The 57,671-nt window shown below is 69.0% G+C and carries 42 protein-coding genes, 1 tRNA gene and 1 pseudogene (1 of these 44 running past the window's edge); 19 read left to right on the top strand and 25 right to left on the bottom strand.

The window, feature by feature from the left end:
* Positions 1-318: the 3' portion of a hypothetical protein gene (locus tag HD841_RS15485; protein ID WP_179509800.1), read on the top strand. The gene continues 117 nt to the left of window position 1, outside the view; 318 of the gene's 435 nt are visible here — the last part of the coding sequence; its start codon lies off the left edge, out of view; its stop codon occupies positions 316-318.
* Between the two features lie 488 nt (positions 319-806).
* On the opposite strand, the gene rpoD is transcribed toward HD841_RS15485, so the two are convergent.
* The 3 genes from rpoD to HD841_RS15470 all read right to left on the bottom strand — a co-directional run bounded on the left by rpoD (position 807) and on the right by HD841_RS15470 (position 5,675).
* Positions 807-2,843 carry an RNA polymerase sigma factor RpoD gene (gene rpoD, locus HD841_RS15480; protein ID WP_179509799.1) on the bottom strand — a complete coding sequence of 679 codons (2,037 nt, stop codon included), beginning with the start codon at positions 2,841-2,843 and terminating at the stop codon, positions 807-809.
* Positions 2,843-4,735 carry a DNA primase gene (gene dnaG, locus HD841_RS15475; RefSeq protein WP_179509798.1) on the bottom strand — a complete coding sequence of 631 codons (1,893 nt, stop codon included), beginning with the start codon at positions 4,733-4,735 and terminating at the stop codon, positions 2,843-2,845. The genes rpoD and dnaG overlap by 1 nt, the downstream gene beginning before the upstream one ends.
* Positions 4,736-5,222: 487 nt before the next feature.
* Positions 5,223-5,675, bottom strand: coding sequence for a GatB/YqeY domain-containing protein (locus HD841_RS15470; protein ID WP_179509797.1), 453 nt, complete (start codon positions 5,673-5,675; stop codon positions 5,223-5,225).
* A 147-nt stretch (positions 5,676-5,822) separates the two neighbouring features.
* On the opposite strand from HD841_RS15470, the gene carA reads away from it, so the two are divergent.
* From carA to greA, 4 genes are all read left to right on the top strand, one after another.
* A complete protein-coding gene (gene carA, locus HD841_RS15465; RefSeq protein WP_179509796.1) occupies positions 5,823-7,022 on the top strand; it encodes a glutamine-hydrolyzing carbamoyl-phosphate synthase small subunit in 1,200 nt (399 codons plus the stop codon).
* Positions 7,019-7,285 carry a hypothetical protein gene (locus HD841_RS15460; RefSeq protein WP_179509795.1) on the top strand — a complete coding sequence of 89 codons (267 nt, stop codon included), beginning with the start codon at positions 7,019-7,021 and terminating at the stop codon, positions 7,283-7,285. Before carA ends, HD841_RS15460 begins: the two co-directional genes overlap by 4 nt.
* Positions 7,285-10,608: a carbamoyl-phosphate synthase large subunit gene (gene carB, locus HD841_RS15455; protein ID WP_179509794.1), complete on the top strand. Its 3,324-nt coding sequence runs from the start codon at positions 7,285-7,287 to the stop codon at positions 10,606-10,608. Before HD841_RS15460 ends, carB begins: the two co-directional genes overlap by 1 nt.
* A 77-nt stretch (positions 10,609-10,685) precedes the next feature.
* A complete protein-coding gene (greA, locus tag HD841_RS15450; RefSeq protein ID WP_037530161.1) occupies positions 10,686-11,162 on the top strand; it encodes a transcription elongation factor GreA in 477 nt (158 codons plus the stop codon).
* A gap of 495 nt (positions 11,163-11,657) precedes the next feature.
* Here the strand turns inward: greA and HD841_RS15445 are convergent, their stop codons facing one another.
* From HD841_RS15445 to HD841_RS15425, 5 genes are all read right to left on the bottom strand, one after another.
* Positions 11,658-11,888 (bottom strand): DUF4170 domain-containing protein, encoded by a 231-nt coding sequence (locus HD841_RS15445; protein WP_179509793.1) that lies wholly within the window; start codon positions 11,886-11,888, stop codon positions 11,658-11,660.
* Positions 11,889-12,004: 116 nt separating this feature from the next.
* Complete coding sequence (locus tag HD841_RS15440; protein WP_179509792.1) at positions 12,005-12,388, bottom strand: hypothetical protein; 384 nt, start codon at positions 12,386-12,388, stop codon at positions 12,005-12,007.
* Positions 12,389-12,432: 44 nt separating this feature from the next.
* A complete protein-coding gene (locus tag HD841_RS15435; protein WP_179509791.1) occupies positions 12,433-12,768 on the bottom strand; it encodes a DUF3618 domain-containing protein in 336 nt (111 codons plus the stop codon).
* A complete protein-coding gene (locus tag HD841_RS15430) occupies positions 12,765-13,106 on the bottom strand; it encodes a phage holin family protein (RefSeq protein WP_179509790.1) in 342 nt (113 codons plus the stop codon). The genes HD841_RS15435 and HD841_RS15430 overlap by 4 nt, the downstream gene beginning before the upstream one ends.
* An 8-nt stretch (positions 13,107-13,114) precedes the next feature.
* On the bottom strand, positions 13,115-13,570 hold the full coding sequence (locus HD841_RS15425) for a hypothetical protein (protein WP_179509789.1): 456 nt from the start codon (positions 13,568-13,570) through the stop codon (positions 13,115-13,117).
* A 137-nt stretch (positions 13,571-13,707) separates the two neighbouring features.
* Here HD841_RS15425 and eno point away from each other — a divergent pair, with 137 nt between their 5' ends.
* Both eno and HD841_RS15415 read left to right on the top strand, forming a co-directional pair.
* Positions 13,708-14,985 (top strand): phosphopyruvate hydratase, encoded by a 1,278-nt coding sequence (eno, locus tag HD841_RS15420; RefSeq protein ID WP_179509788.1) that lies wholly within the window; start codon positions 13,708-13,710, stop codon positions 14,983-14,985.
* A 74-nt stretch (positions 14,986-15,059) separates the two neighbouring features.
* Entirely contained in the window at positions 15,060-15,341 is a 282-nt protein-coding gene (locus HD841_RS15415) for an FtsB family cell division protein (RefSeq protein ID WP_257015642.1), read from the top strand.
* A gap of 141 nt (positions 15,342-15,482) precedes the next feature.
* On the opposite strand, the gene HD841_RS15410 is transcribed toward HD841_RS15415, so the two are convergent.
* Positions 15,483-15,887, bottom strand: coding sequence for a hypothetical protein (locus HD841_RS15410; RefSeq protein WP_179509787.1), 405 nt, complete (start codon positions 15,885-15,887; stop codon positions 15,483-15,485).
* Between the two features lie 284 nt (positions 15,888-16,171).
* Between HD841_RS15410 and HD841_RS15405 the strand changes: the two genes are divergently transcribed.
* Positions 16,172-16,609 (top strand): hypothetical protein, encoded by a 438-nt coding sequence (locus tag HD841_RS15405; protein ID WP_179509786.1) that lies wholly within the window; start codon positions 16,172-16,174, stop codon positions 16,607-16,609.
* 113 nt (positions 16,610-16,722) lie between these two features.
* On the opposite strand, the gene HD841_RS15400 is transcribed toward HD841_RS15405, so the two are convergent.
* Positions 16,723-17,079 (bottom strand): response regulator, encoded by a 357-nt coding sequence (locus HD841_RS15400; RefSeq protein WP_179509785.1) that lies wholly within the window; start codon positions 17,077-17,079, stop codon positions 16,723-16,725.
* A 236-nt stretch (positions 17,080-17,315) separates the two neighbouring features.
* Here HD841_RS15400 and HD841_RS15395 point away from each other — a divergent pair, with 236 nt between their 5' ends.
* On the top strand, positions 17,316-18,890 hold the full coding sequence (locus HD841_RS15395; RefSeq protein WP_179509784.1) for an alpha-N-arabinofuranosidase: 1,575 nt from the start codon (positions 17,316-17,318) through the stop codon (positions 18,888-18,890).
* 486 nt (positions 18,891-19,376) lie between these two features.
* On the opposite strand, the gene HD841_RS15390 is transcribed toward HD841_RS15395, so the two are convergent.
* The 4 genes from HD841_RS15390 to map all read right to left on the bottom strand — a co-directional run bounded on the left by HD841_RS15390 (position 19,377) and on the right by map (position 23,348).
* Positions 19,377-20,696: an ABC1 kinase family protein gene (locus tag HD841_RS15390; RefSeq protein ID WP_179509783.1), complete on the bottom strand. Its 1,320-nt coding sequence runs from the start codon at positions 20,694-20,696 to the stop codon at positions 19,377-19,379.
* Between the two features lie 16 nt (positions 20,697-20,712).
* Complete coding sequence (locus HD841_RS15385) at positions 20,713-21,777, bottom strand: SDR family oxidoreductase (protein ID WP_179509782.1); 1,065 nt, start codon at positions 21,775-21,777, stop codon at positions 20,713-20,715.
* Between the two features lie 66 nt (positions 21,778-21,843).
* Entirely contained in the window at positions 21,844-22,524 is a 681-nt protein-coding gene (locus tag HD841_RS15380) for a GNAT family N-acetyltransferase (RefSeq protein ID WP_179509781.1), read from the bottom strand.
* Positions 22,521-23,348: a type I methionyl aminopeptidase gene (map, locus tag HD841_RS15375; RefSeq protein WP_179509780.1), complete on the bottom strand. Its 828-nt coding sequence runs from the start codon at positions 23,346-23,348 to the stop codon at positions 22,521-22,523. Before map ends, HD841_RS15380 begins: the two co-directional genes overlap by 4 nt.
* A gap of 50 nt (positions 23,349-23,398) precedes the next feature.
* Here map and HD841_RS15370 point away from each other — a divergent pair, with 50 nt between their 5' ends.
* The gene (locus HD841_RS15370; RefSeq protein ID WP_179509779.1) at positions 23,399-24,157 is read left to right on the top strand and encodes a competence/damage-inducible protein A; all 759 of its coding nucleotides are present in this window, start codon (positions 23,399-23,401) and stop codon (positions 24,155-24,157) included.
* Positions 24,158-24,407: 250 nt separating this feature from the next.
* Here the strand turns inward: HD841_RS15370 and HD841_RS15365 are convergent, their stop codons facing one another.
* From HD841_RS15365 to HD841_RS15335, 7 genes are all read right to left on the bottom strand, one after another.
* A complete protein-coding gene (locus HD841_RS15365; RefSeq protein ID WP_179509778.1) occupies positions 24,408-26,327 on the bottom strand; it encodes an alpha-L-fucosidase in 1,920 nt (639 codons plus the stop codon).
* A gap of 175 nt (positions 26,328-26,502) precedes the next feature.
* Complete coding sequence (locus tag HD841_RS15360) at positions 26,503-28,812, bottom strand: GH92 family glycosyl hydrolase (protein ID WP_179509777.1); 2,310 nt, start codon at positions 28,810-28,812, stop codon at positions 26,503-26,505.
* Positions 28,809-30,242, bottom strand: coding sequence for a glycoside hydrolase family 125 protein (locus tag HD841_RS15355; protein ID WP_179509776.1), 1,434 nt, complete (start codon positions 30,240-30,242; stop codon positions 28,809-28,811). The genes HD841_RS15360 and HD841_RS15355 overlap by 4 nt, the downstream gene beginning before the upstream one ends.
* Before the next feature lie 140 nt (positions 30,243-30,382).
* A complete protein-coding gene (locus HD841_RS15350) occupies positions 30,383-32,929 on the bottom strand; it encodes a glycoside hydrolase family 3 C-terminal domain-containing protein (RefSeq protein ID WP_179509775.1) in 2,547 nt (848 codons plus the stop codon).
* A gap of 370 nt (positions 32,930-33,299) precedes the next feature.
* Positions 33,300-35,873 (bottom strand): beta-mannosidase, encoded by a 2,574-nt coding sequence (locus tag HD841_RS15345; protein WP_179509774.1) that lies wholly within the window; start codon positions 35,871-35,873, stop codon positions 33,300-33,302.
* Positions 35,870-38,209 (bottom strand): beta-N-acetylhexosaminidase, encoded by a 2,340-nt coding sequence (locus tag HD841_RS15340; protein WP_179509773.1) that lies wholly within the window; start codon positions 38,207-38,209, stop codon positions 35,870-35,872. Before HD841_RS15340 ends, HD841_RS15345 begins: the two co-directional genes overlap by 4 nt.
* A 208-nt stretch (positions 38,210-38,417) precedes the next feature.
* Positions 38,418-41,222, bottom strand: a complete 2,805-nt coding sequence (locus HD841_RS15335; protein ID WP_179509772.1) for a TonB-dependent receptor — start codon at positions 41,220-41,222, stop codon at positions 38,418-38,420.
* 429 nt (positions 41,223-41,651) lie between these two features.
* Between HD841_RS15335 and HD841_RS15330 the strand changes: the two genes are divergently transcribed.
* The 7 genes from HD841_RS15330 to nagE all read left to right on the top strand — a co-directional run bounded on the left by HD841_RS15330 (position 41,652) and on the right by nagE (position 52,643).
* Positions 41,652-42,428: a copper homeostasis protein CutC gene (locus HD841_RS15330; protein ID WP_179509771.1), complete on the top strand. Its 777-nt coding sequence runs from the start codon at positions 41,652-41,654 to the stop codon at positions 42,426-42,428.
* A gap of 76 nt (positions 42,429-42,504) precedes the next feature.
* Positions 42,505-43,242, top strand: coding sequence for a GntR family transcriptional regulator (locus HD841_RS15325; RefSeq protein ID WP_179509770.1), 738 nt, complete (start codon positions 42,505-42,507; stop codon positions 43,240-43,242).
* 40 nt (positions 43,243-43,282) lie between these two features.
* On the top strand, positions 43,283-44,302 hold the full coding sequence (locus tag HD841_RS15320) for an SIS domain-containing protein (protein ID WP_179509769.1): 1,020 nt from the start codon (positions 43,283-43,285) through the stop codon (positions 44,300-44,302).
* On the top strand, positions 44,299-45,435 hold the full coding sequence (gene nagA / locus HD841_RS15315) for an N-acetylglucosamine-6-phosphate deacetylase (RefSeq protein WP_179509768.1): 1,137 nt from the start codon (positions 44,299-44,301) through the stop codon (positions 45,433-45,435). Before HD841_RS15320 ends, nagA begins: the two co-directional genes overlap by 4 nt.
* Positions 45,432-48,347 (top strand): beta-galactosidase GalA, encoded by a 2,916-nt coding sequence (gene galA / locus HD841_RS15310; protein ID WP_179509767.1) that lies wholly within the window; start codon positions 45,432-45,434, stop codon positions 48,345-48,347. The genes nagA and galA overlap by 4 nt, the downstream gene beginning before the upstream one ends.
* 94 nt (positions 48,348-48,441) lie before the next feature.
* Positions 48,442-50,934 (top strand): phosphoenolpyruvate--protein phosphotransferase, encoded by a 2,493-nt coding sequence (gene ptsP / locus HD841_RS15305; RefSeq protein WP_179509766.1) that lies wholly within the window; start codon positions 48,442-48,444, stop codon positions 50,932-50,934.
* On the top strand, positions 50,931-52,643 hold the full coding sequence (gene nagE, locus HD841_RS15300) for an N-acetylglucosamine-specific PTS transporter subunit IIBC (RefSeq protein WP_257015641.1): 1,713 nt from the start codon (positions 50,931-50,933) through the stop codon (positions 52,641-52,643). The genes ptsP and nagE overlap by 4 nt, the downstream gene beginning before the upstream one ends.
* A gap of 12 nt (positions 52,644-52,655) precedes the next feature.
* Here nagE and HD841_RS15295 read toward each other — a convergent pair whose 3' ends face one another.
* Both HD841_RS15295 and HD841_RS15290 read right to left on the bottom strand, forming a co-directional pair.
* Positions 52,656-53,198 carry a pseudouridine synthase gene (locus HD841_RS15295; RefSeq protein ID WP_179509765.1) on the bottom strand — a complete coding sequence of 181 codons (543 nt, stop codon included), beginning with the start codon at positions 53,196-53,198 and terminating at the stop codon, positions 52,656-52,658.
* Between the two features lie 158 nt (positions 53,199-53,356).
* Entirely contained in the window at positions 53,357-54,241 is an 885-nt protein-coding gene (locus HD841_RS15290; RefSeq protein ID WP_257015640.1) for a sigma 54-interacting transcriptional regulator, read from the bottom strand.
* A gap of 220 nt (positions 54,242-54,461) precedes the next feature.
* On the opposite strand from HD841_RS15290, the gene HD841_RS15285 reads away from it, so the two are divergent.
* Together HD841_RS15285 and HD841_RS15280 are read left to right on the top strand one after the other, a co-directional pair.
* Positions 54,462-54,535: transfer RNA gene (locus tag HD841_RS15285), tRNA-Gly, on the top strand.
* Between the two features lie 896 nt (positions 54,536-55,431).
* Positions 55,432-56,868, top strand: coding sequence for an NAD-dependent succinate-semialdehyde dehydrogenase (locus HD841_RS15280; protein WP_179509764.1), 1,437 nt, complete (start codon positions 55,432-55,434; stop codon positions 56,866-56,868).
* A gap of 210 nt (positions 56,869-57,078) precedes the next feature.
* Here HD841_RS15280 and HD841_RS15275 read toward each other — a convergent pair whose 3' ends face one another.
* Positions 57,079-57,471 (bottom strand): MAPEG family protein, encoded by a 393-nt coding sequence (locus tag HD841_RS15275; protein ID WP_179509763.1) that lies wholly within the window; start codon positions 57,469-57,471, stop codon positions 57,079-57,081.
* A gap of 99 nt (positions 57,472-57,570) precedes the next feature.
* Positions 57,571-57,671: pseudogene (locus HD841_RS15270) on the bottom strand (IS5-like element IS711 family transposase); the annotation flags it as partial.

The raw sequence follows: 57,671 nt of genomic DNA, 5'->3' as shown, positions 1-57,671 counted from the left end.
GACCGGGAACGTGAGTATCGCAATCATTACGTGCACGGCCCGCTGACGTTTCGCACGACCGATGAAGCTAGCGAGGCTTTAGTTGCGGGGGTGGTGGCGCGGGGCGGTGCGCTGCGTGTACTCGGTGCGACGATCAGCGTCACTGAATTGGTGGCTTACAGGGACCGCCTTGGCGCTCTGCAAAGCTACATAGGCGAGTTGCTGGAAGATTCCCGAACTTTGCGCAACGGTGTCCCGCTAAACGATCTTACGATGCCGCCTCTTGCTCCCCGCCCCATTGTTACCAAGCAGAGTTGGTGGGAGGTTTATAGACATTAAACAGCAGCAGGAGAGCGGCATCAGGCTTAGCAGTCGGTGTTAGGCTTGCCGCCCCCAGTGTTGATACGGGCACCGTCCTCTACGAACCGCTCCAGATCGTCCGCATGGTAGCGCACCAACCTACGGCCGACCAGTCGGTAATCAGGGCCACGACCACGCAGTCACCAGTCCTCGAAGGTGCGCCAGGTACGTGGCCGCTTGGCCGGTGGTGAGAAGGGGCTGGGTCATTGCCGCTTCCCCGCCCTCGTATCGCTTATAATCTGGGGTGCCGCCCTAGCGGCCGGGGGCACGGGGGAAGCGTCCTCGTCCTCCACGCTCTTTCGCGCGGGTTGAGGTGTCTCTATGCTGCGACAAACGGAACGCAACTGGCACGACCGCTGCCGTGCGATGAGCGGTGCAGAACGTCGCCGACGCAGCCTGCCGCAGGCACGACAAGGGCCGCCGGATCGTCTCCGGCGGCCCTGTCGTGCATGCGAATGTCGGCGGCGTTACTGGTCGAGGAACGAGCGCATCTTGCGGCTGCGGCTCGGATGCTTGAGCTTGCGCAGCGCCTTCGCCTCGATCTGGCGGATGCGTTCGCGGGTCACGCTGAACTGCTGGCCGACCTCTTCGAGCGTATGGTCGGTGTTCATGCCGATGCCGAAGCGCATGCGCAGCACGCGCTCCTCGCGCGGGGTGAGCGAGGCGAGGACGCGGGTGACCGTTTCCTTGAGGTTCGCCTGGATCGCCGCATCGACCGGGATCACCGCATTCTTGTCCTCGATGAAGTCGCCGAGGTGCGAATCCTCCTCGTCGCCGATCGGCGTTTCGAGGCTGATCGGCTCCTTGGCGATCTTCATCACCTTGCGCACCTTCTCGAGCGGCATCGACAGGCGCTCGGCCATTTCCTCCGGAGTCGGTTCGCGGCCCTGCTCGTGGAGGAACTGACGGCTGGTGCGGACCAGCTTGTTGATCGTCTCGATCATATGCACCGGGATGCGGATCGTCCGCGCCTGATCGGCGATCGAGCGGGTGATCGCCTGGCGAATCCACCAGGTTGCATAGGTGCTGAACTTGTAGCCGCGGCGATATTCGAATTTATCGACCGCCTTCATCAGGCCGATATTGCCCTCCTGGATGAGATCCAGGAACTGCAGCCCGCGATTGGTGTATTTCTTGGCGATGGAGATCACGAGGCGCAGGTTCGCCTCGACCATCTCCTTCTTGGCGATGCGCGCCTCGCGCTCCGCCTTCTGCACCATGTTGACGATGCGGCGGAACTCGGTGAGCGCCATGCCGGTCTGCTGCGAGATCTCGCTGATCTCGCCGCGGATACGGTCGACCGCGTCGGCCTCGTTGGTGGCGAAGGCGGTCCACTTCTTGTCGAGCTTGCCGACCGACTGCAGCCACGTGTCGTCCATCTCGTGGCCGACATAGCGGTCGAGGAAGTCCTTGCGGCTGACCTTGTGGCGCTCGGCGAGGCGCAGCATCTGGCCGCCCAGCGCGGTCAGGCGCCGGTTGAAGGCATAGAGCTGATCGACGAGATATTCGATCTTGGCGTTGTGGAACTGGACGCTCTCGACCTCGGCGGTGAGGTCCTCGCGCAGCTTCTGGTATTTGCGCTCATCCGCCGCGGACAGCTCGCCACCCGCCTGCATCGCGTCGAGGCGCGCCTGCTGGATCTTGCTGAACTTCTTGTAGAGCGCGGTGATGTTGGCGAACCGCTCGAGCGCCTGCGGCTTGAGCGTCTCCTCCATCTGCGCGAGGCTGAGCGTATTGTCCTCGTCCTCGTCGTCGGACGGGCGCGGCACGCGGCCCTCGCCGGACTCGTCGTCGTCGTCCGCCGACGGCTCCTCGGGCTCTTCCTCTTCCTTGAAGCTGGCGCCCGCGGTCTTCTCGCTGATCTCGCCCGATTCGTCGTCCTCGGCGCCCTCGACCTGCTCGGCCGACGGACCCTTGGACAGCATCGCGTCGAGATCGAGGATCTCGCGCAGCTGCATCGTGCCTTCGTTGAGCTGGGTCGACCAGTCGATGATCGCGTTGAACGTGATCGGCGATTCGCACAGGCCGAGGATCATCGTGTCGCGACCCGCCTCGATCCGCTTGGCGATGGCGATCTCGCCCTCGCGGCTGAGCAGCTCGACCGCGCCCATCTCGCGCAGATACATGCGGACCGGATCGTCGGTACGATCGACGGTCTCTTTCTTCTTGGTCTCGAGCGCGGGCGCGGCGGAGCCGTCGCCGTCGGCCTCGACGGGCTCGGCCTCGTCGTCCTCGGCCTGCTCCTTCTCGTCGCCGTCCTCGCCGGCTTCCTCGTTCTCGACGATGTTGACGCCCATCTCGTTCAGCGCGGACATGATGTCCTCGAGCTGGTCGGACGACATCTGATCCTGGGGCAGCGCCTCGTTGAGCTGGTCGTAGGTGATGTATCCGCGCTTCTTGGCGCGGGCGACCAGCTTCTTGATATCGGCGTCATTGAGGTCGATCAGCGGCGCGTCGGTCACGTCCGCACCCTCATCGCCACCGTTACCGTTAACCTTCGCCATCAATTACCCTCGGATCCAAACGATCGGGCGTCTTCGTTCGACTGCACCAGATTTGCAAGTCGAAGCTCCAAGCCCTGTTTCTCTTTCACCAATGCCACTTGCCGTTCGAACGCCTCGGCGGTGAAGTTCGCCTGCATCGCGGCAGTCGCTTCGCCGAGCGCCATGTCCACTTCGGGGCGGGCCACCATGATGGCGATCGCTTCGTCGAGGTCGGCACGGGCGCGGGCGGGGTCGCCGCCGCTTTGCGTGAACGAATAGGGCATCGTATCGGCTCTCAACAGATCGCTCGCGATCGCATCAAAACCGGATTTCGCCAATATGGTGCGCAGACGCGCGCTATCAAGCGCCTGGTCTTCGAGCGCGACGTCGACGACGGCCTCGAACAACCGCCCGAGCGCGCCGTCGATCAGCTTGAGGCTGCCGAGCACCTCCATGTGCCGCGCGATCTCGACCGGGTGGCGGATCAGCCCGGCGAGGATCGCCTTGGCGAGCACGCGATCGATGCCGGCGGCGTGGAACGCCTTCACGTCCTCGGTCGGCGGCGCGCTCGGTTGCTTCCACTGGCCGTCGGCGCCGCGCTTGCCCTGCGCGCGCGGCGCCGAAGGGGTGAAGGCGCGGCGCTTGGGCGCGAAATGCTCGTAGAAGCGGTTCTTGAACTCGTTCTCATATTCCTTGCGGACCGCCGGGTCGGCGATCGTCGCGGCGAGTTCGTGCAGCCGCTGCTTGAGCCCGGCGCGCTGTTCGGGGGTGTCGAGCGGGCCGGCGGCGACCTCGCTGTGCCACAGGCGGTCGACCAGCGGCTGCGGCTGCTGGAGCAGCGTCTCCATCGCCTGGCGTCCGCCGGCGCGGACGAGGTCATCGGGGTCCTGGCCCTCGGGCAAGGTGACGAAGGCGAGGCTGCGGCCGTTGCCGAGCATCGGCATTGCGCGGTGCGCGGCGCGCAACGCCGCCTTCTGCCCGGCGCTGTCGCCGTCGAGACAGAGGATCGGCACGTCGCTGATCCGCCACAGCCGTTCGAGCTGCGCCTCGGTCAGCGCGGTGCCGAGCGGGGCGACGGCGTCGTTGATCCCCGCCTGCGCCAATGCGATCACGTCCATATAGCCCTCGACGACGAGGATGCGCGCCGACTTGCGCGCGGCGGGGGCGGCGCGGTCGAGATTGTAGAGCGTGCGACCCTTGTCGAAGAGCGGCGTGTCGGGGGAGTTGAGGTACTTGGGCTCGCCCTCGCCGATGACGCGGCCGCCGAAGGCGATCGTCCGCCCGCGCGCATCGCGGATCGGGATCATCAGCCGCCCGCGGAACCGGTCGTAGGGCTCCTTAGGTCCATTCGGGCCGTCAACCTGGATCAGCAGGCCGCATTCGACCAGCATCGGGTCGCCATAGTCCTTGAGCGCGGTCCTCAGCTTGCCGCGGCTGTCGGGGGAGAAGCCCATGCCGAAGGCGCGCGCCGTCTCCGGCGTGATGCCGCGCTTGGCGAGCACGGCGCGCGCCTCGGCGCCGCCGATGCCGTTGAGTTGCTCGGTGAACCACGTCGCGGCGTCGGTCATCGCCTCGTGCAGGCCCTTGGCGCGTTCGGCCTTGGCGGCGGAGGCGCGGTCCTGCGCGGGCATCTCCATGCCGGCGGCCTGCGCGAGCTCCTTGACCGCGTCGATGAAGGGCAGGCCGCGCTGGTCGGTCATCCACTTGATCGCGTCGCCATGCGCCGAGCAGCCGAAGCAGTGATAGAAGCCCTTGTCGTCGTTGACGTAGAACGACGGGGTCTTCTCGTTATGGAACGGGCAGCAGCCGCGCATCTCGCGGCCGGCCTTCTGCAATTTGGTCGTCTTGCCGATCAGCGCGGACAACGACGTGCGGGCACGCAGTTCGTCCAGAAAGGCAGGGGAGAGACTCATGCCGTGATTTTACCATGCGCCTCGCGCGGCGTTTCGGCAAGGCGGTTTGGGGGTGTTTCGCGGGAAGACGCGACGGGGTGACGAGGTAGGGTTCGCGCGAAGGCGCGAAGGCGCGAAGAGAAGAAGAAGGTTGGTTCGCGCGGAGGCGCGGAGGCGCAGAGGGGGTGCGTATGGGGAGGGCGCGCGATCCCTTTACGATGAAGAGAGCTGCGCTTCCCCGATAGGACGGGGTGCGCGCGATCCACTTGCGATAGGAAGAGCTGCCGCTGCCCTATTCGTCATCCCGACGAACGTCGGGACCCATGGACGCGCCGGTGGAGCGGTGGCGCGGCACCTCGGATCTCACCGCACCCATGGGCCCCGGCGTTCGCCGGGGTGACGAATGAAGGGAAGGGGGCGTGGCTCACGGACGCCACCCCTCTGCGCTCTCTGCGCCTCTGCGCGCCAAAACCTTCTTCGCGCCTTCGCGCCTCCGCGTGCAAATCCCTTAGGACAGCGCCGCCTTCACCAGCCCGCTCGCCTTGCTCATGTCGAGGCTCGCCGCATGGCGCGCCTTCAGTTCGGCCATCACCCGACCCATGTCCTTCATGCCCGTCGCGCCGAGTTCGTCCTTGATCGCAAGGATCGCCGTGGTCGTGTCCGCTTCGCTCATCTGCGCAGGCAGGAAGCGTTCGATCACCGCGACCTCGGTCTTCTCCGCATCGGCGAGCTCCTGACGGCCGCCGCTTTCGTACATCGCGATCGATTCGCGGCGCTGCTTGACCATCTTCTGCAGCACCTCGACCACCACCGCATCGTCGTCCGGCGTGCTGCCGCTGGTCCGCAGCTCGATGTCACGGTTCTTGATGGCGGCCTGTATCAGGCTGATCGCATTGCGCGATTCCTTGTCGCCGGCCTTCATGGCGGTGACCTGGGCGGCCTTGATGTCGTCGCGAATCATGGGGAAGCTCTCGAAGAAACACTGGAAGCGGTCGAGCCTAGCGGAGGAACGGCCGCCCGTGAACCGGTTGACCTGAGGGGGGCAGGGGTCTAGCGGGCGCCTCTTAGCGACATAGCTGACCAAATCTGTAGGAGTGCCCGCCAAGCCATGGCCGACGCCAAGCCCATTGTCATGCCCGCCAAACCCGATGGCGCGACGGGCGTTCTGGTCCTTGCCTCCGGCGAAGTGGCCTGGGGCCGCGGCTTCGGGGCGGAAGGCGCCGCGGTCGGCGAGGTGTGCTTCCACACCGCGATGACCGGCTATCAGGAGATCATGACCGACCCCAGCTTCGCCGGGCAGATCATCACCTTCACCTTCCCGCACATCGGCAACGTCGGCGCCAACCCCGACGATATCGAGGCGGACGCGCCGCATGCGCTCGGCATGATCGTCCGCGAGGACGTGACCGCGCCGTCAAACTTCCGCAGCGTCGAGCGGCTCGACGGCTGGATGCAGCGGCACGCCCGCATCGGCCTCGCCGGGATCGACACGCGCGCGCTGACCCGCCGCATCCGTGCCGGCGGCGCGCCCAACGGCGTCGTCGCGCATTCGGCGAGCGGCGAGTTCGATCTCGATGCGTTGCTCGCGATGGCACAGGGCTGGCCGGGGCTGGAGGGGATGGACCTCGCCAAGCAGGTGTCGACCGAGACGCATTACGCCTGGGGCGAAAGCCGCGAGGGCGGTCCGTGGCGGCTCGGCTTCGGCTATGACCGCGACGGTGCCGGCGAAGGCGTCCGCCCGCACGTTGTCGCGATCGATTACGGCAGCAAGCACAACATCTTCCGCAATCTGGTCCAGGCCGGGGCGAAGGTCACCGTGCTGCCCGCCGAGGCGACGTTCGATGAGGTGATGGCGCTGAACCCCGACGGCATCTTCCTGTCCAACGGTCCGGGCGATCCCGCCGCGACCGGGGACTATGCGGTGCCGGTGATCCGGCAATTGCTCGACACCGGCAAGCCGCTGTTCGGCATCTGTCTCGGCCATCAGCTGCTCGGCCTCGCGGTCGGCGCGACGACGACCAAGATGTTCCAGGGCCATCGTGGCGCCAACCACCCGGTCAAGCGCCTGTCCGACGGCGCGGTTGAGATCACCAGCATGAACCACGGCTTTGCGGTCGAGCGCGACAGCCTGCCGGCCAACGTCCGCGAGACGCACGTGTCGCTGTTCGACGGTTCGAACGCGGGGATCGAGCTGACCGACCGGCCGGCGTTCTCGGTGCAATATCACCCGGAGGCGTCGCCGGGGCCGCAGGACAGTCTGTATCTGTTCGAGCGGTTCGTCGGGTCGCTCGGACGGGATGCACAGTGAGCGTGTTGCTCGCGCTTGCCATGCATAGCGCGATGCCGATGTCGTCCCCGTCTGCGAAAGACAGCGCCGCTCGCTTGGATGCCATAGCCAAGACTTGCGGCGTCCCACGCCGATGGCTCGTCCAGCGCGGCCGAGAAATCGTCTTCAAGGGGCCACCGGATGGTGATCCAGCGAAGCGCGAATGTGTGATGAAGAAGATGAGTGCGATGATCGACGCGGCGAACCGCGGGATCGGCGACGCACCTACTCCGAAAGAAGACTGATGCCCAAACGCACCGACATCTCCTCCATCCTCGTGATCGGCGCCGGGCCGATCGTCATCGGACAGGCATGCGAGTTCGATTATTCGGGCACGCAGGCGATCAAGGCCCTGAAGGAAGAGGGCTATCGCATCGTCCTGGTCAATTCGAACCCGGCGACGATCATGACCGATCCCGAGCTGGCCGACGCCACCTATGTCGAGCCGATCACGCCCGCCGTGGTCGCCAAGATCATCGAGAAGGAGCGGCCCGACGCCGTCCTGCCGACGATGGGTGGGCAGACCGCGCTCAACACCGCGCTGGCGCTGTTCCACGACGGCACGCTGGAGAAGTTCGGCGTGCAGATGATCGGTGCCGATGCCGAGGCGATCGACAAGGCGGAGGACCGGCTCAAGTTCAAGGACGCAATGACCAAGATCGGGCTGGAAAGCGCCCGCTCGGCGATCGCGCATACCGTCGAGGAGGCGCTCGCCGGCCTGGAGATCACCGGCCTGCCGGCGATCATCCGGCCGAGCTTCACGATGGGCGGGTCAGGCGGCGGCATCGTCTACAACCGCTCGGAGTTCGTCGACATGGTCCGCAAGGGCCTCGACGCGTCGCCGACCACCGAGGTGCTGATCGAGGAATCGCTGCTCGGCTGGAAGGAATATGAGATGGAGGTCGTGCGGGATCGCAACGACAACGCCATCATCATCTGCTCGATCGAAAACGTCGATCCGATGGGCGTCCACACCGGCGACTCGATCACCGTCGCGCCGGCGCTGACGCTGACCGACAAGGAATATCAGATCATGCGCAACGCATCGATCGCGGTACTCCGGGAGATCGGCGTCGAGACCGGCGGCTCCAACGTCCAGTTCGCGGTCAATCCCAAGGACGGCCGCCTCGTCGTCATCGAAATGAACCCGCGCGTGTCGCGCAGCTCCGCGCTGGCATCGAAGGCGACCGGCTTCCCGATCGCCAAGGTCGCCGCCAAGCTGGCGGTCGGTTATACGCTCGACGAGATCGAGAACGACATCACCGGCGCGACGCCCGCGTCGTTCGAGCCGACGATCGACTATGTCGTCACCAAGATCCCGCGCTTCGCCTTCGAGAAGTTCAAGGGGGCCGAGTCGGTGCTCGGCACCGCGATGAAGTCGGTCGGCGAGGTGATGGCGATCGGCCGCAACATCCACGAATCGATGCAGAAGGCGCTGCGCGGACTGGAGACCGGCCTGTCCGGCTTCAACGCGGTCGAGCGCCTCGTCGGTGCGCCGCGCGCCGAGATCGAGGCGGCCTTGGCGGTGGCGACGCCGGACCGGCTGCTGGCTGCGGCGCAGGCGCTGCGCGAGGGCTTCACCGTCGCCGAGATCCACGCGATCGCCAAGTTCGATCCCTGGTTCCTCGAACGGCTCGCCGAGATCGTCGCCGCCGAGGAGGAGGTCAGCACCAACGGCCTGCCGATCGAGGCCGCCGGCCTGCGCCGGTTGAAGGCGATGGGGTTCAGCGACAAGCGGCTCGCCTATCTGGCGCTGAAATCGGCGAACCTGCGCGGCATGGAGCGTGGCATCGCGCGCGGATCGGGGCTGATCCACGAGGCGGTGGTGGCGATGACCGGCGGCGTCACCGAGGACGAGGTGCGCGCGCTGCGTCACCGGCTCGGCGTGCGGCCCGTGTTCAAGCGGATCGACACCTGCGCGGCCGAATTCGACGCCAAGACGCCGTACATGTACTCGACCTATGAGGCGCCGAGCTTCGGCGAGCCCGAGGACGAGAGCATGCCCTCCGATCGCCGCAAGGTGGTGATCCTGGGCGGCGGTCCTAACCGGATCGGGCAGGGCATCGAATTCGACTATTGCTGCTGCCACGCCTGCTTCGCGCTAGCGGATGCGGGCTATGAGACGATCATGGTCAATTGCAATCCGGAGACGGTGAGCACCGACTATGACACGTCCGACCGCCTGTATTTCGAGCCGCTGACCGCCGAGGACGTGCTGGAGATCCTGCATGTCGAGCAGTCGCGCGGCGAGCTGGTCGGGGTGATCGTCCAGTTCGGCGGGCAGACGCCGCTCAACCTCGCGCGGGCGCTGGAGAAGGCGGGGATCCCGATCCTCGGCACCAGCCCGGATGCGATCGATCTGGCCGAGGATCGCGAGCGGTTCGCGGCGCTGGTCAACAAGCTGCGCCTGAAGCAGCCGGCGAACGGCCTCGCGCGCAGCCGCGACGAGGCGGTCGCGGCGGCCGAGCGGATCGGCTACCCGGTGCTGATGCGGCCGAGCTACGTGCTCGGCGGGCGGGCGATGGAGATCGTCGATTCGCTGCAGCAGCTCGACGATTATATCCAGACCGCGGTGCAGGTGTCGGGCGAGAGCCCGGTGCTGATCGACCAATATCTGCGCGACGCGATCGAGGTCGACGTCGATGCGATCTGCGACGGCGAGGATGTCGTCGTCGCCGGCCTGTTGCAGCATATCGAGGAGGCGGGCGTCCATTCGGGCGACAGCGCCTGTTCGATCCCGCCCTATTCGCTCTCCCCCGAGACGATCGCCGAGATCGAGCGGCAGACGGTGGCGCTGGCGCATGCCCTGTCGGTCAAGGGGCTGATGAACATCCAGTTCGCGGTCAAGGACGGCGAGGTCTACCTCATCGAGGTGAATCCGCGCGCGTCGCGCACCGTACCGTTCGTCGCCAAGGCGATCGGCGTGCCGATCGCCAAGATCGCCAGCCGGGTGATGGCGGGCGAGAAGCTGAAGGATTTGCCGCCGATCGACCGCCACATCGATTATTATGCGGTCAAGGAAGCGGTGTTCCCGTTCAACCGCTTCCCCGGCATCGATCCGGTGCTGTCGCCCGAGATGAAGAGCACCGGCGAGGTGATGGGGATCGATCCCGACTTCACCACCGCCTTCGCCAAGTCGCAGCTCGGCGCGGGCACGGTGCTGCCGACCGGCGGCACGGCGTTCGTCAGCGTCAAGAGCGGCGACAAGCCCCATATCGTGCAGGCGGTGCGGATGCTGCTCGATCACGGATTCAAGGTGCTGGCGACCGGCGGCACCGCCGATTATCTCGAAACCGTCGGGCTGACGGTGGAGAAGGTCAACAAGGTGGCGCAGGGTCGGCCGCACATCCTCGACCGGATCATGGACGGCGAAGTGACGCTGATCTTCAACACCACCGAGGGGTGGCAGAGCCTGAAGGATTCGAAGCCGATCCGTCAGGCGGCGCTGGCGCAGAAGATTCCGTATTTCACGACGGCGCCGGCCAGTGTGCAGGCTGCGGCGGCAATCGGGGTCACCTCCCTTGAAGTACGGCCGTTGCAATCCTACTATTCGCAGTCGCACAACTGATCCCGACATAATGACGTGATGTGCGGGGCGGGCCGGAAAGGCCCGCCGCGGGGTATGAGTGAATTGGGGACGTAGATATGGCGACCGTCGAAAAGATGCCGATGCTCCAGGAGGGCTATGACACGCTCACCGCGGACCTGAAGCGTCTGAAAACGGAGCGTCCCCAGATCGTGGACGCGATCGAGGAAGCACGCGCGCACGGCGACCTGTCGGAAAACGCCGAATACCACGCCGCCAAGGAGCGGCAGGGCCAGATCGAGGCGTCGATCGCCGACATCGAGGACAAGCTGAGCCGCGCGCAGATCATCGATCCTCGCGATCTGTCGGGCGACAAGGTGGTGTTCGGTGCGACCGTGACGCTGCTCGACGATGACGACAAGCCGGTGAAGTACCAGATCGTCGGCCAGACCGAGGCGAATGCCAAGACCGGCCGCATCTCGTACAATTCGCCGCTCGGCCGTGCGCTGATCGGGCGCCGGGTGGATGACGAGATCGAGGTCTCGGTGCCGGCCGGCGACCGCTATTATGTGGTGTCGAAGGTCGAATTCATCTGATTTGGTTGGCCTGCGCGTGCGGCCGGTGCTTACTTCCGCGGTTTAGCGGGAGGGGAGAGTCGGTCGTGCGGCTGGCTTGACCTCGAGCGGCCGTGGGCCGTTCGACTCGGCAATCCGTGTCGGGCAGGGGATTGCCTATGAGCATCCCCTTTTAGCTCGACGGCTTTCGAACGCGCCCCGTCACCCCGGACTTGTTCCGGGGTCCACCGGGCCGCAAGGGAGCGCTGCGGCCTCAAGCCTCTCTCCCCGCCGCAGGGTGGACCCCGGAACGAGTCCGGGGTGACGGAGATGATGAGGATGCCGATCGAACCTCACTTCAGCCATGCGATAGCCCTGCCGCGGCGGAGAGGTAGATAACATTCCTTTCGTGACGACAGGGACTTATACGCACTAACCGTGCCGCTGCATCGCGACCGTCAGCGGTTCTGTATCCCCGCCTGCGCGGGGATGACGATGGTGTTGGGAAGAGGGCGGCCTATCCGACCACCCGGTACCTCACGCCGCCGGCGGCGCCAGCAGCTCAGGCTCGAGCAGGCGGTGGAGGTGGACGACGACGAACTTCATCTCGGCATCGTCGACGGTGCGCTGCGCATTGGCGCGCCACGCCTTTTCGGCGCTGGCATAATCGGCGAAGATGCCGACGATCTCAAGCTGCGAAGGGTCCGCGAATTCGAGGGTGCGGGGGTCCTTGACGCGGCCGCCGAAGACGAGGTGGAGCTTGCTCATGCGCGTATCCCGGGTGTGAGGGTCAAGCCCAGCGCCCTAGCGTGTTGCGCCGCGATATTGAACCCCCGACGCCAGCGAACGACGCCGCCGGACTGGCCGGCGGCGCCGCGGAGGCATCAGCCCTTGTTGGCGGCGGTCTTGACCGCGGCCGAGCCGGCGGTCGTCGCCGCCTTGGCGATGCCCTGGAACAGCGACTTCACCTGATCCTTGGCCGCGTCCTTCGACAGGCCGGCGTTCTGCAACTCGCTGGCACCGGCCTCGCGAGCGGCCTGGATCGCGCCGCGGGCGCGTTCGCCGAGCGTCCGGCCAATCGGCGCGAGCAGCTCCTTTTCCTTCTCCGAACGCGGGATCAATGCGCCGGCAAGCGCACCGATCGCCAGGCCACCGGCGACGATGGCGAGCGGATTGTGCTCGACCGCATCGGCGGTGCGGCGTGCGGCGTCGGTGGCGACATGCTTGGCATCGTCGATACGGGCATGGATGTCGTGGGTGTCGGTCATGCGTCTATCCTTCGTGCGGGGGCGCTATGGTCAATGGGCGGCGATCAGTGCTGCGGGCCGAGACCGGGTTCATGGTCGCGGTGGCCAGGCTTGTGCTTGGGCTTGCGGCGGAACAGCGCGGCGATGCGGTGACGGGCGAGGAACAGGCCGGCAACCGCGGTGGCGCCGGCGACGGCACCGGGATTGCGCACCGCGGTGTTGAGGCTCGCCTGCGCCGCGGCACCGCTTTTGTCGCTGATCTCGCGCGCCGCCTGGAGCGCGAGCGTGCGCGGGTTGAGCCGCACCTGCAGCTTGCCGAGCGTGGCGTTGAGCCGTTCGCGCGCCGCAATGGCCTCGGCCTCCGCCTCGGCGAGACGAAGCGTCGGTTCGGGCGCGCTCATCGCGGCGCGCCCGGCGCGAGCCGGCCCTTGCCGATGATCGCCAGCACGCCGGCGATCGCGAACACCCCGATCACCACCGCTGCGGTGGCGAGCCCCGGCCCGATCAGCGTCGCCAGGCTGAGGATCAGCCCGACGAGCAGTGCGATCAGCCCGGCGAGCGCCAGCACCCCGGCAACGACGAAGAAGATCGCCGCATTCTTGTAGGCGCTGGTGCGTTCGCCGACGCGCGCCTTGACAAGCGCCACCTCGGCACTCGCCAGGCCGCGCGCGTCATCGACGAGCTGCGTGACGAGCGTCGCGATGCTCTCGTCCTCGGTCATCGGGTGGATCGTCGCCATGGGGTCGATCAGGCCTTGTTGCCGTCGATGCCGGACTGGACGAGGCGGGCGACCGCGAAGCCGAGCGCGGCAGCAACGCCGACCGCGACACCGGGGCTCTTGCGAACGAATTCGCGTGCCTCGTCGAGCAGCTCCTCGGTGTCCTTGCCCTTCAGCTGTTCGGCGAAGTTGGACACGGCGCCGGCGGCGGTGCGGGCATATTCGCCATATTGCGCGCCGAGCTTGTCATCGACCTGCGCGGCGGCGTCGTTGATCAGCTGCGACAGCTGGTCGAGGCCGCCGACCGCGCGTTCCTTGCCGGTGTCGGCGAAGGAGCGGATCTTGTCGGTGGCCTGCGCGCCATATTTGGACGAATAGTCCTTCACCGTCTGCTTGGCCTGGTCGGTCTTGCTCGCCGGGGCGTCGGTGACATCGGCGGCATTGGTGTCGCCGTCGGTGATGGTCGTGAAATCGGTATCGGCCATGGCTCGCCCTTTCCTAAGTTCGACACGCTCAACCCCGGCCCGACCGGCACGGTTCCCTCGCGGTGGAGGAGATTGCCGCGACCCGGCCGGCGCGGTAGAGACCGCGCATTACGCCCCAGAGGTAGGAGCATCGTTACGTGACCGCAATCATCGACATCCATGGCCGCCAGATCCTCGACAGCCGGGGCAACCCGACGGTGGAGGTCGATGTGCTGCTGGAGGACGGCAGCTTCGGCCGCGCGGCGGTGCCCTCGGGCGCCTCGACCGGTGCGCATGAGGCGGTCGAGAAGCGCGACGGCGACAAGAGCCGCTGGGGCGGCAAGGGCGTCGACGAGGCGATCGAAGCGGTCAACGGCGAGCTGGTCGAGGCGCTGCTCGGGCTCGACGCGGAGGATCAGGCCGATCTCGACGCGGCGATGATCGAACTCGACGGCACCGAGAACAAGGGCCGGCTGGGCGCCAATGCGATCCTCGGCGTCAGCCTCGCCGCCGCCAAGGCCGCGGCGGAAGCGCGCGGCATGCCGCTCTACAAATATGTCGGCGGCGTCTCGGCGCACGTGCTGCCGGTGCCGATGATGAACATCATCAACGGCGGCGAGCATGCCGACAATCCGATCGACTTCCAGGAGTTCATGATCGTCCCCGTCGGCGCCGCGAACATCGTCGAGGCGGTCCGCTGCGGCTCGGAGATCTTCCACACGCTGAAGAAGGCGCTGCACGACAAGGGGCTGGCGACCGGCGTCGGCGACGAGGGCGGCTTCGCGCCGAACATCGCCTCGACCGAGGAGGCGCTCGGCTTCATCATGCAGAGCATTGAGAAGGCGGGTTATACGCCGGGCGACGACGTGATGCTGGCGCTCGATTGCGCCGCGACCGAATTCTACAAGGACGGCCGCTACAATATCTCGGGCGAGGGCAAGGTGCTCGAAAGCGGCGCGATGGCCGAATATCTTGCCGACCTCACCCGCCGCTATCCGATCTTCTCGATCGAGGATGGCATGAGCGAGGACGATTGGGAGGGCTGGAAGGCGCTCACCGACCTGATCGGCGACACGGTCCAGTTGGTCGGCGACGATCTGTTTGTCACCAATCCGAAGCGGCTGAAGCGCGGCATCGAGGGCGGCTATGCCAATTCGCTGCTGGTGAAGGTCAACCAGATCGGCACGCTGACCGAGACGCTGGAAGCGGTGTCGATGGCGCAGCGCGCGCGCTACACGGCGGTGATGAGCCACCGGTCGGGCGAGACCGAGGATGCGACGATCGCCGACCTCGCGGTCGCGACCAACTGCGGGCAGATCAAGACTGGCTCGCTCGCCCGGTCGGACCGGCTCGCCAAGTACAACCAGCTGATCCGCATCGAGGAAGAGCTGGGCGATTCGGCACGTTATGCTGGTCGCGACGTTCTGAAGGCTTGATCCGGCGGGAACGGCAGGCGAGGATGCACGGCATGGCGGCACGCGGAAAAAGACCTTCGGCTTTTGCCCGGACCATGCGCCGTGCCGCCTTTCCAGCGCTCGGGCTGACGATCATGGCGTTCTTCGGCGCCTATGCGGTGCTCGGCCCGAACGGCATCCTCGCTTATGGCGACTATAAGAAGCAGCTGGTGCGGCGCGAGAAACAATATGCGCTGCTCGACCAGAAGCGCGCGGTGTTGAAGAACCGGGTGGCGTTGCTCGATCCCGACCACGCCAACCCGGATATGGTCGATGAGATGGTGCGCAAGGAACTCAACGTCGCGCACCCCGACGAGGTCATCGTACCGCTGAAGTGACGGTCCCCGCCGCGCGGGGGCAAACGCCTGCTTGTCCGGGCACGTTGGAGCCGGAACGCGTCAGGGGGCTAGGCGGGTTCGGACGGCTGCGGACTGGCGCAAATGGTCCTATCCGCGCGCGCCCTACACCAGGCTCATGCTCTATTCGCTGACGTGGCCCGGCCCCAAATCGGCGTCGGCACCCTTGGGCCGGCCTTCGCCGCCCGTGACGGGATAGCCGTCGCCTGTCGCCGAATCCGAGTCGAAATCCTCGCCGGGATTGCCGCCGCCGGCGCCGGCACCGCTGCCGTGGACCTCGCCGGTCTTTGGGTCGAAGGAGGCGCGGCGGCCGTTGTCGGGCGGGATCGCCGGATCATGCGGCGGTGCCGGGTCGCCGGGGCGTGCGGCAACGGTGCCGCTGGGGAATTGCGCGCCCAGCGCGGCTTCCTGGTCGACGTGATAGTCCTGCCCGTAATGGCCGTCGGGCCGATCGAACGGGTTGGCGCTCGGGTCGCGCTCGGGGTCGACCTTGGGGTCGCGGGCGGCGTCATGGGGCGTGTCGGGCATGGAAACCTCCTGATCTCTCGAAAAGCCAACGCCTCGCGCCGCACCGGTATCCCCCGCCGTCAATTTCTCTACCGACCGGTATAAAAGCCGTTGACGACCGCAGACGCTGCTTTTATACCAACCAGTATAGAAGATGGCGGCGAGGGGATCGCGGCGGTCGGACGGAACCACCTGGATGCCGATCGCAGCGCGGCGGCAAAAGGGGTGCAACAAATCGTGGTTATCGGTCTGCATCGCCATGGATGCGGGGTGCTGGCTTGCGATGTCGAGAAGGGAGTGACGCCATGGCTTTTCTTGCTTTTGCCGAACCGGGCAACGCCGGTTACGCGCGGGTGAGCGCGCCCGTGTCGCGCCCCGTCGCGGTGTCGGAAACAGCGCCGCTGGCGCAGGCTGCTGAGGAGGAACGGCCGGTGCTGACGGAGCTTGAGCGTTCGGTGATCGGGATCGCGCGGCAGGACGGCCTGTCGACGCTGCGCCAGCCGGGCCGGTTGACGCGCTGGCTGGGGCTGCTGTTCGGCGTGCGGATCAGCCCGCAACTCGCCGATCCCAAGCTCGAGGCGCTGCGCCGGATCGCGGTGCTGAGCTGGAAGCGCGGCTATGCCATCGCCTCGGCGGAGGTGAAGGCGTTCCTCGCATCGGGCTATTCCCCCGCCTTCTACGAACTGGTGGTCGATACGATCGCCTCGGCGCGGCAAGCGGAAGCGCGGCGCGGACGGGTGTGAGGCTGGAAGGGGCGCTGCGGCGCCCCTTTTCGTATGTCCCGCGGACGTGATTTCCGGGCTGCTGGCCGGCTTTTGTAGGAGTGAGGCGTGGCGCGGTCGCGTGCCGTGGATGCTCAGTTCCTGAACAGCGCCGCGACCACATCGGTCGAATGGACCGGCTTTTCGTAGCGCGGCACGTCGCGGTAGCGATCGTCGATCGTCCACGAATCATAGCCGGTCACGAACAGGAACGGCGTACCGGTCTCGACGAGCAGCGCCGCCACCGGATAGCTCATCTCGCCGTGCAGGTTGATATCGAGCACCGCACCGTCGAGCGGCGTCCCGCTCCGCAGCAGCGACACCGCGGCGCTCAGCGTGCCGACCGGGCCGACGATCTCCGCCCCGAGGTTGCGCAGGTCCCGGGCGAGGTCGTCCGCGACGAGATATTCATCCTCGACGATCAGGATTCGGCGGCCGCTGAGGTCCGTCATACGCGCGGCCGCCCCGCCGCCGGTCGATGGGTCGCCGCGAGCGGCGTTCGGCTGGTGACAGAGCAGGCTGGCATATGCCCCGAGCGTAGCACGTTCTTCGCGCCGCGCGCCTATCATTCCGCGCGTCGCGCGGGCGCTTCGCCGTACCGGCCGCCCATTTGTCCGGCAAATTGACGAATGCGTGATGGCGGGATAGCACTAGGCCATCACGCGCTGGGACGCGTCAGGGGAGAGCGATGAAGGTGATGTCGAGGCTGTTGTTCTGTTCCGCATTGGCGGTTCTGGTATCCGGTGGCGCTGCCGCGCAGCAGGCCGCGCCGCAGGCGGCGGCCCTGCCCGACACGGTGTCGGTACGCGGCGATCATCCCGGTCCCAAATACGACAAGCGCCTGTTCGGCCAGTTCGCCGAGCATCTCGGCACCGGCATCTATGGCGGCATCTGGGTCGGTCCGAACAGCAAGATCCCCAACGTCCGCGGCTATCGCACCGACGTGATCGAGGCGCTGAAGGCGATCAAGGTGCCCGTCGTGCGCTGGCCAGGCGGCTGTTTCGCCGACGAATATCACTGGCGCGAAGGCATCGGCCCGCGCAGCAAGCGCCCGGTCAAGGTCAACACCAATTGGGGTGGCGTGACCGAGGACAATGCGGTCGGCACGCACGAGTTCATGGATTATTCCGAACTGCTCGGCGCCGAAGCCTATGTCTCGGGCAACGTTGGTTCGGCACCGCCGCGCGAGATGGCGGAATGGGTCGAATATATGACCTCGCCGACCGGCTCGACGCTCGCCAAGGAGCGCGCCGCCAACGGCCGCAAGGAGCCCTGGAAGGTGCCGATGTTCGGCATCGGCAACGAATTGTGGGGCTGCGGCGGCAATATGGCGCCCGAATATGCCGCCGACGAAACCCGCCGCTATGCGACCTTCGTCAAGGTGCCCGACGGCGTGCCGATCATGAAGGTGGCGAGCGGCGCCAATGCCGAGGATTATAACTGGACCGAGGTGATGATGCAGAAGGCGGGCAACGCCTTCTCCGGCATCGGCGTGCATTATTACACCGTCCCCGGGAACTGGGAGAAGAAGGGCGCGGCCACCGGCTTCGACGAGGAGGCCTGGGCGCGGACGTTGGTCAAGACCGTCAAGATGGAGGAGCTGCTGCAAGGCCACTCCCGCATCATGGACAAATACGATCCCAAGAAGCGCGTCGCGCTGCTCGTCGACGAATGGGGCACGTGGTACGATCAGGAACCGGGATCGCATCCGGGCTTCCTCTACCAGCAGAACAGCCTGCGCGACGCGGTGGTGGCGAGCCTCAACCTCGACATCTTCGCACGCCATGCCGACCGCGTTCGCGGCGCCAATATCGCGCAGATGGTCAACGTGTTGCAGGCGATGCTGCTGACCGACGGCAATCGCATGGTGAAGACGCCGACCTATTGGGTGTTTGACCTGTACAAGGGCTATCAGGACGGGACCGTGCTGCCGGTCGAAGTCAGCTCGCATTGGTACAAGAACGGCGGCCACGAACTGCGCGCGGTGAGTTCGAGCGCGGTGCGCGGGACCGACGGGGTGGTGCATGTCGCGCTGACCAACGTCGATCCCAACCAGCCGGCGACGGTGCAGGTGCAGCTTGCCGGGATCACCGGGGGGAGCGTCACCGGGCGGATCCTGACCGGCGCGACGATGGACGCGCACAACACCTTCGATGCGCCCGACGTGGTGAAGCCGGTGGCGTTCACCGGCGCGACGCTGTCGGGCGGAACCTTGTCGGTGACGCTACCGGCCAAGTCGGTGGTGATGCTCGACATCCGATGAGCGGGCGGGGGGCGGTGCCGGTGGTGCCGCCCCTGATGGTCGGGACGATCGCCACCGGGGACGTTTGTGGGGGCGTCTGGGCGCAGGCGCACGGCCTTGAGCCTTGCGGCGGATCGACGTTCGGTATTTCACGAATGGTCTTCCCCGGCAATGTGGCGCGGCGAAGCCGTGACGGAGGGGGAGGTAAGTGACGTCTTGCGTTGCGTTTCCTCCCCCTCCGTCATGCCTTCGGCATGCCACCTCCCCCTAGCGGGGGAGGACTTTGATTGGATGTCGTGCCCCCTAGGCCGTACTCCTCGCCGCGGGGGGCGGGAACGGGCCGGGACCTCCGTTAGCGTCGCTTTGCCGGTGGAGCAGCACCGTGCTCCTGCGAACGCAGGAGCCTTGGGCCAGGCAAAGCAACGTCTCGTGTCGTTCGGGACTCCTGGGCTCCTGCTTTCGCAGGAGCACTTTAGGGGGCGACTTAGTCCCGGGTGAACTGCAGGCTTAGACCCGCCCGTCGACCATCGCACGGATGTCCACCCGGGCATTCAATCGTGCCGCCAGAAGCGCGGTGCCGCTGATCTTGCGCTGGACGAACAACGTGTCGGCGGGCGGCAGGTGCCAGGTGGCGCGGTCCTGTGCCATCTCCATGCCCTGTTCGCGGACGACGCCGACGAAGGCTCGGTCGCCGAAGTCGAACGGGCCGGGGCGGTTGAGTTCGCCGAGGATGACGTCGATCATCGTGTCGACCAGCGGCCGGTGCCGCGCCGCCGCCGCCGCGCCGAGGAAGCCCGCCGCGATCGCCGCCTCGCGGACCGCGTCGCGGTCCCCCGACAGGCCGGCGGCGAGCAGCCGGCGATAGCCCTCCGCGGTCGCCGCCGGCACCGCGCGCGCGGCACCGAAGTCGAGCAGGACGATCCGGCCGGTCTCCGGCTGCCAGCGGTAATTGGCGAAATTGGGGTCGGTCTGCATCAGTCCCCAGTCGAGCAGTTCGCGCAGCACCAGCGCGATCAGGCTGTGCATCGCCGCGTCACGCACCGGCTGCTCAGCCGCCTCGAGCGTCTCGATCGGCACGCCGGCGACATAGGTCATCGCGAGCACGTTGTGGGTGGTCAGATCAGGGTAGAGCTCGGGCAGGACGAAGGCGGGATCGTCGGCGAGCAGGTCGCGATAGCGCGTCATCATCGCGCCCTCGCGCAGATAGTCCGCTTCCTCGTGCAACTGGCGCTTGGCCTCGCCCAGCAGCGGCGACACGTCGAGGTCTTTGGGCAGCAGGCCGGAGACGCGGAGCAGCGTCGCGACATTGTCGACGTCGGCATCGATGCTTTGCATGACTCCGGGATACTGGACCTTGATCGCCAGTTCGCGACCGTCGGGCAGGCGGGCGCGGTGGACCTGACCGATCGAGGCGGCGGCGATCGGATGCGCCTGGAAATGCGCGAAGCGGCGGCGCCAGTCGCGGCCCCATTCCCGCGCGAGCACCGTGTCGAGCTGTGCCGGCGGCATATGATGTGCGTCGTTGCGCAGCCGCGCGAGGATCGTCGCCAGCTCAGGCGGGAGCATGTCGCCCGCGTCCATCGAGATCATCTGGCCGAGCTTCATCGCCGCGCCGCGCAGATGCGCGAGCTGGTCGGCGACGCGCGTCGCATTGGCCGGGGTGAGCAGCAGGTCGCCCATCCGCGGCCGCTCGCCCGCCGCGAGTCGCCGCGCGCCCTCCGCGACGACACCGCCGCCGACCCCCGCGGCGAGGCGCCCGAAAGCGCCGAGGCGCGAGAGCCGGCCGCTGGGGACGGCGCGGCCCTTGTCGGGGCGATCATCGCTCATGAGAAGGTCCCGACGGTCAGGGGATCAGCCGATCGGCGCGCAGCCGCTCGAACAACGCGAAGAAGGCGTCGTCGGTCGGCTGATAGGCGGTGAAGCCGAGGCGGCGGCTCTTCGACATGTCGGTGACGACCTCGATCGGCCGGCCGAGATCGGCGTCGGTATGCCAGGGCGAGGCGAGGCGGGCGAGATCCGGCTCGGCGAGCCCCTCACGCTCGGCGATGCGGCGCCAGACGTCGGCATCGTCCGCCATCTGCGTTTCGAGCGGCTGCACGCTGCCGTCGAACGGCGCGGCCTCAAGCCCGAACCAGTCGGCGATGCGGCTCCACATCCAGCTCCAGCGGAAGACGTCGCCGTTGACGACGTTGAATGCCTCGTTCGCCGCCGCGGGGGTGGTCGCCGCCCAGAGCAGATGCTTCGCGAGCTGGCCCGCGTCGGTCATGTCGGTGAGCCCGTCCCATTGCGCGGCCGAGCCGGGGAAGCGGAACGGCCGCCCCGTCTCGCGGCACAGCGTGGCATAGACGGCAAGCGTGGTGCCCATGTTCATCGCATTGCCGACCGCCTTGCCGATGACGGTGTGCGGGCGGTGGACGCTCCAGCTGAAGCCGTCGCGCTCCGCCGCGGCGAACACCTCGTCCTCCTGCGCATAATAGAAATTCTCGACGTCGAGCCGCCCCTGTTCCTCGCGGAACGGCGTCTGCGGCAGCGCGCCTTTGCCATAGGCCTCGAACGGCCCGAGATAATGCTTCAGGCCGGTGACGAGCGCGACGTGACCTACGGCGGCATTGTTGGCGCGCAGCCCGTCAAGCAAATTGCGAACCATCGCCGAATTGACGCGGATATTCTCCGCCTCGCTGTCCTGACGCAGCCAGGTGGTCACGAACACCGCGTCGGGGCGGATGCCGGTAAGCGCGGCGGCGGTGCCGGCAGCGTCAAGCAGGTCGGCGGCGACCGGCTGTACGCCGGGCTGGTCGCCGGGCCGGCGGGCGAGGCCGTGGACGGTCCAGCCCTGTTCGACGAGCAGCGCGGCGGTCGCGCTGCCGACGATGCCGCTCGCGCCGACGATCAATGCCTGTTTGGTCATGTCTATGCCTTTTCCGGTAAGCCGCTGCCAACGCAGGCCTTGCCGCAAGGGTCCGAACGGAATGAATTAGTGTCGTTCGAACAGGCTGAGGACGATCTCCTCGCGTGGCACGAAGCCGAGCCGGCGGTAGAGCGCGATCGCGCCGGCATTGTTGGCATAGCTGGTGAGGAAGGGCGTATCGCCGGCGGCATGGATGGCGCCGGCGACTGCGGCGATCAGGCCGGCGGCAAGGCCCCGACCGCGGTAATCGGGATGCGTACAGACGCCGCTGACCTCGCGATAGCCGGGCAGCGCCAGCCGCGTGCCGGCCATCGCCGCGAGCCGGCCGTCGATACGGATACCGAGGAAGCCGCCGAAGCAATGCGTGCGGCGGAAAAAGGGGCCGGGCCGGGTCAGTTCGGCAAGCGCGATCATCTCCGCGGCATGGGCATCGCCGAGTGGTAGCGCGTCGGTCGCGGAGGGCGGGGGATCGGCGGCGACCATCTGCACACAGCACGCCGTCAGCGTGCGGCGGAAACCGGGCAGGGCGGCGGGGGGCGCCAGCTCGAACAGCCCGATCGTCTCACCCGGTGCGACGAGACCGGCAAGCGCGGCATGGCTGTCGGGATCATGCGTGGCGACCGCGGCGAACAGGCCGTAATCGGGGTCGATCCGCCGCGCGCTACGGTCACCCCGCGCCAGCGCCGCCTGCCGTGTGGTGAGCGCCTGCCAGACCGGCGCGTCGAGCGGGTGAGTGGCCTCGCTCACTGATAGGGCGGCTGGTGGTATCCGGCGGGGGAGGTGGTGAAGATCTCGCAGCCGTCTTCGGTGATGCCGATCGAATGTTCGAACTGCGCCGACAGCGAGCGGTCGCGCGTCACCGCCGTCCAGCCGTCGTCGAGCAGCTTCACGTCGGGGCGGCCGATGTTGATCATCGGCTCGATCGTGAAGATCATGCCGGGCTTGAGTTCCGGGCCGGTGCCGGGCTTGCCGACATGGACGACTTCGGGCGCGTCGTGGAACAGGCGGCCGAGGCCGTGGCCGCAGAAGTCGCGGACGACGCCGTAGCGATGCTTTTCTGCATGGCGCTGGATGGCGTTGGCCACGTCGCCCATGTGGTTGCCGGGTCGCGCCTGTTCGATGCCGAGCATCAGGCATTCATAGGTCACCTCGACCAGCCGGCGCGCCTTCAGCGGCACGTCGCCGATCAGGTACATGCGGCTCGAATCGCCATGCCAGCCGTCGACGATCGGGGTGACGTCGACATTGACGATATCGCCCGACTTCAGCGTCTTCTCGGACGGGATGCCGTGGCAGACGACATGGTTGATCGAGATGCAGGTGGAATGAGTATAGCCGCGATAGCCGAGCGTCGCCGGCACGCCGTCGCGCGCGACGATGAAATCGTAGATCAGCTTGTCGAGCTCGGCGGTCGATACGCCCGGCACCATATGCGGCGTCAGCATGTCGAGCGTCTCGGCGGCGAGGCGGCCGGCCTTGTGCATGCCGGCGAAGGCGGCGGGGCCGTGGAGCTTGATGGCGCCGGTGCGCCCTTCCGGCGCGTCGGAGGTGACGGTCACATATTCAGTCATCGCCGCGATATAGCGTGGTCGGCGCGGTTTTGCGAGGCTATGACCGGGCCATGGAGCAGGAACGTATCTGGACCGCCGCGCTGGTCGTGATCGGGGATGAGATCCTCTCCGGCCGGACGCAGGACAAGAATATCGCGCAGCTGGCGAGCTGGCTCAACGTGCAGGGTATCCGCCTCGCCGAGGTGCGCGTGGTGCCCGACCGGACCGGCGCGATCGTCGAGGCGGTCAACACCTTGCGCGCGCGCAACGACTATCTGTTCACCACCGGTGGCATCGGGCCGACGCACGACGACATCACTGTCGATGCGATCGCCGAGGCGCTGGGCGTCGGCGTGGTGCATCATCCCGAGGCGATGGCGGTGCTCGAACGCTATTACGCGACGCGCGGCGGACTGACCGAGACGCGGGCGCGGATGGCGCGGGTGCCGGAGGGCGCGGGGCTGATCCCCAATCGCGTCTCGGGCGCGCCGGGCATCCATATCGGCAACATCTACATCATGGCCGGGGTGCCGCATATCACCGCGGGGATGCTCGATGCGCTGACCGGGACGCTCGAGGGCGGGCGGCCGGTGGTGTCGGGCACGATCGGCTGCTGGGTCGCCGAGAGCGAGGTCGCCGACCTGCTGCGCGACGCCGAGAAGACGCATGAGGGCGTGTCGATCGGCTCCTATCCGTTCTTCCGCGACGGGCGGACGGGGGCGAATTTCGTCGTGCGCAGCGCCGACGAGGCGCTGGTGGCGCAGTGTCTCGCCGATCTGACGCAGGCGCTGGAGGCCGGCGGGCGCGAGGTCTTCGCGGGCGGGATCTGAGCGGGTTGCGGCGACCGCGCATGGCGAACGGCCGGCGCCGCCGGCGGCTGGTGTCGATCGGTCGCATCTCACCCACCCGTCACCCCGGACTTGTTCCGGGATCCACTCTGCGGCGAGGCGCGCGGCCGGGGCCTCCTGCCGTGCCCTTGCGGGTCGGTGGACCCCGGAACGAGTCCGGGGTGACGGGTGGGTGAGGCGCGGGTGGCGCGCCCCACGCGCTCGCAGCGCGAGCCACGCACCCGCAGCGCGATCAGCGCGTGAAGGCGCCGATGTCCGCGATCGCCAGTTTCGCCGCTGGCACTGCGGTCGCGGCGAAGCTCAGCCGGAGGTAACGGACGGTGCGCGGCGCGGCGAAGGGGATGCGCTGCGTCGCCAGCGCATAGGCGATGTTCTGGAACTCGCCGTCCGCCGCCCGGGTCCAGCTCTTGCCGTCGACGCTGGTCTCGGCACGATAGCTGCGCGGCGGCGCGCTCGCCGTGTCGGGGTGGCGCCACGGCGTGAGGCTGAACCCCGCGACCATCTGCGCGGTGCCGAGGTCCAGCGTAACGCTCGCCGGCGTCGTCGTCGGCGCGGGCTGCGACCAGACCGTCGCGCCGTCGCCGTCGAGTAGCGCTTCGGCGCCGGGAGCGGTCGCCGCGACGACCGTCCAGCCGCGCGGCGAGAGCAGCGTCGCGTCGCTGCTGCGCGGCGCGGCGACGGGGACGGGCGCGACGCTGCGGAACAGCGCGAATTCGCCGATCGCCGGGCAGGCGGGCGCGTCGAGGATCACCAGCCGGATGCGGCGTGCGGTGATCGGCGCGTCGAGGCGGATGATGCGCTGTGCGCCGATCGCCGTCTTTTCGGCGAGCCGTTGCCAGCGGCCGGCGGCCTCCGCCTCGATCGCGAAGCGGGTGACGCGGACGCCGAGCGGCAGATGCTCGCGGAGGCGGATCAGGTCGAAGCTGCGGTTCGGCGGCAGGTCGAGCGTCAGCGTCGGCGTGGTGACGCGGTCCGGCGTCGACCAATAGGTGTCGCGATCGCCATCGAGCACCTTGGCCGGCGCGAACGCCGCGCCGCGGGTGTCGCTTGCCGAGGCGACCGCACCCTGTGCGAGATCGGTGGCGAAGCTCGCCTCGAGCGCGGCGCCGAAGCTCTTGAGGACGGCGACGTCGTGGTCGGGGATGCGGCCGCGGCGGTCGGGCGGCAGGTTGAGGTTGAGGTTGGTGCCGCGCGCGATCGATTCGTCGTGCAGGCGGATCAGCCGCTGCGGATTCTTGACCTTGCCATCCTCGTCGGGGTGGTAGAACCAGCCGGGGCGGATCGACACGTCGGTTTCCGCCGGCCACCACAAGGCGCCGCCGCGTACGCCGCTATTGCCTTCCGACTGGACATAGGGGTGGTTGGGCATCGTCGGCCAGCAGGGATCGCCGGCGACGCCATCCTCGTTGCCGACCCAGCGGATATCGGCGCCGAGCGGATCGAAGGTGCAGGCCATCGGCTGATGCTGGTGGACGAGCGCGATGATCGACGGCCAGTCATAGTATCGCGGCGCGTCGATCTTGCGGGTTTCGCGGGCGCCGCCGTAATAGCCGTCGCCGCCATTGGCGCCGTCGAACCAGAATTCGAACAACTCGCCATAGCGCGTGCACAGCTCGACCACCTGCTTGCGATAGTAATCGATGTACGCCGGGCGGCCGTATTCGGGGTGGTTACGATCCCAGGGCGACAGATAGAGGCCGAAGGCGAGGCCGGCGCGGCGCGTCGCCTGCTCCATCTCACGGACGATATCGCCCTTGCCGCCCTTGTACGGGCTGTTGCGGATGCAATGGTCGGTGAGCATCGTCGGCCAGAGGCAGAAGCCGTCGTGATGCTTGGCGGTGAGGATGATGCCGCGCATGCCGCCCGCCTTGGCCGCCGCGACGATCTGGTCGGGCGAGAAGTCGGTCGGGTTGAACAGCGCCGGGCTTTCGTCGCCATAGCCCCATTCGCGGTTGGTGAAGGTGTTGATCGAGAAATGCACGAAGGCGTAGCGCTCGCGCCGATGCCAGGCGAGCTGGCGCGGCGACGGGGTGGCGCCATAGGGGGCGGGGGCGCCGGCCGGCGCGGCGGCGCCGAAGGCGGGCACCGCGGTCGCGGTCGCCGTGGCGGCGAGGCCGGAGGCGATGAGGGTGCGGCGGCTGAGGTCGGTCACGGGCGGACTCCAGTATAGATGGCGTTGAAATCATGGGCGCCTGCGCAGGCAGGAGCCCAGGGTCAGGCGCGCAACCCCCGTTGCTCTGCCTGGCCCGGGGTTACCGCGTTCGCGGGAACACCGGAGAGGGCGTCACCTGCGCAGAGGTTTCGCCCTGGCAGCCACACCGGGATCGTCACGATGCACCGTGGCCGTTGGACGGCGGGCGATCCCCCTTGGCCTGGGCGAAGCTCTTCACCGGCGTGGCGCTCATCGTGAAGGTGAGGCGACCGCCCTGCATCAGCTCGGCATGGCTGATCCAGTTCTTCGTCCACGGCTTGCCGTTGCGGCGGATTGCGCGAACATAGGGCGTGTCGGCGCGGTTGCCGGGCGCCTCGATCGTCAGGCGCTTGCCGCCGGGCAGGCGGATCTCGGCGCGCTCGAACAGCGGCGAGCCGAAGACGTACGCCGCCTCGACCGGATCGACGGGATAGAAGCCGAGCGCCGACAGCACGAACCATGCGCTCATCTGGCCGCAATCGTCGTTGCCGATGATGCCGTCGGGGTCGTTCTTGTACATCTCGGTGCACAGGCGGCGGACCATCGCCTGCGTCTTCCACGCCGCGCCGGTGTAGGCGTAGAGGTAGGCGACGTGGTGATTGGGCTCGTTGCCGTGCGCATATTGGCCGACGAGGCCGCTGATGTCGGGCGGGGCGTTGGCGGGCAGCGTCGAGGGCGCGGTGAACAGCGCGTCGAGCCGCGCCTCGAACGCCGCGTCGCCGCCCATATGGGCGATCAGGCCATAGACGTCGTGCTGGTTGAGGAAGGTCGCCTGCCAGCCGTTCGCCTCGGTATAGTCGCGCCACCACGGCTTGGGCATATGGCCGAGCTGGACGGGGTCGTAGGGGCTCCACCAGCGGCCGTCGGCGAAGCGCGGCTTGGCGAAGCCGGCCTTGCCGTCGATCACGTTGCGCCAGTTGCCCGAGCGCTTCAGCAGCCGGTCGGCGGCCGCGGTCTGCCCGGCGGCGCGGGCGAGATGCGCCGACGCCCAGTCGTCATAGGCATATTCCTGCGTCCGGCTGACGCTTTCGAACCAGACGTCGGCGGGGACATAGCCCTTGGCGTCATAGACGTCCCGCCCCTTGCTGTTGTCGCGGTCGGGGGCGGTGAAGTCGAAGCTGCGCTTGGCGATCGCGGGCCAGGCGGCGGCGTAATCGGCCTCGATGCCCTTCGCCTGCGCCTCGGCGAGGACGGAGACCGCATGCCAGCCGATCATCGTCCCGGTCTCGACCCCCTGCAACGGCCAGACCGGCGGGCCATAGGGGCTCTGCTGCGTCTGGCGGATGAGGTCGGCGACGAGGCTCTGCGCCTTGTCGGGGGCGACGATGGTGAGCAACGGGTGGAGCGCACGATACGTGTCCCACAGCGAATAGCTGCTGTACGCCGCCTCTCCCCGCGGCAGCATGTGCGGCTTGCGGTCGAGGCCGATGTACCGCCCGTCGACGTCGGAGAAGAGCGTCGGCGCGATCAGCGCATGGTAGAGCGCGGAGGCGAAGATGGTGCGCTGGTCGGCGGTGCCGCCCTCGACGCGCATCGCGTCGAACTCGCGCGCCCAGGCGCTTTGCGCGGTGCGGCGGACGGCGTCGAAATCCCAGCTCCTGCCCTCGGCGGCGAGGTTGGCGCGGGCACCGGCGACGTCGACGCCGGAAATGCCGCAGCGGATCAGGATCGGCGCGGCACCGGCGTCGTCATAGTGGAGCACGGCCTTCAGGCGCATGCCCCTGACCGCGCGGGCACCGGCGGGCTGTTCGCTGTCGCCGTCGCCGTAGAGGGTGATCCGGCTCGGCGCGCGCGAGGTCTGGAGCGCGAAGTGGATGTGGCGGCCCTTGGCCCAGCGGTGGACGGTGCGGCTGCCGGTCAGCGTGCCGTCGGGATCGAGCGACAGGCTGGCGTCGGTGACGAGCGGCGGCTGGTCGCTCTTGTCGAGCACGAGGTGCGACAGGTCGATCAGGATGTGCGCCGCGCCGGCGGGGAAGGTGTAGCGGTGATAGCCGGTCCGTTCGGTCACGGTCAGCTCGGCGCGGACGCCGCTTTCCAGCGCGACGCGGTAATAGCCGGGCTCGGCATGTTCGGCGGTGAAGCGCTGGCGATAGCCCGCGTCGGGGTTGTCGAGCGGACCGGGCAGGAGCTGGACCGGGCCGCGCGTCGGCACGACGAGCACGTCGAGCATGTCGCCGATGCCGGTGCCCGACAGATGCGTATGGCTGAAGCCCATGATCGACGTGTCGGTGCGGTGATAGCCCGAGCAGGCGTCCCAGCGCTCGACATCGGTGTCGGGGCTGAGCTGGACCATGCCGAAGGGCAGCGTTGCGCCGGGATAGGTATGGCCGTGGCCGCCGGTGCCGATGAACAGATTGGCGGCGGCGGGCGCCGGGGCGGCGGCGAGCGCGGGCAGCGGCAGGCCGGCGGCGGCGGTGCCGGCGAGGAGGGTGCGGCGGGAGATCATAGGGGCGCCTTCAGCAATGCGGGTCGGGTGGCGGCGAGATGGAGGATGAGCTCGCCGAACAGGCCGTTCGCCCAGGCGAACCAGCTGCGGGTGAACTTGGCGGGATCGTCCTGGTCGAAGCTTTCGTGGATGAAGCCGGTGCCACCGTCGGTGTCGCGCAGCACACGGAGGCAGGCGCGGATGGTGGCGTCGTCGGTCGCCGACAGCGCGCGGATGGTGAGCGACATCGGCCAGATCTGGCCGGCGCCGACATGCGGGCCGCCGATGCCTTCGCCGGCCTTGCCGCGGAAGAACCACGGGTTCGCCTCGCTCCAGCACGCTGCCTGGGTGCGCTGCCACAGCGGATCGGCGGGGTCGACGCAGCCGAGATAGGCGAGGCCGGAGAGGCTGGGGACGTTGGCGTCGTCCATGAAGACGGCGTTGCCGTAGCCGTCGACCTCATAGGCCCAAACTTCACGATCGTCACGCAGACGCATCGTGCCATGGGACTTCAGCGCCGCCGCGACCTCTGCCGCCAGGGCGGTCGCGGACTGCGCCAAGTCATTGTCAGTACGTGCTTCTTTGGCGACGCTGGCGAGTTCGCGCAGGGCCGTCACGGCGAACAGGTTGCTCGGGATGAGGAAGGGGTAGAGGCAGGCGTCGTCGGAGGGGCGGAAGCCCGAATGGATCAGGCCGACCGGCCGCGTCGGGTTGCCATGGCCCCACAACAGGGTTTCGGTCGGCTGCGGCGCCGAACGGCGGAAACTATAGGGGCCGGGGCCGTCCTTGCGCTGCTGTTCGCGGAAGGTGCGGATGCTCGCGCGGGCCGCTTCCGCCCAAGTCGCGTCGAACGGCGTGGCGTCGCCGGTGGCGCGCCAATAGCCGTGCGCGAGGCGCATGGGATAGCAGAGCGAATCGATCTCCCACTTCCGCTCGGCGACGCCGGGCTTCATCTCGGTCTCGTCCTTCTGCGACCATTCGAGGTTCGACCTGGCGGTCGGGTCCTCCATGAAGGCGTTGGCATAGGGATCGAGCAGGATGCAGCGCGACTGGCGCGCGATGAGGCCACGGACCAGCCGGCGCAGCTCGGGCGCCTGCGGGGCGAGGTGGAGGTAGGGTTTCACCTGCGCCGAGGAATCGCGCAGCCACAGGCAGGGGATGTCGCCGGTGAGGACGAAGGCGTCGGGCGCGGCGGCGGTGCCGCCCATGCGCACCGTGGTGTCGAGTGTGTTCGGATAGCAATTGCCGAACATCCAGCGCAGCTTGGCGTCGCCGATCTTCGCCGAGACGCGGGCGAGTTCGCGCTCGACCGCGGGGCTGGTGAAGCGGCGGTCGGCGAGCGCCGGGCGCTTCGACGGGAGTTGCGGCGCGGCGAAGGCGGGGGTGGCGAGCGTCGCCGCCGACGCGGCGGTCGCGGCGAGGAAGTGGCGGCGGTTGAGGCCTTGCGACACGTCCGCGGCGTCACCGCGGACTTTGCCCGGGGTCCATTCTGCGGCGGGGAGCGCGACATGAGGGTCAGGCCATATGCCTGCCGACGGGTGGACCCCGGACCGAGTCCGGGGTGACGGGGTGGGCTTGGAGGGGGTGCGCGTCACTTGGGCAGCTCCGTGTCGGTGCCGGTGACGGTGAAGTCGAACCATTGGCCGGCGCCGTCGCCGGGCTGGCCACCGCCGACGTAGAGGCGGTAGGCACCGGGGACGACGTGGCGGCGACCGTCGCGGTCGACGATGCTCATCGCGCGCGGATCAAGCGTGAAGGCGACCTTCGCGCTCTTGCCGCGGGCGACGGCCACGCGCTGGAAGCCGACGAGCTGGCGCTGCAGGACGGGGGTGGTGGGACCCGTTCCGGCCACCGCGGGCGGCACGAGATAGGCCTGTACGACCTCCTCGCCGTCACGCTGGCCGGTGTTGGTCACGCTCGCCTCGACGCGCAGGTCGCCGCCCGCCGCCACCGAGGCGGGGCCGCGCGGCCGGGCGTAGCGGAAGCTGGTGTAGCTCATGCCATGGCCGAAGCCCCACAGCGGCGTGCCGGTGAAATAGCGGTAGGTGCGCTCCTTCATGCCGTAATCGGTGAAGGCGGGCAGATCGGCGGTGGTGCGGTAGAGCGTCACCGGCAGGCGCCCGGCCGGGTTGACGGCGCCGGACAGCACGTCGGCGAGCGCGGTGCCGCCCGCTTCGCCCGCATACCAATTGGCGAGGATCGCGTCGGCGGCGGCGGGATCGACCGACACGGCGCTGCCGCTGCTCAGGACGAGGACGATCGGCTTGCCGGTCGCCTTGAGCGCGGCGAGCAGGCGAAGCTGCGGCGCGGGCAGCGCGATGTCGGTGCGGTCGCCGCCGACGAAGCCGGGAACCGAGACGGACAGCGCCTCGCCCTCCAGATCGGGCGACAGGCCGGCGACGACGACGGCGACATCCGCCTGGTTCGCCGCGGCGACCGCCTCCGCCAGCAACGGCTCGGCGGGCGGCAGCCACATCAGGCGGAAGCTGTCGTCCTCCGACCGGTGATCGAGCAGGATGTCGATCGGCTGCGGCCTGCCGTCGCTGTCGATGACGACATCGACGCGGCCCTTGGGCAGGTCGCCGTCGTGCAGCGTCTTGCCGCCGAGCGTCAGCCGCGCGCGGTCGTGGACCTTGCAGTCCTTCCAGCATTGCGCCTGATCGAGCACGAGATGGTAGCGGCCGGGGCCGGGCGGCACGAACTCGCCGGTCCAGCGCGCGGTATAGCCGACCGCGGGCAGGCCGGGGGCGGGCGGCGCGCGGTTGACGTCGAGGTCGACACGGCGGTCCTGACGGACGGTCGGGGCGCCGGTGCCGCCGGTGTAGGTGGCGCGCAGGCCGGGCTTGCCGTCGGCACGCAAGGCGGTTTCGGGGATGACGACCGCCGCGGTCTCGGCGAGTATCGAGCCCTGCGCATAAGCGACGTTGGCGGCGCCGAAGCGGGTGCGCAGCCCTTGCAGCGGGGTGACCGGCGCAACCGCGGTGCCGTGGTAATTGCCCTGGAGCACGCCGAGGTCGTCGGCATTGGCACCGATCACCGCGAGCTTCGTACCGGCCTTGAGCGGCAGGCGGCCGGCCGTGTTCTGGAGCAGCACGATCGACTTGCGCGCGGCATCGAGCGCGGCGGCGTGGTGCGCGGGCGTGGCGACCTCGCTCGCCGGGATCGTGCTGTAAGGGCTGGTACCACCGAAGGCGATGCCGAGCGCGCGCCGGGCGCGCAGCGCGCGGGTGAGCGCGGTGTCGACCTCGGCCTGGGTGACGAGACCCTTGGCGAGCGCCTGCGGCAGCGCGGCATAGGCATTGCCGCAATTGACGTCGGTGCCGCCGCGGACCGCCGCCGCCGCAGACGCCGCCGCGTCGAGGCGGTAATGGTGATAGACGCTGATGTTGCCGACCGCGTCGCAATCCGAGACGGTGAAGCCGGTGAACCCCCAATCGTGACGCAGGCGATCGTTCATCAGCCACGAGGCGGCGCAGGCCGGCACGCCGTGGATGCTGTTATAGGCGCACATCAGCGATGTCGCCTTGCCCTCGGTGATCGCGCGGCGGAAGGCGGGAAGATAGGTCGCCTCGAGATCCTGCGGGCTGGGATCGACGTCGAAACTGTCGCGGCCCGCCTCGGGACCGCTGTGGACGGCGAAATGCTTGGGCGTGGCGACGACGCGCGGCTGCAACGGATTGGGACCTTGCAGCCCGCGGATGAAGGCGACGCCAAGCGAGCCGGTGAGATACGGGTCCTCGCCATAGGTCTCCTGCCCGCGGCCCCAGCGCGGATCGCGGAAGATGTTGATGTTGGGCGACCAGATCGTCAGCCCTTCGTAGATGCGGCGGTCCGCCGCGACGGGGCGGGCGTTGAACTTGGCGCGCGCCTCGGTGCTGACGATCGTGCCGACGCGATCCATGACCGCGACATCCCACGTCGCGGCGAGGCCGATCGCCTGCGGGAAGACAGTCGCATAGCCATCACGGGCGAGGCCGTGCAGCCCCTCGCTCCACCAATCGTAGGCGGGCAGGCCGGCGGCGGGATCGGCGGGGGCGGTGCTTTGCAGCTGTGCCGCCTTGCGCTCGGGCGACATGGTCGCGATCGTCGCGGCGATGGGGTCGGCTGCCTGCGCGAGCAGGAGGAGGGCGGGGATCATACGGACGCTCCTGGGGAGGGGTTTGCGCGCGGAGGCGCGAAGGACGCAGACGGGTGGTGCGGCGTCGGCACGGGGCTGCCCGCGGCGGTGTCGGTGCGTAGGCTGAATATTGGCGCGCCCCAGCCAGTGCTGCTGCGGAAGCAGGAGCGAAGGGTGGCCGGGGGTGGTGGACTTTGCTCTGCTTGCCCCTGGATTCCCGCGTTCGCGGGACCAGGTGAGGGCGTTCGCGCGAAGGCGCGAAGGCGCGAAGAGAAGGGTAGCGAAAGGGGGTTCGGGGACCGCCGTGTCGCTGCGCGCGCATCTTCTCTTCGCGGCTTCGCGGCTTCGCGTGCCGGTCCGCCGGACGCGAGGAGACGGGCGCGCGCAGCCATCAGCGCGCCAGCGTCCTGAGCGTCGGGGTCTGCTTGCCGGTAAGCGTCACCGTGATGCTTTCGCCGGGGAGCAGGTCGAAGCCGTTGTCGGACGCCTGTCCGGGGGTGTCGCCCATATCGATCATCACCGCGCGGGCGAGGTTGGTGGCGGTGATCGTCGCGCTGTCGCCCTGACGGCGCAGCGTGAGGCCGGGATCGGGATAGGCCATGTCCTTCGGCACGAGGCGCTCGACGATCGTGCGGCTGACGGTGCGGCCGTCGACCAACAGTTCGGCGACGGCATAGCTTTGCGCCGGCGCGGCGCTGCCGAACAGATCGGCGTCCGCGACGGTGGCGACGGTGGCGGCCGACAGCGGGGCGAGCGTTGCCGCTTCCTCGCGCGTCGCCAGCGTCGCGCCGCGCATGTCGCGGACGGTCAGCCGCCAGCGCGCGGCCTGCGGCGTCGTCGCGTCGGAGACGAGCACGACACGGGTCGCGCCATCCTTGTGCTCGGCGACGATCGCCTGCGGGGCGAAGAAGCGCTTCGCCTCATATTGCAGCAGCTTCCACTGGCCGAGATGGTCGATGCTCGCCCAGCTCACCGACGGCCAGACGTCGTTGAGCTGCCAGAACAGCGAGCCCATCGTCACCGGCCGGCAGGCGCGGTGGTGGCGCGCGGCGAGGCCGATCGCCTGCGCCTGATTGACCTGCGTCAGATAGACGAAGTCGGCGAAATCCTTCGCCGGGCGCAGCCGCTGGTCGAGATAGAGCTGGAGGCGGGCGTTGCCCTCGCCGGAGAGGAACTTCTGGTGCGCCTTCATCACCGCGCTGTCGGCGGCGAGCGGCCCCGGCCCGGCGAAGTCACGGATCGTCGCCATCGTCGGCATCGACTGGAAGCCGTATTCGGACATGAAGCGCGGGCAATGATCGAGATATTGCTCGACCGGCTTGGAGCCGGACCAGACGTCCCAGAAATGGCGGTCGCCGTTGGCGTCGGTATCGGTCGGCCCTTCATAGTCGGTCGAGGGCGAGCCGGGCATATAGGGCGTGCCGGGGCTGTTGCGGGTGACCGCGTCGCGCAGCACGCGGTCGAACAGCACCGCCATGCCGGTGCCGATCCGCTCCTGCTCGTCGGGGCCGACCGCGGTCTTGAACGCCTTGCGATCGGACCAATTCTCCCAGCCCGACAGCACTTCGTTGTTGCCCGCCCAGATGACGATCGAGGGATGATCGCCGAGCCGCGTGACCTGTTCGTCCGCCTCGATGCGGACGTTCTCGCGGAACGCCGCGCCGGGCGGCGTCACCGACCCGCCGAACATGAAATCCTGCCAGACCATCAGGCCCATGCGATCGGCCATCTCGTAGAAGGCGTCGTCGAGATAATAGCCGCCGCCCCAGACGCGGATCATGTTCATATGCGCGTCGCGCGCACCGGTGAGCAGCGACTGCATTTCGACGCGGTCGACGCGGGCGGGGAAGCTGTCGAACGGGATGAGGTTGGCGCCCTTGGCGAAGATCGGCGTGCCGTTGACGATGAAGCCGAACGCGCCGGCGCGGCGGTCGAGCGCCACGGTGCGCAGGCCGATGCGGCGCTGGCTGCGGTCGGACTCGGCGCCATCGACGACCAGGCTGGTGGCGACGGTGTAGAGCAGTTGCGCGCCATAGCCGACCGGCTGCCAGCGCTGCGGCGCGGCGACGGTGAGCGGGATGGCGACGGCGTTGCTGCCGGGCGCGACCGCGACCGGGCGGTCGATGGTCTGCGCGGTGCCGTCGGGCGCGGTGAGGAGGGTGCGCAGCGTGACCGTTTTGGCGCGGTCGGCGACGATCGTCGCGCGGGCGGTGAGGCGCGCCTCGGCGTCGTTGAGCGCGTCCTGCTCGACGCGCAATGTGTCGATACGCGCTTCGTCCCACGCCTCCAGCCGGGCGGGGCGCCACAGGCCGATGGTGACGATGCGCGGGCCCCAGTCCCAGCCATATTGGTATTTCGGCTTGCGGATATAGGGCGAGGTCTGGCGGTCGCCGGGATCGTCCTTGAACGCCGACACATATTCGCCGGGCAGCGGATGCTTTTCGGCGAGGACCAGCGGCGCGAGCTGCTTGATCGGCGAGGCGATGGTGACGAGGATCTCGTTGGCGCCGGCCTTGAGCAGCGGCCGGGCGTCGGCGCGCCAGCGGCGATGCGCATTGTCGGCGGAGAGCAGCACCGTGCCGTTGACGCGGACGGTGGCGAAGGTGTCGAGACCGTCGAACACGAGGTCGAGATGGTCGCGCGCGAGCATGGCGGGGGTGACCGACAGGCGGGTGCGGAACTGCCAGTCGGACAGGCCGACCCACTGGATCGCGCCTTCGTTGGTGCCCTTGAACGGGTCGGGGACGCGCCTGGCGGCGATCAGATCCTGCTGGACGCTGCCGGGAACGCGGGCGGGAAGCCAGCGCGTCTCCTTGGGATGCGCCTTGGCGGCGGCGGTGTCGGCCGGATCGAGCCGGACCTGCCAGCCCTGGTCGAGCGGCACCGCTTCGCGCGGGGCGGCATAGGCCGGGGACAGCGCGAGCAGCGTCAGGGTGAGCGGGGCGAGGCGGAGAGCGGGTGTCACTGGTGGGGCTCCGTCAGTTGCACGCGTTCGACCGCGTAGAGGGGGTCCGATACCGGCGAGGTGAATTGCAGGCACAGGTCGGGGTCGCCGCCGCGCCGGGCGACCGGCGCGGTGAGGCGGAAGCGGTTGGGCGCAATCGCCGGGTCGGGCAGCGGGAAGGTCGCGACGACCGGCGGGCGTGGGCCATCCTTGACCGGGCAACCGGCGGTGACGACCAGCTCGCCATAAGGCGTGACGTTGTAGTGCGTGCGCAGCCGGGTGGCATCGTGCGCCAGGCCGAAGGGGCGCGGTAGGCGCGCGACGTCGAGCGTGATGCCGCTCGCGAGATCGAGCGGCGCGGCGGGATAGACCGAGCAGGTGTCGAACAGGTCGATGTTGAACGCGGGGGCGTCGGCGGTGGCGTCGGCGGTCAGCGGCACGCGCAGTGCCAGCGAGCCCTGCGGGCAAGCGGTCAATTCGCTGTTGCCGCGGGCGAGCAGCGCGGCGCGGCCGGTGGAGAAGGCGCGCGGCGCGGCGAGCGGCGTTCCGGTGCGGTCGAAGGCGGCGGCGCGGATCGTCGCGCCGGGGGGCAAGGTCAGCGGTGCGGTATAGGCGCGCGAGCGGGGCGTCGGATCCTTGCCGTCGAGCGTGTAGCGGATCGTGCCGAGCGGTGCCTGGGTGGCGAGCGCCACGGTCACCCGGCCGGCGCGCAGCGCGTCGCCGCGGCGGCCCTGCACCGTGTAGCCGACCGCGAAGGCGCTGTCGGCGACCTCCAGCCCCGAGCGGCGCCAGCGCGCGATCTGCGGCTGGACGCGTTGCACGAAGCCCGGGAAGTCGCGCGCCGTCTTGGCCGACCAGGTGATCTCGGCAAGCGCGGCGGCGCGGGGAAAGATCGCATGCTGGACCTGCGGTGCGGTAATCAGATACTCGCTGAATGCATTGCCCTGCGCGCCGAGGACATGGGCCGCCTTGTCGGCGGCGATGCCGGCCGGCATCGGTTCGTAGCGGTAGAGGTCGGCGAGCGTCTGGACGGCGAGACGGCCGGGCGGCTCGTCGTCACGGTTGCTCTGCGAATTGTCGAGGTAGAGCGTCGGGCCGGGCGACAGCACGACATCATGGCCGCGCGTCGCCGCTTCGACTGCGCCCTTGTCGCCACGCCACGACATCACCGAGGCGGACGCCGGCAGTTCGCCCTCCAGGATTTCGTCCCAGCCGATCAGGCGCCGGTCGTGCTTGGCGAGATAGGCGGCGAGCTGGTCGATCAGCCAGCTCTGCATCTGCATCTCGGTCTTGAGACCAAGCGAGGCCATCTGCGCCTGCACCTGCGGCGCGCGTTCCCACTGATCCTTGACCGCCTCGTCGCCGCCGAGGTGGATGTACGGACTGGGGAAGACCGCGAGCAGTTCGTCGAGGATGTCCTCGACGAAGCGCACCGTCTCGGGCCGCGGGTTGAGCAGATAGGGGTTCACGCCCCAATCGTGGCCGACCGGCGGGCGGTCGCCGAGCACGCCATGTTCGGGATAAGCGGCGACCAGTGCCTGCGCATGGCCGGGCAGATCGATCTCGGGCACGATGACGATGCCGCGTTCGGCGGCATAGGCGACGAGCGCGCGGAGCTGGTCCTGCGTGTAGAAGCCGCCGACGCGCGGGCCGGGGGCGCCGCCGGCCGACGGCGGGGTGCGCCATGCGCCGATCCCGGTCAGCTTGGGATAGCGTTTCACCTCGAACCGCCAGCCCTGGTCGTCGGTCAGGTGGAGGTGGAGCGTGTTCAGCTTCACCGAGGCCATCTGGTCGACGATGCCCCGCAGGACCTCGACCGGCTGGAAGTGGCGCGCGACATCGACGAGCAGCCCGCGCCAGGCGAAGCGGGGCGCGTCGGTGATGGCGAGCGCGGGCACCGCGACCGCGCGGCCATAAGCGCGATCGGGGCTGAGCAATTGGGCGAGCGTCATCGCGCCATGGACGAGGCCGCGGTCGCCCGAGGCGGTGATGCGGATGCCGCGCGCGTCGACGTCGAGGCGATAGGCCTCGTCGCCGCCGACGGCCGCATCGCGGACGAAGCGGATCGGCGCCTCGCCCGCGACCGGCGTCAGCGTCAGACCGCGCTCGACGCGGACGTGCGCGGCGAGCAGCCGTGCGGCGGCCTGCGCGCCTGCGTCGCCGGCGGGAGTGCCGAGCCGGGCGCCGTCGGCGATGGTGAAGCTGCCGCTGGCGCGGGTCACCGTCTGCGGCATCGGGACGAGGGGCAGGGCGGCTGGGGTGGTTGGGGTGGCCTGGGCGGCGGCGGTGGCGGCGGCCGGCGACAGCAGCGCCAAAACGCCCCCGGCGATGGTCGCGAAACCGGCATGCTCCCTCATGACAACCCCTTGGTCCTGTTTTGGTATTCATGGTATCTTGCAGGACCGATCCCGCGCCGTCCATGCCTGACGCACAAAAAAGACCCCGGTCATCGCAAGGCGATGCCGGGGCCGAGGAGCCGGAGCGCCCCCAAGGGGGAGGGCGATCGTCGGGGAGAAGGAACCGGAGGAGCCGGACCAGGTCCGAACCGGTATTACCAGCCGAACGTTACATTCTGAAGGACAGCGCCGCGGCGAACGTCCGCCCGTTCTTGTAGAAGGCGGTCGGGCGATCGGGCGTCGCGCTGTACTGGCGATAGGTCGAGTCGAGCAGGTTCTGCGCGTTGACGCTGAGCACGATGCCCTTGGTGAGGTTGAGCGAGGCCGACGCATCGAGCTGGCTGTAGGGCGCGACCATCTCGCGCGAGCCGAGCCGGCCGATCGTGCGGAAATAGCTCGTCCGGTAATTGTAGCTGACCCGCGCCTGGAACGGCCCCTTCTCGAAATAGGGGATCACGTTGACGGTATGCTTCGAAAGATAGGGCAGGTTGAGTGCCGCCCCGGTCACGTCGACGTTCGACGTGGTGCTTTCCTGGTAGGAATAGTTGGCCTGCAAGCCGAAACCGCCCCAGATTTCGCTCTGCGCGGAGACGAGGGCGCCGTTGACCTTCGCCTTGCCGCCGTTGACCGGCTGGTTGATGTTGTAGACCGACGGCCCGCCTTCGAGCGAATTGAAGAAGGTTGCGCTGTTGCGGATGTTGATGATGTAGTTGGCGATCTCGCGGCGGAACAGCTCGACCGCGAGCAACGTGCCGGCGCGCGGGTAGAATTCCGCCGTCAGTTCGTAATTGGTCGATTCATACGGCTTCAGGTTCGGATTGCCGCCGCCGCCATCGCGCGTGACGTTGTTGAGCGACAGCGACGCGGCCAGATCCTCGTAGCGCGGCCGCGAGATGACCTTTGCGATCGCGCCGCGAACGAGCAGCTTGGGGGTGATCGAATAGGCGATATTGAGGCTGGGCAGGAACTTGAGATAGTCGGTCGCGGTCCGGGTCGGGATCGGGGGAACATTGTCGCCGCCGCTGACCGAGGTCGAGAAGTTGGACACGTCGCGCGTGTATACCAGCCGCCCGCCGATGTTGCCGCGCAGCCCGCCCTGATCGAAATTGGCCTGGGCATAGGAGGCGATCACCGTCTCCTCCACCTTGGTCGACGCGGCGACCTTCGGGGTCAGCGGGGTGTTGATCGCGTTGGCGAGGATGTCGATCACCGACTGCTGCGGCAGGTTGAGGTATTTGGTGGCATTGCCCATGCCGCCGCTGCCGTCGAACGTGCCATCGGGCGTGGCGAGCGCGGTCACGCCGAGCTGCGGCACGGTGAGCGACTGGGTGAGATAGGTGTTGATGCCGCGCGCATCGATCCGGTTGACGTGATCGGTGACGCGGCTGCCGAGCAGGATCTCGGTGAACGGGCCGAAGCCGACGGGGATGGTGGCGTCATAGCCGCCGAAGATGTCGCGATCGGTGGTGACGCCGAAATCCTGGCCGCCGATCTGCGCCGCGGTCAGTGCCGCGCCGTTGATGATCACCGGCCGGCCCTCGATCGTGGCGGGGGTGTTCTTCGGGTTGGTGAAGTAATTGGCGGGATCGGTCGGATCGCCGACGTAGTTCACCGTCGCGGTGTCGTTGGTGAAGGCATAGCTGTACGGCAGCCTGGTCTGCACGTTGAACAGATATTCCGGATTGCGGCCGCCCCTGGCCTTCGACCAGCCGCCGGCAAAGCTGACCTTGGCGCCGCCGTCGCCCTCCCAGTCGGCGAACAGGTTGAGGTTGTCGGTCTTGAGCTTGGTGTGGCGGACCAGGGTGTCGAGCTGCGACGCCTGCTGCGTGGCCGCGCCGAAGCTCGCCGCGGTGACCACGCCGTTGCTGATCGTCGCCGATTGCAGCACGTCGCCGGTCCATGCGCCGGGGATCGTGTACATCGACTGGCTCGAATTGTCGTAATTGCCCTCGATATGCGTGCCGTTGAGCGTCAGCGTCAGCGCCTTGCTCGGTCGGTATTGCGCCGTCGCGGACACGCTCTTGCGCTGCCGCTGCTGCTGGAAATAGGCATAGTTGATGCCGAACGGCGATGCCGCCTTGTAGAGATCGGCGATCGTGCCGCCGTTGATCGTCGCGCCGGGGCTCTTGAGGCTGAGCGTGCCGTCGGCGGCGCGGTTGACGAACGGGCTGTTGTAGGTGCCGTCGGCATTGGGTGCGACATTGTCATAGCCGAAGAATTCGACGCCGGCGCGGGTCAGGTTCTGCTTGTCGTAGGTGCCCGCGACGAGGATGCCGAACGTCTCGTCGGCGTTGCGCCAGCTGTACAGGCCCGAGGCGCGGACGTTCCCCTTCTCGGAACGATCGTTGTACGAATAGCCGCCCGAGGCGAAGATCGAGTTCGCGGGCAGGTCGAGCGGGCGGCGGGTGCGGACGATCACGGTGCCGCCGAGGCTGCCTTCCTCGATCCGCGGTTCGGGCGACTTGTAGACCTCCAGCCGGTCGACCAGTTCGGGGGCGAGCAGCGAATAGTTGAAGGTGCGGCTCGACGGATCATTGTCGTTGCCGCCCCAGTCGGCCGAGGCGAGCGCATGGCCGTCGAGCAGCATGCGGTTGAGCGCCGGATCGGTGCCGAGGATGGCGACCTTCTCGCCCTCGCCGAAGCGCCGGTCGATGCTGACGCCGGGGATGTGCGAAAGCGATTCCGCGACGTTGCGGTCGGGGAATTTGCCGACGTCTTCCGAGGTGATGACGTCGACCACCGCATTGGCGTTGCGCTTGACGCTGATCGCCTCGCGCAGGCTGCCGCGATAGCCGGTGACGACGATGTCGCCGTCGGGCGTGTCGGCCGCCGCCGGCGTGGCCTGTTCGGCGGCTGCCGGCTGTGCCTGCTCCGTACTGCCCGGCGGGGTGGTCGTCGGTGCGGTCTGCGCCTGGGCGCTTGCGGCCGACAGGCTGAGCGCGGTGGTCGCGAGAATCGCGTGGCGGAGGTGCATAAGGTTCAGTCCCCTTCGCGGAACACGCCCGGCTGCGTGCCCCCCAATCCCAAACTGTCGCATGCGCCGGCGACAGGCGTGGCGGACCCGCCGTTGCGGCATCGTCCGTCTATGCCGGATAAGGTATAACCAATGTAAACCAATCGCCGCAGCGAAATGTGTCACATTTGTTTCTAAAACGGGGTGAGTTGTGCGGGATGGGGTAGGCGCCGCTCGGTCCGGGGCGGGGCGGCGATGTGGTAATTCTTCGCCCGATCAATGGTTTGTATCAGGACGTCGATCGAAACCGCGCACCGGCGCCTGGTCTGGTGACCGGCATGCCAATCCGCGTCCCCGCAGCGGTTCGCGACGATCAAGGGTTGCGATATGCCCGTAAAGCCGCTTTCCCGCGCGTGATCGCATGCCGTTTCGGATTGTCGGAGGAAGAACATGGTCGCGTCTGCCGGTGCTGGCGATCCCCCGCGGATCGCGCTGGAAGTGTGCGTCGAATCGCCGGAAGGGGCGGCGGCGGCGATCGCCGGCGGGTGCGACCGGATCGAATTGTGCGCGGCGCTGGCGCTCGGCGGGCTGACGCCGTCGGCGGGGCTGGTCGAGGCGGTGCTGGCGGTGGCGCGGCCGGCGGGCATTCCGGTGCGCGCGATGGTGCGGCCGCGGCAAGGCGGCTTCGACTATGACGCGGCGGACCTGGCGCTGGCGCAGCGCGAGGCGACAGCATTGCTGGCGGCGGGCGTGCAGGGGCTGGTGTTCGGCGCGACGCGGGGCGGGCGGCTCGACCGGGAGGCGCTGGCCGCCTGGCGTGCGGCGCTGCCGGCCTCGCCCATCGGGTTGACGCTGCATCGCGCGATCGATGTGGTCGACGATCCCGTCGCGGCGGTGGAGGAGGCGGTGGCACTCGGTTTCGACCATATCCTGACCTCGGGCGGCGCGCTCTCCGCACCGGCGGGCGCGGCGACGATCGCGCGCATGGTCGAGCGGGCGGCGGGGCGGCTGGTGGTGATGGCGGGCGCGGGCGTCGCCCCGGGCAACGTCGCCGATCTCGTCGCGGCGACCGGGGTGCAGGCGGTCCATGGCTCGGCGAGCGAACCGGCCGCGGCAATCGATCCGGGGCGGATCGACTTCGGCCCGCTGCCGCGGGTGACGAGCCGTCGGCTGGTCGCACAACTGCGGCAGGTGATTGACGACAAGTCCAATCTAAGACAATTGTAGGGCAAGGCGCCACTGGCGCCGCTCTGCGAGCCGTGGCACCCCTTGACGCCACAGGCAGCAGAACAGGGAGTGAAGGATGAGTTTCGTGAGCCGGGTGGGGCGTTTTCGTGCCGACAATCCCTCACCGCTCTATCTCCAGCTGCAACAGCTCATCCGCGACGCGATCGGCGGCGAGGTGATCACGCGCGGCGATGCCATTCCGGCCGAGCGCGATCTCGCGGTCGAATATGGCGTATCGCGGATCACCGTACGCAAGGCGATCGAGGGGCTGGTCGAAGAGGGGCTGCTCACCCGCCGGCGTGGCGCGGGCACCTTCGTCGCCGGCCGCGTCGAGAAGAATTTCAGCAAATTGTCGTCGTTCACCGAGGACATGATCGCCCGCGGGCTGGTGCCGAGCAGCAGCTGGGTATCGCGCAGCGTCGGCACGGTCAGCCCCGAGGAAGCGATGGCGCTGGCGCTGTCGCCGAGCGCGCCGGTGTACCGCTTCCAGCGGCTGCGCTTCGCCGACGAGGTGCCGATGGCGCTGGAGGTGGCGACGATCGCCGGCTTCTGCCTGCCCTCGCTCGAAGCGGTCGACGCGTCGCTCTACGCGGCGCTGACCGAGGCGGGGCATCGTCCGGTGCGCGCGTTGCAGCGGCTGCGCGCGGTGCCGTTCGGCACCGACCATGCGCGGATGCTCGGCGTCGATCCGGGGTCGCCCGGATTGCTGATCGAGCGGCGCGGTTTCCTGCGCGACGGCCGTGCCGTCGAATTCACCCGATCCTATTACCGCGGCGACAGCTACGATTTCGTGGCCGAGCTCGCCGATAGCTGACACACGCCCGGGGGCCCTGATCCAAGTGACGACCGATACGATGACGGGCACGCTGATGCGCGCCGAGACGCTGGAGGCGGGAGCGACCGTCGCACGGCTGGTAGCGCGCAACGCCGAGGCGCTGCGCGCGCTCGGCGAGCGGCTGCGCGCCACGCCGCCCGACGTCGTGGTGACCTGCGCGCGCGGATCGTCGGACCATGCGGCGATGTACGGCAAATATCTGATCGAGACGCTGATCGGCGTGCCGGTCGCCTCGGCTGCGCCGTCGGTGGTGTCGCTGTTCGATGCGCCGGTGACGACGCGGCGGGCCTTGTGCATCGCGATCTCGCAATCGGGGCGCAGCCCGGACCTGCTCGCCACCGTCGAGGCCTATGCCAAGGCGGGCGCCGAAGTCGTCGCGCTGGTCAATGACGAGACGTCGCCGCTCGCCGAGATGGCGGACACGCTGCTCGCGCTGAGCGCCGGACCGGAGCGGTCGGTCGCGGCGACCAAATCGTGCATCGCGGCGATGGCGGGGCTGGCGGCTTTGGTCGCGGCCTGGTCGGGCGACGAGGCGCTGACCGCGGCGGTGGCGGCGCTGCCCGAGCAACTGGAACGGGCGGTGGCGCTCGACTGGAGCGCGGGCGTCGAGCCGCTCGCCGCGGCGAAGCAGATGTTCGTGATCGGCCGCGGCTATGGCTTCGGCGTCGCGCAGGAATGCGCGCTCAAGCTCAAGGAAACCTGCCAGGTGCAGGCCGAGCCGTTCAGCGCGGCGGAGGTGCGGCACGGACCGATGGCGATCGTCGGCGAAGGCTTTCCGGTGCTGGCGCTGGCGACCTCCGACGCGGCGGGCGACGACGTGATGGCGGTGGCGGAAACCTTCGCCGGGCGCGGCGCGACGGTGCTGTCGGCGCATGCCGGCGATGCACGCGCGAACCTACCCGCGCTCGACGCGCATCCGGCGGTGCAGCCGATCCTGATGCTGGCGAGCTTCTACGGCCTCGCCGAGGCGCTGTCGCGCCGGCGCGGGCTCGATCCCGACACGCCGCCGCACCTCGCCAAGGTGACGCGCACGCTATGAGCGAGGCATATCGGTTCACCAACGGTCACGTCGTCGTGGCCGATGCGGTGTGGCGCGGCGCGGAGATCGTCGTCAGCGGGGACCGGATCGCATCGATCCGCCCGCTCGACGGGGAGGCGCGCGATGCGGTCGACCTCGACGGCGGCTGGCTGATGCCCGGCTTCATCGACACGCAGGTCAACGGCGGCGGCGGCGTGCTGTTCAACGACGAGACCAATGTCGATGGCGTACGCGCGATCGCCGAGGCGCACGCGCGCTATGGCACCACCGCGCTGCTGCCGACGCTGATCAGCGACACGCCCGACCGGATCGCGCTCGCGCTCGATGCGGTGGACGATGCGATCGCGGCGGGCGTCCCCGGCGTGGTCGGCGTCCATATCGAGGGGCCGTGGCTCAACGTCGCGCGCAAGGGCATCCACGATCCCACGCGCTTTCGCCTGCTCGACGCCGAGATGGTCGCGCTGCTCACCCGGCCGCGCCGCGGCAAGGTGATCGTGACGCTGGCGCCCGAACTGGCGCATATCGATGATATCGCCGCACTCAGCGCGGCGGGGGTGCGGGTCAGCGCCGGCCATACCGAGGTCGGCTATGACGGCGCGCTGGCGGCGTTCGATGCGGGCCTCAGCGGTATCACCCATCTGTTCAACGCGATGCCGGCGATGGTGCAGCGCACCCCCGGTCTGGTCGGCGCGGCGCTCGACGATCCGCGGCCGTGGTGCGGGCTGATCGTCGACGGCGTCCATGTCGCGCCGGCGGTGCTGCGCATCGCGCTGCGCGCGCGCGGCATCGAGCGGATGATGCTGGTCACCGACGCAATGTCGTCGGTCGGCGCCGAGGTGAAGGATTTCGTGCTGCAGGGCCGGCAGATCCGCGTCCGCGACGGCATCTGCTCCTATGAGGACGGCACGCTGGCCGGCTCGGACCTCGACATGGCGGCGGCGGTGGCCAATGCGATGGGCATGCTCGGGCTGGGGCCGGCGGTGGCGGCGCGGCTCGCGGCGGCCAATCCGGCGGCGTTCCTGGGGCTGGAGGCGGAGCGCGGCACGCTCGCCGTGGGCCTGCGCGCCGATTGGGTGCAACTGACCGCGGCGATGGCGCCGGTCGCGACGACCATCGGAGGACGACAGGTATGACGATCGACCGGCGGCAGCTTCTCGGGTCCGCCGGCGCTGGTCTGACGCTGTCCCTGCCGGGCGCCGCGCTGGCGGCGCCGGCCAGCCGCTACGGCGCGCTGCCGATGCCGGCGCCGGTCGACGGTCTGTTGCCGCCGCTGCCGCTCGGCGATGCGACGCGGATCGGCTTCGATCAGGGCTGGCGGTTCCACGAGGGCGACATCCCCGTGCCACCGCCGACGACGCATAACGAGACCTATCTGCGCGCCAAGGCCGGCAACGCCAGCGGCGCCGCGGCGATGGACTATGACGACAGCGAATGGCCGACGGTGACGCTGCCGCACGATTGGGCGTCGTTCCAGCCGTTCGTCGAGACGGCGAACGTCGCGCAGGGCTATCGGCCGCGCGGCATCGGCTGGTATCGCCGCAGCTTCCGCCTCGATCCCGCCAGCCGCGGCCAGTACCTGGAATTGCAGTTCGACGGCATCGCGACCAACGCGACGATCTGGGTCAACGGCAGCGTCGTCGCGCACAATTGGTCGGGCTATAGCAGCGTCTATATCGACATCACGCCGTTCGCGCGGTTCGGCGACGAGAGCAACGTCGTCGCGATCCGCGTCGATGCCGAGGCGATGGAGGGCTGGTGGTACGAAGGCGCCGGCCTGTACCGCCACGCCTGGCTGGCGACGCGCGCGCCGGTGTCGATCGTCACCGACGGGGTGCATTGCGACCCGCGGCGGGGCGCGGATGGCGGCTGGACGGTGCCCGTCGCGGTGACGATACGCTCGACCGAGGCGGCACCGGTAACGGTACGGGCGGTCGCCAGCCTGATCGATCCCGACGGCCGCACGATCGCGACCATCGCCCTGCCGCCGGTGACGGTCGCGCCGCTGGACGAGGCGGTGATGCAGGCGGTGATGCCGGTCGCTGCGCCGCGCCGCTGGTCGGTCGAGACGCCGACGCTCTATACGGTCGCGGTGACGCTGGAGCGGGACGGCGCCGTGGTCGATCGCCGCCGGGTGCCGATCGGCTTCCGCACGATCCGTTTCGACGCCGACAAGGGGCTGTTCGTCAACGACACGCCCGTCAAGCTGAAGGGCGTGTGCATCCACCACGACCATGCCGGCGTCGGCGTCGCGTTGCCCGACGGCCTGCTCGCCTGGCGGCTCGAGCGGCTCAAGGAACTGGGCTGCAACGCGATCCGCTGTTCGCACAATGCGCCGCCGGTCGCCTTCCTCGACCTGTGCGACCGGATGGGGTTCCTCGTCATGGACGAGAACCGCAACTTCAATCCCTCGCCCGATTATATGGCGCAGCTCGAATGGCTGGTGCGGCGCGACCGCAACCACCCGAGCGTCATCCTGTGGTCGGTGTTCAACGAGGAGCCGATGCAGGGCACCGCGGCGGGCGTGCAGATGGTGCGGCGGATGGCGGCGGCGGTGAAGCGGCTCGACGACAGCCGGCCGGTCACCGCGGCGATGAACGGCTCGTTCTTCAATCCCGAGAACGTCTCGAGCGTCGTCGACGTCGTCGGCTTCAATTATTATCCGGGCGACTACGACAAGTTCCACGCGCTCAACCCGACCAAGCCGATGACCAGCTCGGAGGATACCAGCGCATTCGAGACGCGCGGCGCCTATGCGACGATCCCCGACCAGCACATCCGCTCGTCGATGGACGACGATGCCGCCGGCTGGGGCGAGACGCATCGCAAGGGCTGGGCGGCGATCGCCACGCGGCCGTTCGTCGCCGGCGGCTTCGTGTGGACCGGGTTCGACTATCATGGCGAGCCGACGCCGCACGTGTGGCCGACGATCGCCAGCTTCTTCGGCATCCTCGACCTCTGCGGCTTCCGCAAGACCGCCTATGACATCCACCGCGCCGGCTGGATCGACGATACGGCGGTCATCGGCCTCGCCCCGCATTGGACCTGGCCGGGACGCGAGGGGCAGCCGGTGCCGGTGCTCGTGCTGTCCAATGCCGAGCGGATCGTGCTCAAGCTCAACGGCCGCGTCGTCGGCGAGGCGGCGGTCGACCGGTTGATGGGCAACAGCTTCACCGTGCCCTATGCGCCCGGCACGATCGAGGTGATCGCGATGTCCGGCGGGCGCGAGGTGGCGCGTGCCGGGCATGAGACGGCGGGGCCGCCGGTCGCGCTGCGGCTGACGCCGGCGCGGCGCGCGATGGCGGGCGACGGCGAGGACGTGCAGCCGGTGACGATCGACGCGGTCGACGCGCGCGGGCGGCATGTGCCGACCGCCAATCTGCCGACGCGCTTCACCGTCGCCGGCGCGACGATCATCGGTGTCGGCAACGGCGATCCCAACAGTCACGAATCCGAGAAGGGCGACAGTCCGACCAGCGGCGTACGGTCGCTGTTCAACGGGCTGGCGCAGGTGATCGTGCAGGCCGATGCCGATGGGCGGGGCCGCATCACCTTGCGCGCGACCGCGCCCGGGCTGAAGCCGGCGAGCCTGACCATCGATCGGCTGGCGGCGCAGGCACGGGCGCAGGTGGCGCCGCTGGCGCCGGTGCGGACGATCGACGACTGGCGGCGCTCGCCGCTGCTGCCGGCGCGGCCCGATCCGTCGCTTGCGCCGGCGTCCGACGACAACAACAGCTGGGCCTTCGTGCGTGGCGGCACCCCGACGCCTGCCGAGGCGCAGGGTGGCTGGCAGGTCTATCGCGCGCGCGTCACGCCGGTGCGCGCGGTCGCGGCGCGTGGAGGACGGATCGTCTTCGCGGCGGTCGCCGGGCGTGCCGAACTGTGGGTCGACGGGCGCAAGCTCGCCGGCAAGACCGTCGCGGCAACCGCGCCGATCGAGGCGGTCCTGCCGCCGGGCGGCGGCGAACGGACCATCGTGCTGATCGTCGAACCGGAGGCGGGACGGCCGTCCGGCCTCGTCGGCGGGGTCAGCATCCGCGGCGCCTGACGCGCACCGTCGTGTGTAATGGTATTCAATAGGTATTGTCAGCAGGTTAGCGTGCGATACACTGCGCGGGAGACCGGCCAGAGGTGAGTGACGAATGACGGATGTGCAGTTGGTGGCGCCGCTCGCGGGATGGGTCCTGCCGCTGACTGCCGTTCCCGACCCGGTCTTTGCCGAAGGGATGATGGGGCCGGGGCTGGCGATCGATCCCACCGGCGATACGCTGCACGCGCCCTGCGACGCGCAGGTGCTCACCATTCATGCCGCCGGCCATGCGGTGACTTTGGACGTCGGCGGCGGCGTGTCGCTGTTGATCCATATCGGGGTGGATACGGTGAAGCTCGGCGGGCAGGGGTTCACGCCGCTGGTCGCGCCGGGCGACCGCGTGCGCGCCGGGGACCCGCTGATCCGCTTCGACCTCGATGCCGTGGTGCAGGGCGCGGCGTCCGCGGTGACGCCGGTGATCCTGGTTGAGGGCGAAGGAACGATCGAGGCGACCGCCGGCGAGGGGCTGATCGCGATCGGCGCACCGCTGGCACGGATCCGGGTAGGCACGCCGGCGGTATCCCAAGCTGGCGCACGTGCCGGCGAGACGCTGCGGCGCGAGGCGGTGGTGCTGCTGCCGCACGGCCTGCATGCCCGGCCCGCGGCGCGGATCGTCGCGGCGGTGCGCGACAGCGGCGCCGAGGTGACCCTGACCAGCGGTGACGAGACGGCATCGGCGACCAGCCCGATCGCGCTGCTGTCGCTCGGGCTGGCGCAGGGCCGCCGCGTGACCATCGAGGCGCGTGGCGCGCACGCCGCGGCGGCGATCGACGCGGTGGTGGCGCTGCTCACCGCCGAGGTCGATGCCGCGACCCCTGCACCCGCGCCCGCCCCGCGGCCGGTCGCAGCGCGCGAGGCGGAAGCCGGTGCGCTGCTCGGCGTACCCGCGGCGCCCGGGCTGGCGATGGGGCCGGCCTTCTGGTTGCGGCTGGAGATGCCCGAGCTGCCGACGATGGGCGAGGGCGTCGCGATCGAACAGGCGCGGCTGGCAAGCGGCATCGCCGCGGTGGCGGCGGCGCTCGATACGGCGGCGGCGGGACCGGGGCAGATAGGCGGCGTGCTCGCCGCGCACCGCGCGATCCTCGACGATCCCGATCTGCGCGGGCGCGCCGAGGCGGCGATCGCCAACGGCATGGCGGCGGCGGCGGCGATGATGACCGCGGCCGAAGGGCAGGGGGCACAGCTCCGCGCGACCGGCAATGCGCGCATCGCCGAGCGCGCCGACGATATCCGCGACGTCGCGCTGCGCGTCGTCCATGCGATCCTCGGCACGAAAGCGGCGGCGCTGACCGTGCCGGCGGGGGCGATCGTCCTCGCCGACGACCTGCTGCCCTCGCAACTCTCGGCGCTGGCGGCGGCGCGGGTCGCCGGCTTCGCCGTCGTCGGCGGCGGTCCAACGTCGCACGTCGCGATGCTCGCGGCGGGCATGGGCGTGCCGATGGTCGTCGCTTTGGGCGAGCCGGTCCGCGTCGTGGTCGACGGCACGCTGGTGATCCTCGACGCCGATGCCGGCGCATTGATCGTCGATCCGCATCCCGATCGCCAGGCGCAGGCGCGCGCCGCGATCGCCGTCCGCGCCGAAGCGGAGGCGGCGGCACTGGCGGCGGGGGACCGGCCGGCGGCGACCGCAGACGGACAGGCGATTCATGTCTTCGCCAATCTCGGCTCGGTCGCCGATGCCGAGGCGGCCGCTGCGGCGGGTGCGGAAGGTTGCGGCCTGCTCCGCACCGAAATCCTGTTCCTCGACCGGTCGGTCGCGCCCGATGTCGCCGAGCAGGCGGCGGATTATCGCGGTGTCGTCGCGGCGCTGCCCGGCCGGCCGGTGGTGATCCGGCTGCTCGACGTCGGCGGCGACAAGCCCGCCCCCTATCTGGCGATTCCGCATGAGGAAAATCCGGCGCTCGGCCTGCGCGGCATCCGCGTCTCGCTGGCGCGGCCGGAGGTGCTCGATACGCAGCTGCGCGCCATCCTGGCGGTGCCTGAGGTCGAGCGCTGCCGCATTATGGTGCCGATGGTCGCCAGCATCGACGAACTGCTCGCGGTGCGCGAGGCGCTCGACCGGCTGCGTGGCGAGCTCGGCATCGGGCCGGTGCAGCTCGGCGCGATGGTCGAGACGCCCGCCGCCGCGGCGACCGCCGACCTGATCGCCGCGCATGCCGATTTCCTGTCGATCGGCAGCAACGACCTGACCCAATATGTGCTGGCGATGGATCGCGGCAATCCGACGGTCGCCGCCGGCATCGACGGGCTGCATCCGGCGGTGCTGCGGCTGATCCGCATGACCTGCGACGGCGCTGCGACGCGCGGCGTGCCGGTCAGCGTCTGCGGCGGACTTGCCGCCGATCCGCTCGCCGCACCGATCCTGGTCGGGCTCGGCGTCGGCACGCTGTCGGTGCCGCCGGCGCGCGTGCCCGCCACCAAGGCGCTCGTCGCCCGCCTGACCATGGCGGCGGCACGTGCCCATGCCGATGCCGCGCTCGCCGCGGCGACCGCCGCCGAGGTGCGCGCGCTCGCCCGCCGTTTCGCCGAGGAGATCAGCCGATGACCCGCCCCGCCTCCCGTTTCTCGGTGATGAGCTTCCTCCAGCCGCTCGGCCGGGCGCTGATGCTGCCGATCGCGGTAATGCCGATCGCCGGCCTGATGCTGCGGCTCGGCCAGCCCGACCTGCTCGACATCGCCTTCCTCAGCGCCGCCGGCGATGCGATGTTCTCCAACCTCGGCCTGCTGTTCGCGGTCGGCGTCGCCACCGGCTTCGCGCGCGACGGCAACGGTGCCGCGGCGATGGCCGGCGTGGTCTGCTACCTCGTCTCGGTCAACGCCGCGCAGACCTTTCTGATCGTGCCCGCCGCCACGCTCGCCAACGTGCCCGCGGCGCTTGCCGCCGGCGTATCGGCGGCGTGGAAGACCGCGGCGATCGACCGGCTGGAGGTGCCGATCGGCATCGTCTCCGGCCTTGTCGGCGGCGGCTTCTACAATCGGTTCGCGACGTTCAAGCTGCCCGATTACCTCGCCTTCTTCGGCGGGCGGCGGTTCGTGCCGATCATCGCCGGCATCGCCGGGCTGGTCATCGCGCTGGTGCTCGGCCTCAGCTACGGCACGATCAACGCCGGCATGGACGCGCTCAGCAACGGCGTCGTCGCCGCCGGCGGTTTCGGCCTGTTCGCCTTCGGCCTGCTCAACCGGCTGCTGCTCGTCACCGGGCTGCACCATATCCTCAACAACGTCGCTTATTTCGTGGTCGGTGACTATCAGGGCAAGACCGGCGATCTGACGCGCTTCTTCGCGGGCGATCCGACCGCGGGCGGCTTCATGAGCGGCTTCTTCCCGGTGATGATGTTCGGCCTGCCCGCCGCCTGTCTCGCCATGTACCACGCGACCGCGCCCGACCGGCGCAAGGAAGTCGGCGGCATGCTGTTCAGCCTCGCGCTGACCTCGTTCCTGACCGGCGTCACCGAGCCGATCGAGTTCAGCTTCATGTTCCTCGCGCCGGTGCTCTACGTCATCCACGCGCTGCTCAGCGGACTGGCCGAGGCGATCATGAACGCGCTCGGCGTCAAGCTCGGCTACGGCTTTTCCGCCGGGCTGTTCGACTACGTGCTCAACTACGGCAAGGCGACGCGGCCGCTGATGCTGCTGCCGGTCGGCGCCGCCTATGCGCTGATCTATTACACGCTGTTCCGTTGGGCGATCGTCCGCTTCAACCTCCCGACCCCCGGCCGCGAGGCGCCCGAGGCGACGCCCGCCGGCCCCGCGGTCGCCGCCGACGCCAAGGCGGCGGCGTTCGTCGCCGCTTTGGGCGGCGCGGCGAACCTGCGCGGCATCGACGCCTGCGCCACCCGGCTGCGGCTGGCGGTGGCGGATGCGCAGGCGATCGACGAGCCGCGGCTGCGCCAGCTCGGCGCGCGCGGCGTGCTGCGCCCCTCGGCGACCGCGGTGCAGGTGATCGTCGGCGGCATCGCCGACGGGCTGGCGATGGAGATGCGCGCGGCGCTCGACGCCGGCGATGCCGGTGGTCCGGCCGCGAGCCCCGCGGCTACGGCGGCACCCGTCGAGGCCGCGCCGGTCGCGCTGCCCGCGGCGCTGATCGCGGCGCTCGGCGGCGATGGCAATGTCGGTGCGGTGAGCCGCCACGGCGGTCGTCTGCGCATCGTCGTCGCCGATCGTGCGCGGGTCGACGACGCGGCACTGGGCGCGGACGTGCGCGCCGTCGCCTGGCCCAAGCCCGACGTGGTGCACCTGCTGATGCCGGCCTGAGCCGGCGTCGGCTCAGCCGGCGATACGATGCTGCCCCGGCGGCAGGTCGGCGAGCGTCCACGCGCCGATCTGCCAGCGCACCAGCCGCAGCGTGGGGTGGCCGACCGCCGCAGTCATCCGCCGCACCTGGCGGTTGCGGCCTTCGCGGATGGTGAGCGACAGCCAGCAGTCGGGGATGTGCGCGCGCACCCGGATCGGCGGATCGCGTGGCCAGAGCGCCGGGTCGGCGATCCGCTCGACCTCTGCCGGGCGGGTCGGCCCGTCGTTGAGCGTGACCCCCTCCCGCAGCCGCGCCAGCGTGGTCTCGTCCGGCTCGCCTTCGACCTGCACCAGATAGGTCTTGGCGAGCTTGAACCGCGGATCGGCGATCCGCGCCTGCAGCCGCCCGTCATCGGTAAGCAGCAGCAGCCCCTCGCTGTCGCGATCGAGCCGACCCGCCGGATAGACGCCGGGCACGTCGACATAGTCCGACAGCGTCGCGCGCGTCGTCGGCGATCCGCGGTCGGTGAACTGGCTGAGCACGCCGAACGGCTTGTTGAACAGCACGAGGGTCATGGCATGCGGTTATCGGCTGGCGCGGTGCGTGTCGATGATCGTCGTCGCATCGACGCGGCGGCCGGCCAAGCCGGATCGACATCCACTTCTTTTCCTCCCCCCTGGCGGGGGATGAGTTCTCTCCAGGGTGCGAATGTCGATCCGCGCCGGGACAGCCATCAGCGAAGCCCCATGCGATCCATTTTCTTGAGCAGGCCGACACGGGACAGGCCAAGTTCGCGCGCGGTGTGGGTGTGGTTATGCCCGGTCCGCGCGAGCGCCTCGACGATGCGGCGGCGTTCAAGCGCGGCAACCTCGTCCTCCAGACTTTGCGGCGCGGCGGGCGGGTGCGCAGCGGCGGGCTGCGGTGTGTCGCCGACCGCGAACGTGAGGTCGGCGGCGGTGACGATCGTACCCGCCGCACTCGGGATCGCCAGCGCCGCGGCGCATTCCACTGCCGCGCGCAGTTCCCGAACGTTGCCGGGCCATGCCCGGCCCGCCAGCCAATCCATCGCGTCCGGAGAGAAGCTGGCCCGGCCATCGCTCGCTCGCCGCAGGAACAGCCTCGCCAGCAGCGGCACGTCGGTGGCGCGCTCGGCCAGCGACGGTGTGCGCAGTACGACGCCCTTCAGCCGATAGAACAGGTCTTCGCGGAAGCGGCCCTCCGCCACCGCGGCGGCGAGGTCGCGATGGGTCGCCGCGACGATGCGGACGTCCGCCTCGCGCGGGGCGCGGGCGCCGACCGGCTGGTAGCTGCCGTCATTGAGGAAGCGGAGCAGCTTGACCTGCATCGCCGCCGGCATCTCGCCGATCTCGTCGAGGAACAGCGTGCCGCCATGCGCGGTTTCGATCAGGCCGGGCCGGTCGGCGGTGGCGCCGGTGAAGCTGCCCTTCAGATGGCCGAACAATTCGCTTTCCAGCAACTCGGCCGGGACCGCGCCGCAATGGATCGGCACCAGCGGCCGGGCGGGGCGGGGCGCCCTTGCTGCGCCAAGCGCATGACAGTGGAGTCGATCAATGCCGTATCGGCCTCGCGCAAGTCGAGGCAAACACCTGCGTGACATCCACGGAACCTCCGCCACGCGGCTGATGACCGATGTGAGCGACGAGGAGATCGCCGACGTCATGTGCCGGTCGACCGATGAGGTCCGGAGATGCGGACGATCTACGTTGACGACCACGCCAGGAATGTGGCACTCGGCCGTCGGATCGCACGCGGGTCTGTGCACCGGATTGTAAGCCGGTGCCCGACGGCCGGTCCGAACAGCGCTCAGTCGTTGTTGTGCGGGTGTAGCTCAATGGTAGAGCAGAAGCTTCCCAAGCTTACGACGAGGGTTCGATTCCCTTCACCCGCTCCATGCTCCCTCCTGCGAAGCGGCTCGAACCCTGGTAGGAGCGGGGGCAATGTCCGATTTTGGCGGAGAGCGGAATGGCGGCTTCGGCGGCTGAAGCGCGATAGCTGCCGTTCCGCCCCATGCGAACCTGGGCTTGCAGCCCGGCGGCAGGCACGTTCCTAGGTGGCGCTTAAGTGGTTGTGATGCTTAGGCCACCTTTGGTCTGCTCAACGCGCCTTTCCTTGAAGCTGTAAGATAACCCCCTAGTGAGCGCTTCCTTCTCAGCGTGACTGAGATCAGTGCTGCTGTACTCAGCTGGGACGGTGAAGCTCAGCTGAGCTTTGCCCTTCGGCAGCGTCTTAGTGCTCGAAACTTTCAGCGAGTGTGCCGAAGTCGCTTGAGATACGGAAAACCGTGCAACCTCATCCGCGGGGCCGGCGACGGTAATGCTCCTCTCCACGATCGTAGATTTCGCTCCGGCATCGCTGCAACCCGTAGCCAACATGATGAATGGAATAACGACGCTTAGTCTGGGAATTGTTCTCATGGTTATCCCCCTTCAAACCCAGAATGAATGGCGGATCACTAATATGCAAGCTGTTGTCGAATGCTTGGTGGTGATGATCGGCCCGGCGTCAAGAGTGTATAGACCCGCTCCTTAAGGCCACGGTTAGGCGTCGCGCACATGAACAGTGTCCGCTTTGAGGAGCACCCGAGGCGCACCTCGGCGGCTAAGAGTGGCCGGTACTGGCCACCGATAAGCGGCAGCGGACGTTTCCCCTCAGTCGCGCGCTTTCACCCCGCGCCGCGCGCCACTACATAGCCGCCGTTGTCCGTGGCGTCGCCGGTGGCACCGGCGTCGTCGCGGCCGTTCGTCCTGCCGCGCGGTGGGGCCTCACGCCTGACGAAAGCGAGTCGATATGACCGATACCTCCTACGATACGCGCCTCGGCCTGTTCATCGATGGCGAGTGGATCACCACCGGCCGCGAGACGCAGGCGGTGCTCGATCCCGCGACTGGCCGCACGCTCGGCGAGCTGCCGTTGGCGACGCCGGCCGATCTCGACCGCGCGCTGGAGGCGGCGGATCGCGGCTTCAAGACGTGGCGCGCGACGCCGCCGCAGGAGCGGGCGGCGGTGCTGTCGCAGACCGCGGCGCTGGTGCGCGAGCGCGCCGAGCTGCTCGCGCGGCTGGCGACGCTGGAAGAGGGCAAGCCGTTCGCCGAAGCCAAGGGCGAGGTGATGGCGACCGCGGCGCTGCTCGACTTCCATGCCGGCGAGGCGGTGCGCATCTATGGCCGCGTGCTGCCGCGGCCGGTCGGCACGCGTTCGCTGGTGCTGCATCAGCCGGTCGGCCCCGTCGCGGCGTTCTGCGCGTGGAATTTTCCGGTGATGAACCCGGTGCGCAAACTGTCGCCGGCGATCGCCGCGGGCTGTTCGGTGATCCTGAAGCCCAGCGAGGAGACGCCGGGCGCCGCCGTCGAGATCCTGCGCTGCTTCCAGGACGCGGGTCTGCCCGCCGGCGTCGCGCAGCTGGTGTTCGGCGTGCCCGACGCGGTGTCGCGCCAGCTGCTCGCCTCGCCGGTGACGCGCAAGCTCAGCTTCACCGGGTCGGTGCCGGTCGGCAAGCATCTGCTGAAGCTCGCCGCGGATACGGTGATGAAGACGACGATGGAGCTGGGCGGCCATGGCCCGGTGCTGGTGTTCGACGATTGCGATCTGGAACGGACGCTCGACACGCTGGTGCAGCACAAGTTCCGCAACGCCGGCCAGGTCTGCGTCGCGCCGACCCGCTTCCATGTCCAGCAGGGCATCTACGAGCGGTTCGCCAAGGGCTTTGCCGAGCGCACCGCCGCGCTGAAGGTCGGCAACGGCCTGGAAACGGGCACGCAGATGGGGCCGATGGCCAATCCGCGCCGCCCGGAGGCGATCGCCGGGCTGATCGACAATGCGATCGGCGCCGGTGCGCGATTGCTGACCGGCGGCGCGCCGGGGGAGGGCGATGGTTTCTTCTTCACGCCGACGGTGCTCGCCGACGTGCCGCTTGCCGCGACGGCGATGAACGAGGAGCCGTTCGGGCCGGTCGCGCTGATCGGGTCGTTCGCCAGCGTCGACGATGCCATCGAGGAGGCGAATCGGCTGCCCTATGGCCTGGGCGCCTATTGCTTCACCGAGAACGGGCGCTTGCAGAATCGGCTCGGCGACGAGATCGAGGCGGGGATGGTCGCGATCAACACCGTGCGGCTGAGCTGGGGCGATGCGCCGTTCGGCGGGGTCAAGGACAGCGGCTTCGGGTCGGAGGATGGCCCGGAGGGGATCGCGGCGCATCTGATCACCAAGGCGGTGCATATCGCCTGATGCCGACGGGCGGGGCGTGCCGGTCGGCGGGCCCCGCTGCGATCTGCTTAAGCCGGATCGACATTCAAGTTTTGAATTCCTCCCCGCCAGGGGGAGGTGGCGCGGCGAAGCCGTGACGGAGGGGGAGGTAAGCGACGTCTTGTGTGGCGTTCCCCCCTCCGTCATGCCTTCGACTGGCGGGGGAGGAATTGGGCTGAACGTCGATCCCGCCTAGAAGAAGCGGATCAGCATCAGCAGCAGGCCGAACATCGCCGCGACCCAGACGAGGCTGCGCACATAGGGCACGCCGAGCAGGTAGAGCGGGATATAGACGATCCGCGCGACCAGCCACAGGATCGCGCCGGTCGCGCCCAAGCCGCCGGTCTGGCCGGTCACCGCCAGCCCGAGCGCCAGCGCGACGAAGGCGGGATAGGTTTCCTGATAGTTCGCCAGCGCACGCGCAGCGCGGCCGGCGAGCGGACCGAGCGGCTTGTCGTCGGCACCATCGCGCGGGCCGGCGTTCCAGGCGAGGCCGCGATCGTGCGTCGCGGTCTGGCCCTGCAACAGGACGTGGACGACCAGCAGGATAACGGACACGCCGAGGATCGTGAGTTCGGTCGGCATGACGGGCGCTCCCTAACGTTGCGCGGGGAGAACGGCGGAACGGGCCGGAAGGTCCGGCCCGTCCGCGAATGGCCGCTCCGCCCTAGGTGCTGTCTGCATTCATGCTAGCCAGATCATGGCACATGCGAGATGGACGAAGCCCATGAAGGCGGAAATGGTCTTCTCGCATCGCAGGGCGATACGGCGGAAGCGTTTGAGCC

It is taken from the genome of Sphingomonas melonis (genome assembly GCF_013409985.1).
Taxonomy (GTDB): domain Bacteria; phylum Pseudomonadota; class Alphaproteobacteria; order Sphingomonadales; family Sphingomonadaceae; genus Sphingomonas; species Sphingomonas melonis_A.
This window is presented reverse-complemented; position numbering and strand designations above follow the sequence as displayed.

Coding starts and splice junctions, on each gene's coding strand:
- nagE (WP_257015641.1), top strand. CDS start 50,931: ATGACCCGCCCCGCCTCCCGTTTCTCGGTGATGAGCTTCCTCCAGCCG.
- greA (WP_037530161.1), top strand. CDS start 10,686: ATGGCGACCGTCGAAAAGATGCCGATGCTCCAGGAGGGCTATGACACG.
- HD841_RS15295 (WP_179509765.1), bottom strand. CDS start 53,198: ATGACCCTCGTGCTGTTCAACAAGCCGTTCGGCGTGCTCAGCCAGTTC.
- HD841_RS15440 (WP_179509792.1), bottom strand. CDS start 12,388: ATGACCGACACCCACGACATCCATGCCCGTATCGACGATGCCAAGCAT.
- HD841_RS15425 (WP_179509789.1), bottom strand. CDS start 13,570: ATGGCCGATACCGATTTCACGACCATCACCGACGGCGACACCAATGCC.
- HD841_RS15330 (WP_179509771.1), top strand. CDS start 41,652: ATGGTCGCGTCTGCCGGTGCTGGCGATCCCCCGCGGATCGCGCTGGAA.
- HD841_RS15370 (WP_179509779.1), top strand. CDS start 23,399: ATGGAGCAGGAACGTATCTGGACCGCCGCGCTGGTCGTGATCGGGGAT.
- HD841_RS15405 (WP_179509786.1), top strand. CDS start 16,172: ATGGCTTTTCTTGCTTTTGCCGAACCGGGCAACGCCGGTTACGCGCGG.
- HD841_RS15290 (WP_257015640.1), bottom strand. CDS start 54,241: ATGTCACGCAGGTGTTTGCCTCGACTTGCGCGAGGCCGATACGGCATT.
- galA (WP_179509767.1), top strand. CDS start 45,432: ATGACGATCGACCGGCGGCAGCTTCTCGGGTCCGCCGGCGCTGGTCTG.
- HD841_RS15415 (WP_257015642.1), top strand. CDS start 15,060: ATGCGCCGTGCCGCCTTTCCAGCGCTCGGGCTGACGATCATGGCGTTC.
- HD841_RS15390 (WP_179509783.1), bottom strand. CDS start 20,696: ATGAGCGATGATCGCCCCGACAAGGGCCGCGCCGTCCCCAGCGGCCGG.
- rpoD (WP_179509799.1), bottom strand. CDS start 2,843: ATGGCGAAGGTTAACGGTAACGGTGGCGATGAGGGTGCGGACGTGACC.
- HD841_RS15340 (WP_179509773.1), bottom strand. CDS start 38,209: ATGAGGGAGCATGCCGGTTTCGCGACCATCGCCGGGGGCGTTTTGGCG.
- HD841_RS15395 (WP_179509784.1), top strand. CDS start 17,316: ATGAAGGTGATGTCGAGGCTGTTGTTCTGTTCCGCATTGGCGGTTCTG.
- HD841_RS15445 (WP_179509793.1), bottom strand. CDS start 11,888: ATGAGCAAGCTCCACCTCGTCTTCGGCGGCCGCGTCAAGGACCCCCGC.
- HD841_RS15430 (WP_179509790.1), bottom strand. CDS start 13,106: ATGGCGACGATCCACCCGATGACCGAGGACGAGAGCATCGCGACGCTC.
- HD841_RS15360 (WP_179509777.1), bottom strand. CDS start 28,812: ATGATCTCCCGCCGCACCCTCCTCGCCGGCACCGCCGCCGCCGGCCTG.
- HD841_RS15400 (WP_179509785.1), bottom strand. CDS start 17,079: ATGACGGACCTCAGCGGCCGCCGAATCCTGATCGTCGAGGATGAATAT.
- HD841_RS15280 (WP_179509764.1), top strand. CDS start 55,432: ATGACCGATACCTCCTACGATACGCGCCTCGGCCTGTTCATCGATGGC.
- carA (WP_179509796.1), top strand. CDS start 5,823: ATGGCCGACGCCAAGCCCATTGTCATGCCCGCCAAACCCGATGGCGCG.
- HD841_RS15275 (WP_179509763.1), bottom strand. CDS start 57,471: ATGCCGACCGAACTCACGATCCTCGGCGTGTCCGTTATCCTGCTGGTC.
- HD841_RS15320 (WP_179509769.1), top strand. CDS start 43,283: ATGACGGGCACGCTGATGCGCGCCGAGACGCTGGAGGCGGGAGCGACC.
- HD841_RS15470 (WP_179509797.1), bottom strand. CDS start 5,675: ATGATTCGCGACGACATCAAGGCCGCCCAGGTCACCGCCATGAAGGCC.
- map (WP_179509780.1), bottom strand. CDS start 23,348: ATGACTGAATATGTGACCGTCACCTCCGACGCGCCGGAAGGGCGCACC.
- HD841_RS15410 (WP_179509787.1), bottom strand. CDS start 15,887: ATGCCCGACACGCCCCATGACGCCGCCCGCGACCCCAAGGTCGACCCC.
- ptsP (WP_179509766.1), top strand. CDS start 48,442: ATGACGGATGTGCAGTTGGTGGCGCCGCTCGCGGGATGGGTCCTGCCG.
- HD841_RS15435 (WP_179509791.1), bottom strand. CDS start 12,768: ATGAGCGCGCCCGAACCGACGCTTCGTCTCGCCGAGGCGGAGGCCGAG.
- HD841_RS15350 (WP_179509775.1), bottom strand. CDS start 32,929: ATGATCCCCGCCCTCCTCCTGCTCGCGCAGGCAGCCGACCCCATCGCC.
- nagA (WP_179509768.1), top strand. CDS start 44,299: ATGAGCGAGGCATATCGGTTCACCAACGGTCACGTCGTCGTGGCCGAT.
- carB (WP_179509794.1), top strand. CDS start 7,285: ATGCCCAAACGCACCGACATCTCCTCCATCCTCGTGATCGGCGCCGGG.
- HD841_RS15325 (WP_179509770.1), top strand. CDS start 42,505: ATGAGTTTCGTGAGCCGGGTGGGGCGTTTTCGTGCCGACAATCCCTCA.
- dnaG (WP_179509798.1), bottom strand. CDS start 4,735: ATGAGTCTCTCCCCTGCCTTTCTGGACGAACTGCGTGCCCGCACGTCG.
- HD841_RS15385 (WP_179509782.1), bottom strand. CDS start 21,777: ATGACCAAACAGGCATTGATCGTCGGCGCGAGCGGCATCGTCGGCAGC.
- HD841_RS15335 (WP_179509772.1), bottom strand. CDS start 41,222: ATGCACCTCCGCCACGCGATTCTCGCGACCACCGCGCTCAGCCTGTCG.